Below are 57430 nucleotides of genomic sequence, written 5' to 3'. Positions count from 1 at the left end.
CCTCTCGCTTTTCGGCGATCCCCTGCGCCTGCTTGCGCCGGATCCCCAGTTTGGTTACGGCTGTTCCCACTAAAAAATAGGCAGCTACCACCGCGTAGCCCCGCCCCCCCAGCCCCCCCCACACCAGCAGGCCCAGCAGGCCCGCGTGGATGACCCCTGCTCGCGTCAAAGCCTTCTGAGGGCTCAGCAGACCCAGCACCACCAGAGCCAGGTTGAGCCAGAGTGCCACCCCCCACTGACTCAGAAGCCACGCCTGCCACATATACCCTTAAACTTTAGCCACAGCAATTTGGCCAGATAATCCTCAGCACAAGCACCAATATAGCAATCCGTGTTAAATCGCAAAAAAATCTTTTATCGACTAAATGCCTCTCCCTGTAAACGTGCCGGTCAAATCTCCCACCACCCTCCTGTTCCTCTTAGAAGGAATCACCACCCGGCCTTCCCTTGTCTATCCTCTCCCTGAATTCCTGAGAATCTTATCCCCTATCACCTTCGTATGCTCTTCTTGCCAACTCTCTGGTAATGCCTCTGCTTGGGTAATATCCTGCTTTGCCCTGCTGTGATTCTAAACACTAACGGCTTCCCCAAACCATCCACACTCACATGGATCTGAGTGCTGTATCCACCTCGACTCCTCCCCAAAGCTTGCTCCCCTTTTTTTGCGGCTGCCCAGGGGTGAGCACGAACGACAGTTGAGTCAAGGATAAGATGCTCTAAGTCAGGGTCTTTCCCAAACTCCCAAGCAACTCCAGCGATGGAATCTCTGGTGTATCATTTTCCATATCTTTTTGGGAGGTAGCGCCACGGGGATCCAGAGCGAGCTATTACAGCAGGCCTTGGATAAACTGTTTGCATCCTGCCTCTTTGCCGATGTGGATCTGGATTCTGTTTTCAGGAAAGCTATAATTTTTTGCTATTTTATTTGCTGTGATCTGCAGCAAGATAACTCATCAGACCTTACCCAAAAACTGTCCCTATCATAACTAAATGCAAAAAACCTAACGACTACACCTTTTGCCGTTCAACTGGGATCTTCAGCCAACGGCTTAGTTCCGAGGCCAACCACTCCAGCTCTGGCTCCTGCAAAGGGATCCCCGCTCCCAACTCGTATTTGCGGTTGCCCGCCCAGATGTTCAACTGTGGGCTTTGGCGTGGGATCAGCTCTAGCCGGCCAATATCCCATCGCCGACTGGGGGGAACTCTGCGAAAGCGCAGGCCAAACACCTCGTGAGCCAGGCGAATGTATTCTGTGTCGATCCGTAGGTGGACTTTGCCGAATAGACCGTAGAGGATCCTGCCCACCATCTCCAACCCCACCGTCCAGAAGGGCAGCATGAATAGGCCAAACACCAGATTGGCCGGAAAAGGCGCATGCCCAACCGATATGATCGTGAAAAAGGTGATGAAGGAGTTCCAAGCGATGGCGAAAGGCAGCAACACCAAAACACCGATTTGCCGGGCCGGGATCACCACCTGAAAGGTCTGTTCGGACTTGTGCAGTTGAATCCGGCTGCCTGCTGGCTGTCGAGTAGGGACTGCTGCCGCGTCTGAGGGAGTCAAGGCGGGACGACGATCCAAATGCTCCAGCGCCTCCAGGGCCTGCCGGGCGGAAGCAGGGCGATCCGCCACCACAGGTTCCGTCATCCACCGCAGCCAGTCGCGAAAGGGCGGGCTCAGGTGCACCGCTTGCTCGAACGCAATCCGGGCTCCCTCCTGGGGCAGATCCGCCGGGTGTTGGCCGGTGAGCAGGTGGATTAGGGTGGCACCTAAGCTGTAGAGATCGGAAGCGGGCACGGTTCTGCCGCCAAATTGCTCTAGGGGCATGTAGCCGTAGCTGATACATTTACGCTGAACACTGCTGAACATCACTGTTCAACTATGCAGCGATAGCATTCTGTTTGTTTCCAAACAGAATGGCGGTATCCCGCAAAGCTTTGAGTAGAATACCCAAAGCGCAGTTTCCGTGTCGTCTTACTACCAATTTTCTGCTTTGCTTTGGCTACCATGTTGGCAGACTCGAAAGTAAACAGAAAGATCAACTGGTAGTAATCCGTACTGAACATATTATACATTATTTTCAGTATAGTTGAGCTTATTATTGACTAGAGTCATGCTCCCCACCACGGTGTAGGATCCCTGCTCCCGTGGAGCAGCCGCCTGAACCGAGCCAAAATCCACTAGGTACACCTGCTGGTCGGATCCCAAGAGAATGTTGCTGGGCTTGAGATCCCGGTGAATGACGGGGGGATGGAGTTCGTGCAGGTAGACGAGAATGCGCAGCAACTTTTGCGCCAGATCCCGCACCTCCGGCTCGGCAAAGCGCCGCCCTTGCTCCATCCACTCTTGCAAAGAGGGGGCGTCGATGTAGGTTTGCACCAGGGCCAGGCCCCGTCCTCCCTCTAGGCTGATCTCGAAGTGGTCGCGGTATTCAGGAATGGCTGGATGGGAGAGGGTCTGCAGGATCTGGGCTTCCCGCTCGAACAGCTTCAGGTCGGCCCAATCGAAGTCTGGCCCGAAGAGCAGCAGCTTGATCACCACCTGCTCCGAGGTGAGCAAATCCTGGGCCAGATAGGTGTGTCTGCCGCTGCGCTTGCTCAATCGCCGCTCTGGTCGATAGCGCTGGTGCCAAATTGGACGCTCTGGAGTCATACCCCCTCCTCAGGTCCGACCCTGCTGGTTGCTTCAGCTTTAGCTTATCCTTGTCCCTTTTGGATCCCTGCCGCCGCGCCTCTCAAAAAGCGATTAGAGTGAGTGAAGAGATGTAAAGTAAGCTCTCAGGTTATATGGCCTCGAACCTGAAGATTCAAAAAATCCTCTATGTGCGGCTGCCCTGCAACCCCATTTTTCCCATTGGGGTGGTTTATTTGGCCGATCATGTCCACAAGCTGTTCCCCCAAGTTGAGCAGCGCATCTTCGATATGGGCACCTTCCCGCCCTTGGATTTTCGCCGCCGCATGCTGGAGCAAATCGATCAGTTTCAGCCGGATTTGCTGGTTTTCTCTTGGCGGGATATTCAAGTCTATGCGCCGGTGAACGGGCGGGCCGGCAATCTACTGCAACACTCTTTTGAGTTTTTCTACGCCCGCAACCCCCTGAAAAAATTGCGGGGATCCCTGAATAGCCTCAGGCTGGTGCTGGCCTACTATGGCGAGATTTGGCGCAACACCCGGCTGGTCTGGCAGGGGATCCGCAGAGCCAGGCGCTACAAACCTCACGCTGAAGCGGTGCTGGGAGGTGGGGCAGTCAGCGTCTTCTACGAACAATTGGGCCGCTATCTGCCCCAAGGCACCATCATCTCGGTGGGGGAAGGAGAAACGCTGCTGGAAAAAGTCATCCAAGGACAAAGCCTTGCTGCAGAGCGTTGCTATCGGGCCAAGCTGGAGCAACCTCGCCCAGGTTTGATCCACGAGCCGCCCCAACCTCTGCAAAAAACCGCCTGTGATTACACCTACATCACCGCCATTTAGCCAGAAATTGACTACTACTTAGAAGGGGGCGACTTTTACATTGGGGTACAAACCAAGCGCGGCTGCCCCCACAACTGCTGCTACTGCATCTACACCGTCATCGAAGGCAAGCAGGTGCGCCTCAACCCTGTGGATGAGGTGATCCGAGAAATGATGCAGTTGTACGAGCGAGGAGTGCGAAACTTTTAGTTTACTGACGCCCAGTTTATCCCTGCCCGCCGCTACATTGAGGATGCGGTGGAATTGCTGCAGAAAATCCTTGATGCCGGCATGACCGATATTCGTTGGGCTGCCTATATTCGGGCCGACAACCTCACCCCAAAGCTGGCCGAGCTCATGGTGAAAACTGGCATGAGCTACTTCGAGATCGGCATCACCAGCGGATCCCAGGAACTGGTGCGCAAAATGCGCATGGGCTATAACCTGCGCACGGTACTGGAGAGTTGCCGCTACCTCAAACAGGCAGGATTTAACGACCTGGTTTCGGTCAATTACTCCTTTAATGTTATCGACGAGCGACCGGAAACCATTCGGCAAACAGTACGGTACCATCGCGAGCTGGAAGCCATCTTTGGCCGCGACAAAGTTGAGCCGGCCATCTTCTTCATCGGCCTGCAACCCCACACTCATCTAGAAGATTTTGCTCGCAAAATCGGTGTTATCAACGACCGCTTTAACCCCATGCACATGACTCCTTGGACGGCGCGCAAACTGCTCTGGAACCCAGAACCCCTGGGATCCTTTTTTGGGGAAGTGTGTCTGGAAGCCTGGGATCGCAACCCCCATGATTTTGGCCGCGAGGTGATGGATATCCTGGAGCGTCGTCTTGGCCTGGCAGAGTTGGAAGAAGCCCTGAGCGCGCCTCTAACAGGGGTTTACGTGTCTTAGATCTTGGCCAGGCAGCCTCGCTGAACCGGGCAGGATATGCTGGTCCGAAAGGAGGGATCCCTGTTGGGGTAAGGTGGCTGGCCTTCGAAGGCAGCCGGTTCTCCCTCTGTTCTGCAACCAACTGCTCCCATGCCTACTCTGCCTGCTTCCCCCACCTACTACCAACAGCTGGGGCTTTCTCCCCAAGCCAGCCTGGAGGAGATCAAAGCTGCCTACCGCCAGCGGGCACGCGAACTGCACCCGGATCGGTTGCCTGCCGATATCCCCGCAGGGTTGCGGCAGTTGGCCCAGCGGGAGTTCCTCCAGCTACAACACGCCTACCGAGTTCTCAGCGATAGCCAGCAGCGTCGGGCTTACGATCTCAGCCTCATGTCCAAACCCTTGCCTCCTCATGCGCCGGTGCAGGTGGTGCTTGAGCCGACTGCGACCTCTGTCAGTTGGCTCGCCCTCTTGAGTGCTGGACTGATAGGGGCTGCTCTGTGTTTGGCGGGCTTGGCCCTTTGGAATGCCCTCAACCCGGCCCAAGACTTGGACGCAGCCGGCAGAGTGGCCCTCCAGGCTCCTGCCAACCCGGATCCCTCTCCCTCGCCCAGGCCAGACTCCGGATGGGATGGGGATCTGCCCGCAACCTCTTCAGAGACGATGACCTCGGCCCCGGCTAGTCTTTCTGAAGCCACCTCTCCACCTTCTTCTGAGCAGATTGACCGCTTTGCCCGCACCCTCCTGGCGGTGCAACCTCTTCTGGAGAGCACCCAAAATCGCCTCCAACAGGCCAACAGCAGCGAGGAACGTCGGCAAATCGAACAACAGTTTGAGGCTGCTGCTGCCGAGATCATCGTCGCCCATCAACTGACCCCAGAGGACTATCAGCGCATCTCCGCCAGTGCCCAATCAGATCCGCAGGTGGCAGCCGCCATCACCGCAGCCGTGCGCCGTTGGAGGTCTCCGTCGCGCTAGCGGGACAGGGCCCTTGCGGCCAGCCGTGGAGAAAACACCTCGTAGATGACGGTCAAAGGCTGGCCCCTGTGCAACAAAAGATAATGCCTAGCCCAGAAGGGACCGGGACACTGCAGCAGCCGGGCAACCGGGTCTGCCTCGCCGTGGTAAAGGCCGCGCAGCTCGCGAAAGGTCTCCAGTTTTTCTTGGATCAGATTTTGGCCGATGGGCCGATCGGGATGGGGCAAGTATTGAACCAGATGTTCGGAGTTCCACCAAGAGGTGGCATAGAGCAAGGGCTGTTGAGAGGTTACTCCGCACAGCCAAACCCGCCGCCGCATCAAAGGGGATCCCAGCCGCCCCAAATCTCTGGCCAGCTGTTGCATGGACTTGGGGGCAGTGCCCTGCTCTGCCTGTAAATCAACCCGGCCCGTGTCCAGCAGATGAGCCTGAATCGGCTCTTGGATCAAGGCAGCAAGATTACGGGTGGTAAAGCCATCCCCCAAAAGCAGCAAGCGCAACAGGGGATCCACCTGCACCAGCTCAGGCTGTACCGGGTCTGGCTCCCCCTGCCAATGCAGCTGTAGAGGCCACCAATCGCCTTGGCCAGAGGAGACATTGCCCAAAGAGCCATCTGCAGAACGGAGAGCAGCGCTCCAAGGGGATCCGGCAGCGGCGGCATGGCAGGTGAGGGGAGAAGGGGAAAGTTCCAAGGCGGCGGTTCAGTTGTTAAGTTCTGTATCGCCCCTAGTCTAACCCACCCACCGTCTCTGCTCCGAGGACTTTCGTGACATACTCCGGCACTCATGCTGATGCACAGAGGGCGGGGCTTCCCGGCGGTCTAGCTAACTCGTGCCCGGCTGAACCAACAGCCGCACCACCCAGGGGACGACCACGACGACACTGATCAGGCGTGCCAAGTGCATGACCACCACTGTGCTGGTTTGGGCTCCCATGTCCAGGGCTATCAGGCTCATGTCGGAAATGCCTCCTGGAGCTGTGCCCAAGATGGCAGTCAAGCGCTCGATCCCCAGCCAACGGGAGATCAGGTACCCCGACAAGACCCCCGTGCCCACCGCAATCACTGTACAGAGCAGGGCCGGTCGCCACAGATCTTTCAGGGCCAGAAGCGTATCGGCAGTGAGCTTAGTACCCAAAAGAATGCCCAACACCACCTGCATGGCAAAACGGATCCCGGCTGGGGGAGCGGGAATTGGGATCGCTCCCCAGACATTCACCAAACCCACCGCCACCATGGAGCCCACCAGTGCTCCCGCCGGAAGCCTCAGCTTGACCCCGATCAGGGCGCCGGCCAGCCCGATCAACACCGTCCAGAGATAGCTCATCATTTGGGCTTAGCTTTGAGAAAAGAGGAACGCCGTGAGTCCGGGCTTGGCCCAACCCCTCTACGGCACTGGGCACAGACGCCGTAGAAGTCAAGCACATGGTACTCGATCGCAAATTGGTATCGGCTGGAAAGCTGTGCCTCCAAATCTTCCACCGGACAATCGGGCAAAGGCACCACCCGCCGACATTCGGTGCAGATCAGGTGGTGGCGGTTGTGGCCATTGCTGGGCAGAACCTGGTAGTAGGTCTGCTGGTCTCCCAAGTTGACCGCCTGCAGCTTGCCCTCATTGCGCAGAGCATCCAAAACTCGGTAAACCGTGGCCAGACCGACGGTGTGGTTGGCATTGCGCAACTCCAGAAAGATCTCTTGCGCCGAAAGGGGTTGTGAACGATGCTCTAGCACCTCCAGAATCAATTTCTGGTTGCGGGTCTGGCGGGAAGAAGACATGATCCCTTCGTGTAGGTCGTTCTTGGGGGTCAACGCTCAGCGTCTGCCTCAGCTTTCATGCGCTCTAGGGTCTGGTGCATCTGGTCAAACATTTGGGTCAGGGAGAGCCCAAACCCCCCAAGCTGAGTTTGCAGTTGTTTGATGGTCATTTGAGCCATAAAGTCGTCGGAGAGTTCCAGCCGCTTCATGAAAATGCGCTGGCGCTCCAGCAACTCCTCCATCTGTTCGATGAAGATTTTTTTGCCTTCCCGGTCGAATTGGCCGTACCGTTGACCAAGCTGCATCAGGTTTTGGAAATCCTGAAACAGTTGCTTGGCTTCCTCTTGGACGATCTCAGAGTCGAAGAAGCTCATGGCCTTCCGTTTGCCCTGAATAAACTGCATTGGGTATACCCATCCTATCCGAATCCGATTGCCTCAGCAGGAGGCAACCCCTCCTGCGAGTACGGGATCCCGCCCTTCTGGCTCAGGATAGACTCTGGCTTGTTTGCCTCGGTGTCCGGTATGCTTCCGTTTCCTTGCGTTAAGGCTTACACTCAGCCGGCTGTGGCCCGGCGGTGGTGCGAACGGGTGCAGGGATCCCGACCTCTGTTTCTGGCCTGCTTGGGGTTTACCGAAACGGCTCTTGTTCCGGGCATTTCGGCTGCCGGCGCTACCCCCTCCTTGCGTCGCTACACAGCTCTTGCCGATGGGGAAGTGTTGCTGGCGGGCCATTCTCACCGCTTGCCCACCTCTCCGGATGGCTATCCTTCCCCAGTGGTGATCAGCTGCGCCATCCTGAGGGAGTTGGGGATCCCGTGCCGAGTGTTCGATTGTGGCTTGCCGGAACCTTTGCCGGGGGCAGAAATGGTGAGCTCTGGGGGAGTGGCCCGCTGCTTGAGCACAGGACAGGCTCTGTCTTTGGAGCAGGTGGGATCCCTGTGGCAAGAAGGGTACGACCGGGGATCCCGGCTGGAGCAAGGCTACTGTGTGATTGGGGAGTGTGTGGCAGGGGGCACCACCACGGCGCTGGCGGTGTTGTTGGGACTGGGGTGGGCAGCAGAGGGCATGGTAAACAGCAGCCACCCGGTCTGCAACCACGCCCAAAAGCTGGCCTTGGCCCGGCAGGGATTGGCCCGTCTGCCAAGGGGAGCTTCTGCTGCTGAGGTGGTAGCGGCAGTGGGGGATCCCATGCAGCCCTTTGTGGCCGGGTTGGCGATGGGCGCAGCGCAACGGGGAGCGGTGCTGCTGGCGGGGGGAACCCAAATGTTGGCGGTGCTGGCCTTGATGCAGCGCTGGGGGGAAGAGCAGGGGATCCCTTGGCCCCCGGAGAACGTGGTGGTGGGAACCACCCGCTGGGTGGCAGAGGATCCCTCGGGCAATACGGTGGCCTTGGCAGAGTTGTTGGGGGTTGCTCCCCTTTTGGCCACCCAACTAAGCTTTGCCAATAGCCGCTATCTGCCTCTACAGGCTTACGAGCGGGGCTATGTCAAGGAAGGGGTGGGGGCGGGTGGGCTGGCCATTGCCAGCAGCCTTTACGCCGGTTGGGGCCAAGCGGAGCTGTTGGCAGCAGTTGAGCGCAGCTACGAACGCCTGGTGCTTCAGGCCGGCTCCAAGGGGGCCATGGTCAACCCCTCCCGCAGCAATTGCTGATGGTAGAGCTCCGCCTGTTCTTGAGGGCCGACCCAAACAACTGCTTGCCCTTCGGCATCCACCTGCACGGTCAGTTGCCGCGCTAGGGGCAAAGTCATGCCGGGGATGTATTTCAGCAGACATTCCGTAACGTGCTGAAAGGTATTGAAATCGTCATCCAAGACGATCACCTTGAAGTGGGGGTAGGGCTGGCGAACCTGGGTTCTCGAGGGCGAGAACTGCTGAGCAGGTCGAGTTGGAGCTTCCGTAGTCATAGCAGAAGAGATCGACACAACTACCGAGTAACTTGGGTCTCTCAGGGGTGAGAAACCGGTCGCTTCTGATGATCTATCTCTATCTAGTTTCTAGTCTAATTGGCATCTTGTTGGCAGCTTGTGTCTGTATTCGGATCCCTTGTCGGTCGTTGGCGTCAGCGATAGAGCATGGTTCCTCTAAAGCTCTTCCCGCAGCGGGCGGCGGGGCTTTTGCCCGCCGAAGTGGCGCTCGAAATACAGGGCAGTGGCCCGGCGTAGAATCCCGGCTTGGGCAAGGGCCTGACACAGGGATCCCCCTGGCGGCAGGTGCTTCTGGATCTGTTCGATTTGGGTGGCACTGACCAATCCAGAAGCCTTGAGGTAGTCGGCCACGTGGCGTCCCCCTGCCAGTTGAACAGAGTAGCCCCCTTCGCTGAAAAATTTGACGGTCTCCGGCTTGAGGCCGCTGTGGTGGGCCAGCACATCTGTGAAAGTGCCCCCTGCCTTTTCCCAAGCGTGAATGACGGTTTCGATGCCGGCATTGTCGATCAGGCCAGCCGCCCGCAATTGGGTCAATACCCGCTGTACCCAGGGGGTAGCCCGCTGTAGAGCTTCCAAGTCCTCTTCCCCCAAATACTGCTGCGGGGGCAATTCGCTTTCTGGGGCACTCAGCTCGGCTGCCCAGTCGGCTATGGTCAGGGCCTTGAGATCCTCTGCCTCTGGCCGGGCTTTCTCTGGAGCTGGGGTCGGTGCAGCTGCAGGTGGGGAAGTTCGCCGGGCTTCGGCTACCGCTGCGGCTAGAGCACGGTTTTCCGCTTGGGCCGCCTGCAGTTGGGCCTGGAGCTGGCTCACTTGGGCTTGGGCTTCCTGCAAGCGATCTTGAGTTTCTCGCAGTTGGGCTTGGGTTTCTTGGAGCTGCACTTGCAGGCGGTGGGTGGCCTCGGCAGCTTCTTGGCGAACGTGGGCTAGGTCGGCAGTTAAGCGCTGTTTCGTGGACTGGGCCAGTTGGAGTTGATGTTGGTGCTCCTGCAGCGATTGGTTCAGGGCGGCCACTTGGGCTTCCATTTGCTGCAGAGTATGACGCAGGTGGGTTTGCTCTTGGAGCTGCTGTGCCTGATCCTGCTGTATCTTCTGCTGCTCCTGCAGTTGGGATCCCAGCTCTTGCAGCTTGTGTTTGGCTTGAGATTGCCATTCTGTCAGCTCGTGGCAGCGGCGACGTAGGATTTCCAGCTCTGCTTGGGCGGCTTGCAGTTGCGCGGATCCCTGAGTTTGCTGGGCTTGGAGTTGCTCCTCCAGTTCCCGAATGCGCTGTTGGGCAGCCTTTTGTTGTTCTGTCTCCTGTTGAATTTGGGCTTCCAATTGGGCAATGCGCTGCTGCTGCTCCTGCTGGCGGGCTTGATGGTCGGCAACCTGCTGCAGCGATTGTTCGACCAGGAGCTGTTGCTGCTGCCGCTGCTGCTCCAGTTGCGCTTCTAAGATGGCAATTTGCTCTTGGTAGCGCTCCAGCTGGGCTTTGTATTGCTGGGTAACTCTGTAGGTCTCTTGGGCTACCTGTAGAGGGGAGACATAAAGAGGGGGCTGATCGGGAATGGTGGACCACTGCTCCACCATCACCTCCCAACTGTTGGCAGCTCCTTTCTGGCGCCGCAGCCGCTGTTGCTTGTCCAAGGCCCATTCCAACCAGTGGGGTTGTACCCAGCCCTGCTGCACCAAGATCTCCCCCAGCTTGCGCTCCGGGTGCTGCCGCTGCTGAATCAGGGCCTGATGGATGTGCTCCAGCTCCAGATACCCATGCAGCATCAAGATCTCGCCGATACGCACCAGTTCGACCGGGATCAACGGATAGAGATCTTGGGGGGCAATCCAGCCGTGCTGCATACACAGCTCCCCCAACATCAAGGGGGTATCGGCCTTTTCCCACATGGCCTGAGCCAGTTGGGCGGGGGTGAGCAGTCCTGCTCGGTTGAGGGCTTCTCCCAAGCGGATCTCAAACTTTTCCTGCTCGATGGCGGTTGGGGTGGGGCTGGTCGGCGGATTCATTGGGCCTCTCGGACGGGAAGAGTAAGCTCTGCTACAACTATCGTAGTGGAAAATCTTTAGAGAAGTAGCATGCTGCAACCGAAACGCATTTTGTCAAGCCGAGGATCCACGGATTTTGCCGGAAGGTCGCTTTTTAAGTCCTAAGAGGGGCGCTGTTCTTGGCTTTGGGCAAACTGTTGCAGCCGCCGCAGCATCAGCAATTGTCCCAAGCCCAAGGGCAGGAGAGAGACGGCCTCTACCCGCAACTGCACCCAGCCGTTCCCCCACAGCCAGTCACAGTAGCCATCGGCTCCTCCCCACATCAGCAGGCGCAGCCGTTCCGGCAGCAGGGTTTCCACCTGGTGCATGATCGAGAGGGGGCCCCATTGGGCCGCAAAGGTGCTGCCCGGCTCCAGCCTTTCGGGAAGGGATCCCTGCAGTTGCTGGGGCCAGATCCACTGCTGCAACAATCCCACCTCTGTCAGACAGCGCTGCACGGTCGATGCACTGGCCTCGACTTCAACCCGGATGGTGGAGGATTGAAATGTCCCTAGCATATCCGTTCCGCGTGGGCGCTCTGGTGACCGGTGCCACGGTTCCCCCGGCGATGCGTAAACTACCCGACCCTGACTGCTTCGCAGTACAGGGCGGGCTTTCGGTAGCCCTGCAGTTGGCAAGCCAACCACGAACCTCTAGGCTGGTTTACAGCAGCCCCCAAAAGCGCAATCACATTCGCACCATTCAAATCCGCATCCCCTTCCCATCCACAGTGCCCACACTTGAACTGCTTCCCATTGCGGTAGGATTGCGCAGGGTCGGGATGAATGTGCAAACACCGGTGGCAGGTCTGCGACGTGTAGGCAGGCGGCACAAGAATCAGAGCAACCCCCGCACGCAGAGCCTTGTACTCCAAAAATTGACGGAGTTGATAAAACGCCCAACTGTTGGCCCTGCGCCGTTCAGTTTTACTGCGGGGTTGTTGGTTGATGCGCTCCCGGATCCCTGTCAAGTCTTCCAGAGCAAGAGCGCTGTTTGTCGCCTTTGCCCTAGAGACAATAGCTTTGGAGATGCGATGATTGACCCACGCCTGAAAGCGCCTCTCCTTGCCAGACAGCCGTTGCAACAGTTCTCTGCATCTGCGCCGCGAACTGCGGGTGCCCTTACTGGCTTTGCGTTGGAGTGCCGCCCTCAGCTTGGAGTAGTGGTCTCGGACTCGGTTCAACTGCTGTCCATTCCAGTTATCTCCTTCCGATGTATGAGCAATATCCGTCCTTCCCAAATCCACGCCCAGCACTCTATCCGTGCGTTGCGGTGGGCACGGTTCCGTTTCCACACAGATTTGAATGGAGTAGGAACCGTCTTTACGCTTGACCAGAGTGGCAGATTTGGGATTGGAGCCCGCCAGCCGTTCTCTCTGGTAACGGCCAATCGCCAGCTCAAAGCGCTCCCGACCCTCCACCGTGGTCAGCGACACCGACCAGTCTTTCTCGCGGAACGAAAAGATACGGGCATCGTAGGTCGCAAAGCCTCTCTTGAACGCTTTGACCGGACGGTTTTTCTGTTGGGCAACTTTACGGGCACCGGCCAGCCGTCTGCAGACCTGCTGAGCCAAGTTACTGGACAAGCCAAACCGAGCGCGAATCTGGTAATAGCAAAGGGACTGGAGTTTGACTGCGTTGACTACTTTTTCTGGTGTGTTTTGGTTGACCCAGTTCAACGCCTGCACAAAGGCATCGATTGTCGCATCCAACTTTGCGGCTTGCGACTGGGCTACCTTGAGCTTGCAGGAGACGGTCAGGACTTGGGTCATGATTCTATCGTAACTTCCGCATTCCTCCCGGCACTGACCCTACGGGTACAGTGCGGGGCTCCTGCGATTTCTAGCTGACTCTATTCTGGTCAATTTGTAGGGTTTGCCCACCCTTTCTCAGCAATCTTGTCTTTGAATCGTCCCCATTTGGTAGCCATCTTCGCCCAGAGCTTGGATGGAAAGATCGCAGCCCACCGAGCGCAGAGGCCCTCCTTCAGCAGCCCTGAGGACTATCGGCATTTGGAAACCCAAGCTGCTCAGCAACAGGCTTTGATCATGGGGGCAGCCACTCTGCGGGCCTACGGCACCAGTCTGCATATTCGGGATCCCGAGTTGATCCAACGCAGAACTGCTCAGGGCCTATCCCCCCAGCCTCTGACGATCATCTGCTCTGGCAGCGGAGATATTCCTGAGGATTTGCCGTTTTTTCGCCAGCCCCTCACCCGTTGGCTGTGGACAACTCCCAAGGGATCCCGGATTTGGCGGAACCGAACCGGCTTTGAGGACATCTGGGTGGCTGCCGATTGGGATCTGCCGGCACGGCTGGCCCGCCTGCGCAGCTTGGGCATTGAACGGGTGGGGTTGTTGGGCGGGGGGCGGCTTTTGGGGGCATTTCTCCAGGCAGGGGCCTTGGATGAGCTGTGGGTTACCCTCGCTCCGGTGCTGCTGAGTGGATATGCCGATGCGCCTGCCAGCATTGAGGGTTGGCAAGTGCAGGGATCCCCGCCCCAGTTGGAGCTGCTGGAATGCCGCCGTGGCTCCAAGGAGCTGTTTTTGCGCTACGGAGTTGAGTGGCCCTGAGAAATGCTCTATACAAACACAAAAATTTTTGGACAAATTCAGATTTCCCGGAAATCCACAGGTTTTCCCCAGACTTTCCACAGGCGGGTGGGCTGTTTTCCACAGGGCTTTTTCCTCGGGGGGCGGCATCGGGGGTTTCTGTGGAAAAGTGGAGGTCGGTAAGGTTCAGGCGACTACACCCTGAGAAACGTAACGGGATCGCGCCGTTTTTTCCGATCCCATCAAGGCCAATGGAGAGCTTTTGTCCTGTTGGATCCCTGGCTTGGGATTGACATCCCCCATAGGGCAGAGGGCAGAATAGCCCCACCTGAGGGCGAGTGGTGTGGAGATTTTCCCGAGCGCTCTCCTTAGAAAGAAAAGACTTCATCTGTTCTACGGCCCACGACAGGCTTAGGAACAGTTGTGCATGCCCTCCCTCCCATCCGCCGGGATAGGGGCAAGCTATGAACCTATATCGCTTGCTTTTCTGCTTGCGGGCCTGCTGAGGCCCCTAGCCTACCTAGGTTGGGTTTTGGTGTTGCGGGCTCGCTCTGTTCGGGCTGCCCAAGTTCTGGCTGTGGCCGCAGGTTTTGCGGGATGCCGTTTTCTCCCCTCTTGACCCCGAGTGAGTGGTTGGACTATGAGTTCTCACAGCGTTAGCATTTTGAGTGAAATTCCCGAGGAGCTGCATGACACCCTCCAAAACTACCTCTCCCGCCATCCCGACTGGGATCAGGATCGGGTGGTGACGGCAGCGCTCTCGTTATTCCTGCTCCAAAGCGGGGAGAGCGACCGGCGGGCGGCACGCATCTACTTGGACAGCCTGTTTCGCCGCAACTGAGCCCCAGGGATGGCCTGTGAAAAGTGGGGCAGTGGGAACCTTTTGTTAGCCTGAGTAGGGATCCTGTCCCACCGCTGTCATTTGGACACTGGGGGGAGGGCGCTAAGAAGTGAAAAGGATCTCAAAAGAGGCAAAAAAGAGCATGACTCTAGTCAATAATAAGCTCAACTATACTGAAAATAATGTATAATATGTTCAGTACGGATTACTACCAGTTGATCTTTCTGTTTACTTTCGAGTCTGCCAACATGGTAGCCAAAGCAAAGCAGAAAATTGGTAGTAAGACGACACGGAAACTGCGCTTTGGGTATTCTACTCAAAGCTTTGCGGGATACCGCCATTCTGGTTGGAAACAAACAGAATGCCATCGCTGCATAGTTGAACAGTGATGTTCAGCAGTGTTCAGCGTAAATGTATCAGGCAAAGACGTGCCACGGGGCTTTGGGCGAGGAAAAGACAACCGGCAAGCGGCTGAGTCACAGGATCCAGAGCGGGGATCCGAGATCCCATCCTCTTCGCAGGCGGCTCTGGCGTTGGTTCAACGCTACCGACAGGCGGGGGATCTGAAGACTGCTCTGCACCTCTGCCGGCAGCTTACCCGCACCCAGCCGCGTTTGTTCGCCGCTCAGGCGTTGCTGGGATCCCTTTATCTCCAGATGGGGGATCCCCGCCAAGCTTTGACCCCCTTGCAACTGGCTCTGCACCTGCGGGGGGATTGGGTGCCGGCCTGGCAGGATCTGGGCGATGCCTGGATGCAGCTTGGCAACCCAGAGGAAGCGGCGCGAGCCTACGAACAGGGCCTGGCCTTTGCCCCCGGTGATGGGCAATTGCTTTTCCGATTGGGCAGTTGTTGGCTCACCCTGGGGAAATTGGCCCAGGCAGTTGAGGTGTTGCAACAGGCAGCAGCAGCCCAGCCTCCCCAGGTTTATGCTCTGGCAGCTTTGGGGAATGCCCTGATGCTCGATGGCCAAGCTGAGGAAGCGGAAGGCTGGTTTCGCCAAGCTCTCGCCCTCGCACCCCAGGAGGGGCGAATTCTCGTTAACCTCGGCCACTGCCTGCACCTGCAAGATCGCTTGGAGGAGGCCGCCGATTGTCTGCAACGGGCCATCTTGCTGCTGCCGAGGGACGCCCAGCCCCACAACAACCTGGGCACCATCTTGCAGGAACAAAACCGGTTGGAAGCGGCCATTGAAGCCTATCGGCACAGCTTGCAGTTGGCCCCCCACTGGCCGGAGATCCACTACAACCTGGGCACGGCTTTGCTGACCCTGGGCCGCTACGAGGAGGGGTGGCGGGAATACGAATGGCGGCTGCAGCGACAAGGGGCGACCTACCCGCGCTTTCTTTCCCCTCTGTGGACGGGATCCCCTCTGGGCCGCCAGACCCTGCTGATCTGCGCCGAACAAGGGTTGGGGGACACGATTCAGTTTGTGCGCTACTTGCCGCTGCTGGCCGAGGCCCATCCCCAAGCGCAAATCTGCCTCCGCTGTCAGGGATCCCTTGTCGAGCTGTTCAGAGGGTGCTTCCCCCTTCCCCAGGTGCAGGTGATCTCGGAAACGGATCCCTTGCCCTCTTTCGATTGCCATCTGCCCTTGCTCAGCTTGCCGCAGCGGTTGGGCACCACTCTGGAGACGATCCCGGCCCGCATCCCCTATCTTGTCTATCCCGTTCATGCCGGCGGGCCGCAGATCCCTTTGAGCCTCTCCTGGCGGGAAGACTGGCCAGAGCTTTCCCAGGAGCGGATGAAGGTGGGGCTGGTGTGGGCCAGCGGCCGGCGTGCCCATCCTGAGCTCAACCGCGTACAAAGGCTGAAAAGTTGCCCTCTGGATCTGCTGCTCCAGCACTTGCATGTGCCTTCCATCCAGTGGGTTAGCCTGCAGGTGGGGGAAGATCTAAGGCCGCTGGGATCCCTATTGGAGCAGTACCAGGTGGTGGAGCTGGGATCCCGTTTCCGCAGTTTTGTCGATACAGCCGCAGCCGTTGCCCAGTTGGATCTGGTGATCAGCGTTGATACAGCCGTTGCTCATTTGGCCGGGGCGATGGGCAAGCCGGTATGGGTGCTGCTGCCCTTTGCCGCCGATTGGCGCTGGCTGCTCCATCGAGAAGATAGCCCCTGGTACCCCGGGGTAATGCGACTGTTTCGACAAAACACACCGGGAGACTGGGTTGGCGTGCTGAGGCGAGTCCAGGTTGCCCTCGAAGAGAAGTTGCGAGGGATCCCCTCTCAAGACCGTGCCTGTTCCTCCCCCTGAATGATGCGCTGAAATAGATAGCCGGTGCCTCGGGCCGTCAGGATCAGCTCTGGGTTGCTGGGGTCATCCTCCAGCTTGGCCCGCAGCCGCGAGATGTGGACATCCACCACCCGCGTATCCACATGTCGCTCCGGGGTATAGCCCCACACCTCTTGCAAAATCTCGGAGCGGGAAAAAGGCTCCCCCGACCGACTGACCAGCAGCTCCAGCAGACTAAACTCCATCCCCGTCAGGCGAATGCGTTCGTCCCGTTTGTAGACCTGCCGCTTGTTGGTATCGATGCGAATATCCCCCACTTGAATCACCCCGGAACTGGGGATCCCATCGTGGGCCGACCGCGCCACCCGGCGCAACACCGACCGAATGCGAGCTTCCAGCTCCTTGGGCGAAAAGGGCTTGACCACATAGTCGTCTGCCCCCAGCTCCAGCCCTGTGATACGGTCGGCTACATCTCCCAGCGCCGTCAGCATGATGATGGGGATGTCCGATTCTTTGCGCAGCTCCTGGCAGACCCCATAGCCATCCAGCTTCGGCATCATCACATCCAGCACCACCAGGTCGGGATCCTGCTTGTGGAAAACCTCCAGCGCCTCCTCGCCGTCCGAAGCTGTGACCACGTCGTATCCAATCATGGACAGACGGGTTTCCAAGATGCGTCGAATGCTGGCCTCATCATCGACCACCAGAATCCGTTCCTTACGCTGTGCTTCCACGGTGCTGCAACTCCTGAACTTCTAACGGTACTCGGTAAAAGAGAAATCTGAAAAAGAACTGAGGTGGGCGCTAACTTGAGTTGGGCGGATACAGGAACCTCAGGGGCTGCTCCACAGTTGGGCAGACTCACCGAGTGAAATTGAACACTCACAAGCAATCATCTGCAATTAACCAAAGCCGCACCCCAGGGATGCAGCTCCGGGAAACAAGCACCAAGCAGAAGGCCCTCTCAGCAGTCGATTCAATCTTGTTAAAAGCTCCAACTTCAATCCCACCTGATGATGCTGTCCAGTACCTGGTGCAAGGCACTCCTCCCCCCAAACCATTGCTCAAACCTGAGAGGCCTTCGTAAGAAGTTACTTTCCATAACCTAATTTATCATCCAAAATCGGCTGCCAACCCGCCTCGATGCTCTATTTTGCGGCTATTGGGCCGGACTTGATACATACCTTCACAACTTTTTCAGGCCGATGCCCATGTTTTGGGATGTCCCTCAGGAAAAGCCGGGGATCCTTGACCGTTTGCAGTGGAAACAGCATAGCAACTGGCCAATAGCTCGGCGGAACGGATCTCTCGATCCGTATGATGCTCCAAAACGCGCCGTAACAGACGTTCTGCTTCCAGCCAAGCAGCCAAAGGCAGGGAATCCTCCGGCAGAGGCAGTGTCGAGTTGGGCAGGGATCCCAAGGCACGCAAGGCAGAGGCTGAGACCCAGGCAATCGGGCTGGGCCGCTGGGCCACCCGGCAGGGATCACAGATCAAGCCACCCCATTGGGGGCTGAAAAAAACGCCGTCGACCAACTCCCCTTGACAGAAGTAACAAGCCTGCACCTGAGGGGCAAACCCTGCCAACGCCAGGAGGTGATACAACCCATGGGTGAGCAAGGGCAGAACGGCCTGTTCCGAAGCAGCCCGCTCGATGCGTTCCAAGTGTTCGACCAACACCACAAACAGCTCTTCCTGAGCTTGATCGGGCAAGGCCAACTGCAGAGCCACCTCCGCCAAATACTGCGCTGCCGTGAGATGGGCTAAGCTGAGGCTGAGGCGGGGAAAAGTCTGCAGGGTTTCCGCTTGGACGATGCGCTGTAGACGCTGGGAAGTCTCTGTTTGGGCAGACCAACGCCCCCGCACAATCAGCAAGTCGTTGATGACAAAAGGCTCCATCCGCCCGCCCAGCTTGGAAGGCTGCTTACGGGATCCCTTGGCCACCGCCCGGATCAACCCTTGCTCGCGAGTCAAGATGGTTACAATCCGATCCGACTCTCCCAGGGGGATCCCTTTCAGGTTGATGCCCGTAACCCGGTAAGTGCGGCCACTCATGGGGTTCCTCTGGCTTTCAGCTCTTGCATCAGCTCCAGCCCCCAAGAGGTGCCGATACGGCTGGCCCCCGCCTGGATCATGGCCTCTGCTTGAGCCACTGTGCGAATGCCGCCCGACGCTTTCACCCCCACTTTACCGCGGCTGAGTTGCCACAACAGTTGCACATCTGCCAGCGTCGCCCCCCCCATCCAGCCAGTGGAAGTCATCAGAAAAGCCGCCCCCGCATCGATACAAATCTCCCCGGCCAGCTTTTTCTCCTCCTCGGTCAGCAGAGCCGTTTCCAAAATGGCCTTGACGCAAACCCCCGTTTCTTCCACCAGTTGGGCAATCTCGGCATGGAGGCGATCCAGCTCTCCCGCCTTGAGCCAAGCCAAGTTGATGCGGACATCCAGCTCCCGGCACCCCTGCTCCACCGCCAGTTGGGCCTCGTAAAGCTTGGCCTCTGCAGTGGTTGTGCCCAGGGGAAACCCCACCACCGTGCTCACCTTGACCGGGGATCCATGCAGCCGCTCCACCACCCGCGGCACGTAGCAAGGAGGAACACAAAAAGTGGGGAAGCCATAGCGCAAGGCAATCTCACACCCCTGGTCAATCTGTTCTGGAGTAACCATCGGCAACAGCAGAGTATGGTCGATGTACTCCGCCAAATTGAGCGAGCTATCCGCTATGCCCTTGCGCTCCAGAGAGAGCATTGGTCGATCCCCCAGCACCCATCTTTACTCTAGCTTCAGTTTTCACCTGCAGGGATCCCCAAAGAGGGCTGAGCCTCTGGCCACAGCCAACCCACCAGGGCATCCCTTCGACCCCACAGTGTCCATTCCCTCGGCACAGCTCACACAGGCTGCTGCCCGATTGCGAGCCCTGATTGACTCGCGGGGGGGCATGGGTTAACTGTACTCAGGCACAAATGCGGGGCAAAGGGGCGGGCGCCGAGGTCACCTGCAGCAATCGGGGAATACGGCTGCTGTCGTAGATGCGAAATTCCTTTTCCAAGATGGCTTTTTCGTCGCGCACCGCCTGGTTCAACACAATGGATCCCTCTGGATCGGAGACGGAACGGTGAAAAGTGCCGGGAGGAATGCGCAAAATGCCTCGGTTCGCTTCCAGGCGCACAATATGGAAGGGATCCCTCCAGCTAAAATTCACCAGGTAAAACGTCCGTCCGCCCCATAGAGCCAGTAGGTTGTCCTCTTGGTGTGGATGCATATAAAACTGCCAATAGCCCTGAGGATTATTGGGGGGACTGATGGCCGGCCCATCGTGGTAAACCAAATCGCGGGCGTTGGATCGCGCAACCGTGATGTCGAAAAAGCGCACGCCGGGAGTATCTCGAAATTGATGGAATGGCAGCAGGGCAAACATGGATCTCGACATAGGGACACTTGACCAACGACAGGAAGATAAAGATGATTTCACACTGTTTCGCGTTATTTCGCAGTGTGAAGGGGAAGCTATGTCGTAGTTTAGTCAGGTGCGGCGGAGGGTTCAAACCTGAGATAGCATCACATCTATGCGCAGATCGAATAGATGGGATCCATGAACATCTCACAACTGCAAACCCTGGTGGCTGTGGTGGAGCGGGGGAATTTCAGCGATGCCGCTCTGCAATTGCACATTTCCCAGTCGGCGGTGAGCCGGGCCATTGCCAGCCTAGAGGAAGAATTGGGGGTGACCCTGTTGGTGCGTGGTCGCTTTGGGGCACGCCTGACGCCGGTGGGGGAGCGACTGCTGCGCCATGTTCGCAAAATGCTGCAACTGCGGGAACAAATGGATTATGAGGCCAACCTGGAAAAAGGGTTGCGGGGGGGAAATGTGCGAGTTGCCGCTTTTCGCAGTGCTGCAACCCATTTGCTGCCGCCGGTGATCGCCCGCTTCCGCCAACAATTTCCCCAGATTACCCTCACCCTCACAGAAGAAGATCCGGCCACTGTCGAACATCTGTTGCGATCGGGCCAGGTGGATATTGGCCTGTTGCCCCTGCCGCGGGCTGGTGAGGATCTACAGACGTGGGAGATTGCCCGCGATGAGTTCATTGTGTTGGTTCCGCTGAGTTTTGGGCCCCTGCCGGAAACCCTGACCTGGGAGGATCTTTCCCGTTTTTCCTACATTCTCTACAACTACGCCGAATGCACCACCGCGGTGCGGAACCACTGGGAAGCTGCTCACCAAACCCTCAAGGTGGCCTACTTGGTGAAGGAAGACTCCACCATTGTGAACATGGTGGCACAGGGTCTGGGGGCTGCCATCTTGCCCCGCTTGGCCGCCATTCCCATTCCCGAAGGGATCCAGATCCGCCGGCTGCCGATCCCACTGGAGCGGGTGATCGGGGCTGCCGTTCTGGCCTCTGCGCTGCATCCGCCTGCAGTATTTGCCTTCCTGGAAGCCTTGCGGGGAAACCCATCCCAGTTGCCAAGTTAACATTGCATCGGGAGTACAAGGCAGCTTTGTTGACACCACGCTCATCCATCCAGTGACGCAAGCATTGGTTGCGGACAAACTGGGCAGGGCCTCATCCAAGGCTTGGTATGGCGCTGGAGCGGCGTTGAGGAGTTTGGCTTCCCTGACCAGCATGGGTTTATTTCATTGCAGGTCTATATCATTAGGGCAAAAACTGTCCTGGAAGGACGGGGCTTTAGACCCAGTTTTTGGGTAACGCAGTGAAAATCGGCGGCCAATGTACGTTGGGGCAAGGCCAGCAGATCCTCCCCCGCCATTGAAAAGACTTGCCCACCCCAGTTACCTTGCCCTTCAAGTGCGATCACTACCCTATCTCCAATCGCGCCGAGGAGATAGAGTTCTCCAGCCGTTGAAAGGGGTGGCGGGAATTACAACGGTTTTTTGCCCAAACCACTTTCTATTGCCCAGCGGGCCAGTTCTGTGCGGTTGTGCAGGCCGGTTTTGCCCAGCATGTTGCTGACGTGGCTTTCAACGGTGCGCTGGCTCACCCCAAGAGTTTCGGCAATCTCGCGGTTGGACAGGCCCCTGGCCACGTACTGGATCACCTTAGTTTCTGTTGGCGTCAGCTCAATTTCCCGATCCAGTTTTATGACCGGCTGAATGCCCACATTCTGCACTTGTAACAGGCGCTCGGTATGTTTGAGAGAAGACTCCACCTGCGCCACCAATTCTTCCGGCTCAAAGGGCTTGACCATGTAAACATCTGCCCCTGTGGTCAGGCCGCGCACCCGATCCGCCGTCTGCCCACGCGCCGACAGAAAAATCACAGGTATCCAGTCCGTAGCACTGTTGGAGCGAATGGTTTCCACAAAGGTATAGCCATCCATCTCCGGCATCATCACATCGCAGATGATCAGGTCTGGAGTGAAATGGCGCATCGCTTCCAACCCCTCCAGACCGTTGCTCGCCGCCACCACTTCGTAGCCGCGAAACTCTAGGTAGTCCTTGGCCAGCAGGATTAAGTTCGGATCGTCATCGATGAGCAACAGTCGCTTTGGGTTGTCCACGGTTTACCTTTTGAGCGCTAAGCTAAAAAGTTTTAGGTGAAGAAATACGGAATCTCCTGTTTCCGTGACTTTCACTGTAGGGAAACGACTCTTGAGTACCACCCTTTTGCTTGCTCAATTGGGGAGCAGCCTATGGTAACTGTGCCCTACCCCTAGGATATCACACATGGAAGAAGTGGAAGTATCCACTTGCGAAATGCTGGCAACAGTATCTCTACGGAATTTAGGAGCCCTGGCTGGCAACAGTATCTCTACGGAATTTAGGAGCCCTAGTTGGTAACCTTATCCCACAAACCTGGCAGAGCTGGCCTCTGCTCTGAAATCGCAGTGCCCAACACATAACCGCAATCTACCCAAAAATTTGTATCTCGTGTGTCTATATATCACATACCTATATGCTTAAGTACCGATATATCTAACATCTGCTACCTGTTCATAGTGTCCGTATGTCTTCTGGCCGGGGTTTCCACGTAGGCAGGCGGGCAGAGCTGATGGAGAATGGAAGAAAGCCTGCGCTTTAACGACAGCCGACATGGGGAGAACGGGTGGAAAAGGGCACACTGGTGGAGTTTCGTTACAATAACGACCGTGTGTTGGCAGTGGTTCAGGGCACTGAGGGTAAGAAGAACCTACTGCTGGGGGTGCCTTCCGGGCAGGTTCATAGTGTTCACCCTCGCCAGATTACCTTTGCTTTGAACGGGGGATCCAGCTTCACGGCTTCCGACATTCCCGGCTTTTGGCAGGCGGTGCAGGCAAAGTTGGATCCCGAAAGTTTGGCGTTGGCCTGGGAACTGGTGCAGGAGGAGCGTCAGCCCCTGAGCTTGGCGGAGATGGCTCGGCTGTTGTTTTCTGATGATTCTCCGGTCTCTACCTATGCCGCCTACCGCCTCTTGAGCGAGGATCGCACCTACTTCAAGCAAAAGGGGGAGAGCTACGAACCCCGCACTCCGGCTCAGGTGAAGGAGATCCTCCATCAAATGGCCGTCGCCCAACAACGGCAGCAGGAACAAGCAGAGTTTGAGGCCCACCTGCGGGAGGCTCTGGCTCATCCCGGCCAAGGGTATCCCTGGACTCCTGCCGAGCGGGCCCGCCTGGAGGTGCTGGAACGCCTGGCCCTGCAGGGAGCAGCAGCAGCCATTCGCAGCCACGAGGATCTCTCTTCCAATCTCAACCCGTCGGATCGGGAACGGGCCTCGCAACTGCTGGAGCTGATGGGGTTTCCTGACACTCCGCAGGGGGCTTTTGAAGCTTTGGTGGCTCTGGGGCTGTGGAGCCGCCACGAGAACCTGGCCCTGCGCCTCACCGGGATCCCAACCCAGTTCCCGAAGGCGGTGGAGCGATACACCCAAGCCCTGCTCAGCCAGCCTCCCTCTTTCTGGGATCCCCACCTGCGGCAGGATCTCACTCACCTCCACACCTACACCATCGATGATGCCAGCACCCGCGACATTGACGATGCCCTCAGCGTCGAGTTCTGGTCGGATGACGCGGTGAAGCTCTGGATCCACATTGCCGATCCCAGTTGTTGGGTGCAGTGGGGGGATCCCCTTGATTTAGAAGCCCGCAAGCGTGGCACCAGTGTCTATTTGCCGGAGCGGGTGATCCCGATGTTCCCGCCGGAGTTGTCCACTGGCCCGATGAGCTTGGTGCAGGGAGAGGTGCGGCCTGCCCTTAGCTTTGGCATTCTACTGGGATCCGACGGCCAGATCCGGGATTCCGAAATTTGCCTCAGCCAGATCAAAGTGACCTACCGCCTCACCTACGAAGATGCCGATGAAATGTTGGAGTTGGGGGCAGAGGCTCAACTGACAGCCATTGCCCGGGCAGCCCAGTGGCGTTATGCCTGGCGGATGGCTCAAGGGGCAATCCAAATTGGCTTGCCCGAGCAAGATATCAAGGTCATCGACGAGATCCCCCACCTCCGGGTAATCGAGGATACTCCTGCGCGGCAGATGGTGGCGGAAATGATGGTGCTCACCGGCGAGGTGGCGGCTCGCTTCGCCAGCCAAAATGGGATCCCGGTGCCCTATCGTCTGCAGCCGGCTCCCGACTTACCTCCTCCCGAAGTGCTGGATAGGTATCCCCAGGGGCCAGTTCGGTCTTTTGCCATCATGCGCTGTCTATCGCGGGCGGAAGTAGCCACCCAGCCGGGGCGACATACGGGGCTGGGGCTTGAGGCCTACTGTCAGGTTACCTCCCCGATTCGGCGCTACCTGGACTTGGTGGCCCACTACCAGATCAAGGCCTTTTTGCGCGGGGATCCCTTGCCGTTGACGGAGGCGGATGTGCAGCAGCTGCTGCTGGGGATTGAGCCGGGCACCGCTGAGGCCAACCAGGTGGAGCGGAAATCCAAGCGCTATTGGAGCATCGAATACCTGCGCCTGCGACCGGGGCAAATTTGGCGGGCTCTGGTCTTGGGCTACCTGCGCGAGCAGGAAAACTTGGTGTTGGCCATGCTGGATGAGATTGCCTTTCGGGTGCCGGTGCGCCTAGAACGCCAGATTCCTCTGGGGGCTTGGATCGAGTTGGAAGTTGTGCAGGCGGATCCCCGTGCGGATGTGATCGAGCTGCGCGAGGTGGGACGAGAGGCGGCCATGTGCGGATAGATGCACCTTAACCTGCTGCTCACCCAATCTGCGCGGATAGCTGATACAACAGAGGGGGAAGTCTCAAAAGTCTGGATCGTGAATTTTCTTTAGGGGGGATCCCATGACTGCACGACCTTCCGGCCCACCTCCAATCGTTTACATTCTTTTGTTCGCGATACTGGGAGGCGGCGGCTGGTATGCCTATCGTTCCGGCCTGTTGGACTCATTCCTGAATAGAGGGAACACGCCTCCTATCCCCAGCCAGATTCCAGCTGCCCGGCCCCAAGCCCCAACAGCGCCCAACCCCCCTCAGGCCCAGGTACCCAACCCGCCTGCCAACGCCGTTAATCTGGATACTTCTCTGCCCAACCCAGCAGTGCTCCAGATGGATGGCAGCGTCACGATGATCCGGATCGTCTTGGCCCTGAAGGGAGGCTACACCCAGCGCAACCCCGGCATTCCCCTCGCCTATGGGATCCCGGATGGCAAGCCCAATGGATCCAATGCCGGCCTGAAGGCCCTGATGGAAGGTCGCATCCAGATGGCCGCTAGCTCCCGCCCCCTCAATGCCAGCGAAGTGCAGGCGGGTCTACAGGCGATCCCGGTGGCCAAAGATGCCCTGGCGGTGGCGGTGGGGGTGAACAACCCCTACAAAGGAGGACTGACGCTGCAGCAATTGGCCGATATCTTCCAGGGTCGGATCACCAATTGGAGCCAGGTGGGCGGCCCGGATCGGCGGATTCGGGTCCTCAATCGCGCCCCCCAGAGCGGCACCTACAGCGTTTTCCAAGAACTCGTGTTGTTGGGGCTGCCCTTCGCTCCCGATAACCCTCCCTACTTCACCACCGCCACAGAAGATGTCACCACCCCGCTGCTGCGGGCTTTGGGAGAAGATGGCATCACCTACAGCACTGTCGATCAGGTGCAAAACCAGCAAACGGTGCGGATTGTGCCCATCGACGGCCAGATGCCCACCCGTGAGGCCATCCAGAGGGGCAGCTACCCCTTGGCGCGGAATGTGTTTTTGGTGGCACCTCAGAGGACTAGCCCTGTGGTGGCCGATTTCATCAACTACGCGCTCTCGGATCAAGGCCAGCAAATCATTGGCCGCACTGAGTTCATCCCCCTCCGATAGCAACCCAAAAATAGCATCTGAGATAGCCGCCGACAGCAAGCGCAGCGATATCTCTGGGCTTTTCCAGAAGACGCCTTCCACCTGCTCCTATTCAAGGCACTTAGTCGTTTCAGGTTAGAGTGAGGCGCCTGAGCTATTGAGAAAAGCCTTTGGCCGCGTGCGTTCAACGTTTTAGGGGTGGGTGCAGCGTCCTAGTTTGAATCCAAATGACCCTAGATGTTAGAGAGGGGGCCCTAATTTTCACCAAAGTTCAATTTTTCAGTTCTCTCGGCGCACAGCACTCTCATGCCACTTGCCCAACACCCGGTCGGATAGAGCACTCAAGGAAATGAAGATCAGGATCCCCAAGCCGGTGACCAAAATCAAGGCCGCAAACATGCGGGGCACCTGCAGGTTGAAGCTGGAGATCAAGATCTGGTAGGCGATCCCGGCCCGCTGCCCGCCAGTACCAGCGACAAACTCCGCCACCACCGCCCCAATCAAAGAGAGGCCACCGCTGATGCGCAGGCCCCCCATGAAATAGGGCATGGCACTGGGTAGCCGCAAGTAGATCAACGTTTGCCAGCGGTTGGCCTTGTACAGTTGGAACAGGTTGAGCAGGTTGTGATCGACGCTGTTCAGCCCCAGAGTGGTGTTGGAAAGAATCGGGAAAAAAGCCACAATCCAGGCGCACACCACCATCGCGGCAAAGGTGTTGTTGCGCAGCCAAATGATGATCAGCGGGGCGATGGAGACAATGGGCATCGTCTGTAAAATCACCGCATAGGGGAAAAAGCTGCGCTCAATCCACTTGCTCTGGGTGAACACAATCGCGACCAAAAGCCCCGACACTGTGGCAGCCAAAAAGGCCACCACCGTAATTTGCACAGTGATCAACAGGGAAGGAAAAAGCGTTCCCCAGTCGCGGATGAGGGTTTGCACCACCAAAATCGGCCCCGGCAAGAGGTAGTGGGGCACTCCTGTTACCCGCACCGCCACTTCCCAGCCCACCAAGAAGAGGATCCCGACGAGGACGGGGGCAATCACTTCCAGATTGAGCCAGCGGCTCAGATTCAACCCCTTCGCGGGCACCCCTGAGCCGGCACTCGGTATGTCTGCCTCATCCGTGGGTTGGGATCCGAGTTTTTCTCCAACTGCGCCGGTCAGCCTGGGCAGAGTCCAATCCGGCCAATGCAGAGGCCAGCCCTCCCCCAAGCCAACAAGGGATCCCAGCCAACGGCGCCATGGCTCGAGAAGCTGGACAAACAGGTCGAACATATCGTGAGGTTGGGGCATCAAGGGACTTACGCAACAGAGAGAACACCGCTAAGCCAGGGATCCCATCAGCGCAAACGTCCAGCAGAGAGGGGGCGCAAATAGGGGGGATCCTGAGCTGAGCCGTGCATGGCCTCGTGCAGACGGGCCGACACTTCACGGCAGTAGTTGTTGTAAAGGGAAGAGGTGCGAAAGTCTTCCGAGCGGGGATAGGGCGCATCGATGGGAATATCGGCTATCACCCGCCCTGGGCGAGCCGCCATCACCACCACGCGGTTGGACAGGTAGACGGCCTCGTAAATGTTGTGGGTAACAAAGATCACCGTCCAGCGCTTTTCTTGCCACAGCTCCAACAGGTCGCTGTTCAACTTGCTGCGGGTGATTTCATCCAGAGCTCCGAAGGGTTCATCCATCAGCAACACCTGCGGCTTGGTTACCAGGGCGCGAGCAATGGAAACCCGCATGCGCATGCCGCCCGATAGCTCGCGGGGAAAACTGCGCTCAAACCCCCGCAGGCCCACCAGTTGCAGAGCTTCCAAGACATCTCGATTGGCTTTTGGCTTGGGCTCACCTGCCAACTTTAAGGGTAGCCCCACATTGTCCATCACCGTCGCCCAAGGCATAAGGGCCGGTTCCTGAAACACAAAGGCCAACTTGGGTTCCCCTTGGGGAGCATCCTTCTCAAGATTTTGCCCCCATTCGATAGAGCCTGTGGTCAGATGCCCCAGACCTGCCACCAACCGTAGCACTGTGCTTTTCCCACAGCCGGATGGCCCCACCAAGCTAACGAACTGCCCTTCTTGGATGGTCATATTCATGTCCTGCAAAGCCACCGTGCCATTGGAATAGACCTTGCTGACATGGTTGAGGGTAATGACAGGGGTGGGCATGGCTGGCAATTCCCGGAGCGGAGGAAGCACACACTTTCAAAATAACCCTCTCTGCCGCCTCTGCTTGGTAGGCGTAACTACAACTCTTTCCCTCAGAACCGGTTTCCAGAGAGTTTCTCACGGAAAGCTTGCGATGACCCAAATCGGAGCAGCAAGTCGGTATGATGTTGCCGACCACCCTCTGGCCAAGGAACACATGGGATCCCCATTTAAACCGGTTGCAGGTGCTGTTACAGCCCCGCAAGGGTTTCGAGCTGCTGGAGTGGCCGCTGGCCTCAAGCCCTCAGGAGCTGCGGATCTGGCTTTGATCGTTTCCGAGTGCGATGCGGTTGGGGCAGGCGTTTTTACCACCAATCAGGTCAAAGCAGCCTGTGTTACCTACAACCAAGGGATCCTCGCCCAACAGCAGCCGGTGCGGGCCATCCTCTGCAATGCTGGGCAAGCCAACGCCTGTACCGGCGAAGAAGGGGAGCGCAACAACGCCCAACTGGCCCTCTGGGTGGGAGAACGGTTGGGGATCCCGGCCCATCAGGTGCTCACGGCCTCCACAGGGGTCATCGGGCGACAACTGGAAATGCCGAAAATCCAAGCAGCCCTGCCTGGCCTTATCGACAGCCTCTCTCCAGAGGGGGGGGAGAGCGCCGCCCGCGCCATCATCACCACCGACTTGGTGACCAAAAGCGTTGCCCTGCAAGCTGAGATCGACGGGTACACCGTCAGGGTCGGGGGCATTGCCAAGGGATCCGGCATGATCCACCCCAACTTGGCCACGATGCTGGCTTTTTTAACCTGTGACGCGGCTGTGGATCCCCGCCTGTGGCAGCAGATCCTCAAGCAAGCTGCCGACCTCAGCTTTAACCAAATCACGGTGGATGGGGATACCAGCACCAACGACATGCTCTTGGCCCTGGCCAACGGCCAAAGTGGGATCCCACCCCTGCAAGCCGGCACAGAAGCTGCCCAGACTTTGGCGGAGATGGTCAACCAAGTTTGCATTCATCTGGCTAAGGCCATTGCCCGCGATGGGGAAGGAGCTACCAAGCTGCTGGAAATTCGGGTGTGTGGGGCTGTGGATGATGGGGCAGCCCGGCATATGGCCCGTGTGATCGCCAGCTCTCCCTTGGTGAAGGCGGCAGCTTTTGGCAACGATCCCAACTGGGGACGGGTGGCAGCCGCCGCTGGACGGGCCGGGATCCCTTTTGACAGCCGCCGGTTGGATATCCGTCTGGGGGATTTTCTGCTCATGCAGGCGGGAATGCCCCTGGCTTTCGATCGCAAGGCAGCCTCTGAGTACTTGAAAGGGGATCCGGTGACCTTTACCGTGGATCTCCATCAGGGATCCGGCCAGGGCGTGGCCTGGGGCTGCGATCTCAGCTACGATTACGTGCGCATCAACGCCGAATACACCACCTAATGGGGGATCCCAGCCATGACCACCGAATCGAACGCAAATAACGGCTTTTCCACCGAAGCCCAAGCGGCTTTGGCCAAAGAAGCGAGGCTTTCCCTATCCGGCTGGCAACAATGAGTCGAGGCTTAGCCTTGGTTTCATGCCACCAACATCCGCAACGCACCGGCCCACAACCTGGTGCAACTGGGCATTGGTGGCTGGCAAGTGCCACGGCAAGGGGTGAAGGTGTGCCGGGAGCGGGCCACCCACATCCTCACCGTTACCGACATCACCGAAATGGGCTTGGATGCAGCCGCCGATTTCGCCCTCGAAAAAGCCCTAGACGGCACCGATTGTGTGTACATCAGCTTCGATATCGACTGCATCGATGCCGGCTTTGTACCCGGTACAGGCTGGCCAGAGCCGGGTGGGCTGCTGCCGCGGGAAGCGCTCTACTTGCTCAAGCGCATTGTGCGGGAAGCACCGATCTGTGGCCTGGAGGTGGTGGAAGTCTCTCCCCCCTACGACATTAGCGATATCACAGCTCTAATGGCCACCCGAGTTATTTGCGATACGCTGGCCCATTTGGTGGTATCTGGGCAACTGCCGCGCCGAGAAAAGCCCGCCTACATCCACCCGGAGGCGACGCCAGAAATGGTCGGCGACTGGAGGTGAGAGATGCACGAGACCGACATGACCCGCGCCTTGATCCAAACACTACGCGACTGGTGGCAAAGTCAGCCGGGACAGCCTCAGATCGCTCGGGTGCACCTGGTGGTAGGACAGTTCACCTGTGTAGAGCCGGCCAGCCTAACCTTTGCCTATGCCGCACAAACCCAGGGTACTTTCCTACAGGGATCCCAGTTGGTCATCCGGGAAACGCCGCTCATTGCCTATTGCCATCCCTGCGGCCAAGAGTACAAGCCAGAGATAGGCCGGCGCTATGCTTGCCCCAACTGTGGATCCCCGATGGAAGAGATTCGCTCGGGCCGAGAGCTGAAAATTGACTACATCGAAATTGACTACATCGAATGTTCAACAAACTTCACCCCACCGGCGCAACCAGAAGTCGCCTAGGCCGCTCCAAAGCTAAGTCCCAGAAGGACAGCTGCTCCCAAGCTGAGGATGAACATCAAGCCGGCAGGCATTAACGTTCGGGTTTTGCGGTAGCGCAGGGCGAATACGATAGATCCCAGCACTGTCGTCCCCAGGCCCAAGCCCAGCCCCCAGCGGGGATCCACCCCCAGCAGCCCATAGCTGACTCCGCTGAGGGCGGCCCCAACCAGCCCCCCGATGAGAGACTTGGAGCTTTTGCCTTTGCTATAGCCGATTGCTCCGCCCACCAAAAGCAGTGCCCCGTAGACCAGCAAGGTGATTTGTGCGGCCAGCATGATGGGAAAACCTTGTCCTCTCTAGGTTTAATCCACGAGGATATCGCGAATCAAGGGCAAGCGAATGCTGATGTAGCGATTGAGAATTGAGGCATCGACACTGCTGAGGGCGTGTTTTTTCTGACAGGCGCTCAGAAGCAGGTTCACCAAGTCATCGTCACGCTTTGTGAGCCAATCTGGCCTGCCAATCTCGCTGACCAAAGACCAAAACTGGCGTACCATTTCAGGAGTCATGGCATCCATTTTGTGGAGATAGGGGCTGAACTGCAAAAGAATGGTCTAGGCCATCGATTCGATTCTAGAAAAAAGACCTCATCCCCGAGGACAATATTTCAGCTCCGTCACAACTTAGGATAAGATGTTATGCTTTCCCACAAAGCTCAGCAAGCAGTGCCCCTTCTGGCTTTGTGAGAATCTTAGGAAGGTAAACTGGCAACTCCTGACATATATCAACATTAGGCGTTAAAAAACGATGATTCCTGTCAAAATCTCGACATCAGCACCAGAAGGTTCACAAGCCCCCTTATCCAAGCTGTAAGACAGGGAATCTGGGCGAGCAGGGGCTAGCGCAAGGCGTACTGTAACCTATAGGCTCCTTCTTCTCGTGGCTTATGGGTGTTGGCCCGCAGGGTATAAGTGCCGGTGCGGGGCAGAAAGGCAATCATCAGAGCATCGGTTCCACCCCCTTGGTCATCATCCCAAGCCCTGACTTCTCCACTGGGATCCAGCAGCTGCAAAAAGGCATCGAAATCGGAGCTGGTCATGGAAGCGATCAGGATCTGGCCGGCGCGGGCGGCAATGGGATATTCGTCCATCCAACTGCCATCCTCGGGATGCTGAAGGGATCCCTCCTGCAGACGGCCCGATAGGCTTTCCTGCCAATCTACCTGGGTGAGGATATAGGTGAGCCGGTAGTTGCCGGTGGATTCCGGCTCAAAGCTGGTGGCCCGCAGGGTATAGGTGCCTCCCTCCGGCAGACGCACTGCCAACAGGGCATTCACATCCAGGCCAGAGTCATCGTCAAAGCCGATCACCCGCCCTTGACCGTCCACCAGCTCCAGATAAGCATCAAAATCTTCGCTCTCTAGGGCCGCAATCAAAATCTGTCCCGGCTCAGCGGTGACGGGGATCCCATCCCAAAAGCTGCCGTACTGGCGGCTGACTTGATCTCCCACCTCCAGCGCTCCCGTCACGGTTTGGCTGCCTCTCCACAGAGCAGAACGGGTCAGCGCAGATCCCACCGGCAAGCCTCTCTCTCCCACCCGATCCAGCAGCCGACAGCCGCCGGCCAACCCCAATGCCACCAGAGCCAGAGTCAAACGGGATCCCCAACGGCGAGGAGATGCGCAAGAACGATACCAGCTCAACATCGGAAGGGATCCCTTTCTAAAGAATGGCAACTGTAGACTGATCCTACCCCCTGATTGATTGAGCGAAAAGTTGGTCAGAGACGACAACTTCTGCCAACTTCGTGCTGAGTTTTGAGGTTGTTGGCTTGCCCCTTCCTTGCTGTTTCAGCCGAGAGCAAACTGTTGGCCTACAGGGTTTCCCAAGCTTGCAAGACGGCTTCTAGGGCCAGCCGCCCATGGTAGAGATGGGTTCCCCCCTGCAAGTAGACGGTGTAGGGATCCCGCATCGGCCCATCGGCAGACAGCTCGGCGCTGCTCCCGGCAATAAAGGTGCCTGCTGCCATCACCACCGGGTCTGCATAACCGGGCATCACCTCCGGAACTGGGGTGAGGTAGGAATCCACAGGAGAACTGTTTTGAATCGCTTGGCAGAAAGCCTGCAGCTTTTGCGGGGATCCCAATTGAATGGCCTGGATGATATCGGTGCGGGGAGTTTGAGGCAGAGGCGAGACCGGGTAGCCCAAATCAGAAAACACCTGCGCCGCCAGATGGGCGATCTTCACCGCTTCGGCCACCATCTGCGGGGCCAAGAACAAGCCTTGAAACAGAAGGCGGTTGAGATCTAGAGTTGCCCCCCCCTCCGAACCAATGCCCGGAGCCGTTAACCGACAAGCGGCTTGCTCCACCAGCTCTGCCCGCCCGGCCACATAGCCCCCTGCGGGAACGAGGGTGCCCCCCGGATTTTTGATCAGGGATCCGGCAATCAGATCTGCGCCCACATGGGTTGGCTCCTGGGTTTCCACAAATTCGCCGTAGCAATTGTCCACAAAAACCACAACTTCGGGGTTTTGTGCTTTGACCATTTGGATCATCTCGGCAATCTGGGCAATGGAAAAGCTGGGCCGCCAATCGTAGCCACAGGACCGCTGAATGTGAACCAAGCGGGTTTGCGGTCTGAGGGCGGTTTTCAGGGCCTGCCAATCGACAGTTCCCTCCCGCAAATCCAACTGGCGGTAACCGATGCCAAACTCCCGTAGGGATCCCCGCCCGGAACCCCGCAGACCGATGACCTCTTCAAGGGTGTCGTAAGGGGGGCCGGTAATCGCCAGCAGCTCATCCCCCGGACGCAGCACCCCAAACAAAGCACAGGCAATGGCATGGGTACCAGACACCATCTGCAGCCGCACCACTGCTGCCTCACAGCCCATAATCTGGGCAAACACCCGATCCAAAACCTGCCGCCCCTGGTCGTCGTGGCCATACCCCGACACCCCGGCAAAGTGATGGGATCCCACCCGCTGGTCGCGAAAGGCCCGCAGCACCCGCGCCAGGTTCTCTCTGAGGGTCTTCTCCACCGCCTGAAACTGCTCCTGTAGAGCCTCTTCTGCTCTGTCTAAAAGCTCTGCCGCCTTCAACGGGATCCCTCCGCCCACCCAGTCTGCCCCACCTTTTGCACACCAAGCTGGTTTCGAGGGTAGCATTTCAGCCACCCCGGAAAGAGTTGGCCTTCTCCCCACCGCTCCTCAAGGTGACTGCAGCGGCAGAACCGAGTTCCAAGTTCTTATGTACTTATGTAGCTCTCCGATAGAAACCTTACAGCATGGAACAGTGAACAACAGGCTTGTCAAAGCTAATACCGACAACAACACCATCTCTCAAGTCGAAAGCCTCATATTGATAAAAAATCGATAAAAAGCTTAATTTATATCAATATCCCTTCATTTTTGCTGTCAATGGCTATCCAATCAAGATGCTGCTAGGCTGTAGGATAATACCAACATACCCTGGAGGAAAGCTGAAGCATCTGGATTGCCGAGCTTATGGGCAATACGGCCCACGTTTAGTCTCTCAAAAACAGGTCAGAGTTAGAGACATTGTTTAACCAACTCAAAATCCAGCTCAGGAAGATTTTTAGCAGGCTAGATCTGTCTATGGGTTTGATGATAGATTTGGCTTTTGACTGAGGAACTTGCAACTTAAACTCTAAAAAACCTTTCCCAAAGACACTCAACACAGCCAATAGAAGTGCATGTCTTGCAGGGCGGGGATCCCGCTTCTCTACAGAGCTCCTGCGATTCGGGAAAATCTGGAATTCAACATCTCTGAAACATTAAGAGAGCCTAAATTTATTCTTAACCTCTGGCAGAGATCCTTGAGCGAGATGTTAACCTAGACTTAACCCAAGAGGTTAGTGCCACTCCCAAAGCCGATCTGCTCACCCTTGATGACAGGGCTCCATTTTTGCCAATTAAAGGGCTGACGTCGCCTGTGAGCTGGGATCGCTTTCCAGAGTTAGAGGGATCCCGGGTGGGGATGAGGCGCTATCTCAGGTATAAACCGACATGACTGGGAGAGTCCTCATGACTAAGCTTGTGATCCAAGGGAAAAACGTCGAGATTACCGACGCCATCCGCAGCTACGTTCAAGAAAAAATTGAGCGTGCTGTCAGTCATTTTGCCCAGATCACCAGTGAGGTTGATGTCAATCTATCGGTAGCCCGCAACCCCCGTATCAGTGCCAGCCAATCTGCCGAAGTGACCGTCTACGCCAATGGCACCGTGATCCGGGCGGAAGAAAGCAGCGAAAACCTCTATGCCAGCATCGACCGTGTGGCCGACAAGCTGGCCCGCAAGTTGCGCAAATACAAAGAACGGAACGGCATTCACCGCGTCCGCCACACCCCCAAAACCTCCGTGGCAGTGGCCCAGCAGCCCGTCACCGATCCGCTAAATACGGAACGGCAAGCGGAGTTACCCGCAGAGGTGGTGCGCACCAAATACTTCGCCATGCCACCCATGACGGTTCAGGAAGCGTTGCACCAGTTGGAGCTGGTGGATCACGACTTCTACGTTTTCCGCAATATCGAAAATGGCGAGATCAACGTTATCTACGTCCGCAACCATGGCGGCTATGGCCTGATCCGCCCCCGCTAAGGCTTGGTGAAGATGCGTGGTGAGCTCTCCTCCCAACTTACTTCTCCAGGATCCAGCGGCACTTTCTATCTGTTGCTACAGCTCACCGATTCTGCCCTGCCGATTGGGGCTTATTCCCACTCCTGGGGCTTGGAAGCTGCCGTTCAAGCGGGTCAACTTCGCGATCGGGCTGGGGTGCAGCAGTACCTGTTGGGGGTTTTGCACATGGGCTTAGCCCCCACCGAGGGCAGAGCCTGTGCCTTGGCCCATCGTCTATCCCGATTGGGATCCGAGTCGGGAGTGGAGAAGCTGCAGCAACAGCTGCAAGCAACCCGTTGGGCGGCAGAGCCGCGCCAAGCCAGCTTGGATTTGGGCAAACGCCTAGCTCAACTGGCAGAACGCACCTGGGGAATCTCCGTCCCCAAAGCAGAGGGGAATCCACTGCATCATTCCGTGGTGTTTGGCTGGATCTGCGCTCAGGCGGGCATTGGGTTGGAAGATACCCTGCGTGCCTTCTTGTTCTCCTCCCTCACTGGGCTGGTCTCGGCAGCGGTGCGTCTGGTACCTTTGGGGCATACCGAGGGGCAAAGCCTATTGGCTCAGTTGTACGAGCCCATCGAGGCAGTGGTACACCAAGAGATCCTGCCGGTTGTGAAGCGGGCCGAAAGGCCAAACCTCTCCCCCAGCTGGCCGGCTTTGGGCAGCTTCACCCTCCTACAAGAACGCGATTGTCAAGTCCACCAACAGCTCTATTCCCGCCTTTTTCAATCTTGAAAGCCGTCAACCCTCACCCCTAAACCCTTCTCCCAGAGGGAGAGGGGAGTTCAGGGAAGAGTTTTTAGGGTCATCTTGATTCAAACCAGGACACTGCACCCACACCTAAAACCTTGGTCGCGTCTTCGCGTCAGCGTTGCGGAGCAATAGCGTTGCGGAGCAATAATGCAAGGGATCCAAAAGGTTTTTCTCAGTAGCCCAGGCATCTCACCCCAAGCTGAAACGAGTATACAATTGCCTTCCTTTTTGAGGATTGGTTGGCTATTCGCTCACCCCTGATCTGCTCAGTTCTCCTCTGCTTCTCTTGGGCAAAGATGGGTTCGCGCGGCCAGAAGCGCATTGAAAAGCGAAAAGAAGGTGCCCTTACCAAAGAATTGGGTCTAAAGCCCTGCCGTACCGCTATGCAGCTCGCCTTGGCGGGCCTAGCACGGTGGCTTTTGTGCTACACCCTAACCGGCATCGATCAAATCGTTGGATCCCCAGCCAGGGGCAACCTGAGCCGCTCTGAGAATAAAGGCAGCCAGATTTCTCAGGGCTTCGTCGTCCATCCAGGAAGGGGGTACAGGTCGGCATCCATAGCTGGAATCCGAGCCATCGTAGCTGCGGGGATCCCGCTGGTACTCCATCAAGGCTTGAAGGGTATCTCGGGGTGGAGTGGCACCGCGCAAGTCCTTCAAAGAGAGGGAAATGTTGGGAGCCGGCAAAGTGGCACCGCCCACATGACAATTCAAACAGGCGGACTGAAAACGATTTTTGCCGTCCGTGAGCTGCTCTGGGGTAAAGGTGAGGGTATGCCCTGCGGCATCTAGAGGCAATTCCACAGGGCCACTCACCCGCAAATACTGGTTCACGTAAGGATCAATGCGGGCAGCCACCGGACTGGCCAGCCCCAGCCACAACAAAGCCAGGATCCCGACCCAGGCCCAGAGGCGAGACGGGGTCCGCCATCTCATAGGCAACTTCTGATCCAGATGCGGCATTAGAGATAGGCTGATAGGTCGCTGTGGCTTTCGTTCTTGGTACCACCCCAGCCGGGAACGGTCTTGGCCTGCACCAGAATGTAGCCCGCAATCAGCTTCAGATCCTCGTCGGTGAGGTTGCGCAGACGTGGATACTCACTGGTGAGCTGGGTGTTGGGGTGATACTCCAACAGAGACTCCACCCCGTCATAGGTGACTGGATTCTTGATGTAATCCACAATCGCCAGCACATTATCCCGTGGGGGAGTTGCCCCCTCCAGATCCGAAAGCTTCAAGCTCACATCCGGGTTGGGATAGGTCTGGCCGCCCACATGGCACTGGGCGCATGCGGTGTTGAATAGCTTCTTCCCTTTGGCCAACTGGGCTTCGGTAAAGGTAATAGACTCAGTTGGCGACAGAGCCACTGCAGGAATATCCCTAGCTGCAAACACTGGAGCCAGACCCCAGCCAAACCCAGCCATCAACGCAGCCAACAGCAGGACAAGCAACCGACGACGCGCTGGCGCAAACACCTTCTGAAAAGAAAAAGCTTTGCTAAACATGGTTCTCCGTAGATCAGCCTAGAAAGAGGAGAGGTGGGCTCCACTCCAGCCACAAACCCGACAACAGGATCAAGAATAGACCATTAAGAGATCATTTGCAGATGGGATCCGGGATAGTTTCCCAATGGTTCCATTTGCCTTTGGTGTTAAGTTTGATTACGGAGCTATGGCCTGTTGGGAGTCTGTTGGCCGAGAGCTGACTTGGCCACAGCCCAGTCGAGAGAACTGAGCAGGTAATGAGCAGGTAATATAGAGCTTGGCTTGCTTGCCTGGCAACCTCAGAGCAGGAGAATACGGCAGACTCCGTTCCAGGTTTTCCCCATGTCCTCTATCCGATTCCAGCCGTTGCGGGTGGCTTTCACCTGTGCGGATCCCAGTCAAGTGCAAATGCCCGTTGCCGATTTGCTGGCGGCCTTGCCGGCCTCACCGCTTCTGACCTACACAGACCCGGAAGCAGCGGACTTGCGGGTAGAGCTGTTGCCCGATGCCACTTATCACTTTTACCGGCGGGGGGAAGAGGTGGCTCTGGCGGCCTTCCGGATCCCGGTGAAGAAGCTACTGGCCCTGCCTCGCAAGCTGGTGCGGCTGTTGGAGCACGTGGCTGCTTTTGGTAATCTTTTGAACCTGCAACCTGCCAGCGATGCGCTGAGCAGCATCTTGGAAGTGGAATTTCTCCAACTGGAAACCCCGGCCAGCAGCTCTGCCCCTGCCGAAGTGAGCCCCCTGCCGCGGGATCCCCAAGGGAAAGTGCAAATCCAAGCAGGCCGCAACCTGGCCATTGCCTTGAGAAACAGAGCCCCCACTCCAGTGCATGTTTATGTCACCGTCTTTGACGAGCGGCGGTACAGCGTGGATTTGGTTTACCCCTATCAACCAGATCTGCCTGCCCGTTTACGCCCCAACGAGAGCCTGCTGATTGGCTCTGGCCCCCGCTACCTGCTGCAGATGCAGCTGCCAGAAGGAACAGACGTAGCGGTGGATCGCTTCAAAATCTGGGTCAGCGGCACCAGCATGCAGCCAGGCATTATGGTGATGCCTCCCCTGGGGCAACGGCTGGAGCCCCCCTCCGAGGATCCCTACGGGGCCGGATCCCGTCTAGATCGAGAGGTAAGGCTGGCCGTTCTGGGCAAGGCAGGCAGCACTCCCATGCCGGCTTTTGCCGAGGATCCCTGGTGGTGTATGGAGCAAGCCGTCAAGATTGTGGCCTGAGCCGATGCTCTTGGGGACTTTTTCAGACTTTCAGAGATGGCTTTTCAGGATCCCATCAAAGGTAGACTCAACCTCATCGACGCCAATCACTGACAGGTGATAGAGGGAAGATAGACTACTTTTTGTATCTTGACTAACATCAGTTAAAACTATGAAAGCTTGGCTTTCCTGAAGACCGAGTTCATCAGCGATTCTGGAGTATTTTTGTATTTTATCTTGGTACCCACCTGTCCTCGATTCCACCCAGTAGAATTTATCATTGATATGGAAGAAAAGATCCATCTCAAAATCGGCTCTATTCGATAAAGTAACTTGGGCATTCGCGACGTAAGAGAAACTGATCTTTTTGGTGTGAGCCGCAACAAGGCGGATCAGCGTGCCCCTAACATATCTTTCCAGCCAGTTCCCTGCCAGAAAATTCAGCGCCTGAGGCGACCTACTGGGTCTCGCTACCAAAAGGCATCTGGGCGCCTTAGAGTATCTGTACTCTTCCAAAAATGCGATGTCGTGTAACTCCTTAGCAACTTGGCAAGTTGAACTGACTACTTGTGGAGGTTCGTCTCTAAGGTTTAGGGAGAAAGAACTGCCGCTCTTCATGTTTGATTTAACCATTCCATAAAATCTCTTGATAAAAGAGTATCGGCTGCCCATAAAGGCGGCTATTTGATCTAGCTTTTCCTCTTTTTCTTCCGCAGCTATGCTTTTTATCTTTATGTTTTTTGAGTTTAAGAACGACTCTATCTTTGATATATCAACAGTAGCTGTCCCATCCTTGTCTCTTAGTACTTCGTCTGGTGTCTCAGGATCTGGTGCTTTACCAATGACCTGAGTAACCTGCTCATTCTGGGAGTCCTGATTTGCAGTTGGGCATATCTCGGATCCATGAGAACTTTGAATAGTAACCCGTAGTTGCCGATAAATATCTTTGGCCTCTTCCACTAGATTTTCCAGAATGGCTAGCTGATTGTTCAGTTGCTGGCCATGTTCGGCCAACTTTACAGATATAGCTTGTAGAAAGTCTCTGCCCCAGTCCTGTAGCAAGCTTTGCTGGCTGTCAGCAAGGCGAAATTTAAACTCTTCAAGGGTAGCTTGGACGGCCTGTAACTTTTCCTGTAACTTTTGAGAAATCTTGTCTACCAATCCTTCGCTCAACTTGATGAGTGCTTTGTCCGGGTTGTTGAGTTCTTGGCTGCGTTGGCTTAGCTGCGAAGATATATCTCTGATAATCTCTCGTTTCCAGATTTCCAGTTTAGGACTGGCCCCATACTGGCGAGCAACGTAAATGCCTACCGAGAAACCAACAGCTGCCCCAATCAATAAAACCAAAACTAAGTCCATGAGATACTCCTGTCCTCTGCTGCTGTTACTTTTCTTTCCAGTTAACTGGATTACCTGCTTGCCTCAACATGCTAGGAGGAGATAGGTGAATTTTCAAGCAGATGGGGACCTGCCTCTGACCGAAGCTGGGCGCCGACAAGGGATCCCAACCAGCTTTGTTGGAGCGCTTTCTGGGCGGGAGTGAGCTCAGGCAAGGCCTCCAACGTGTAGACATCGGGCCGAGGGGGATCCAACGGGATCCAGAAATGTTTCAACTGATCGGCTTGAAAAACGCTCAAACAAATGATCTGGTGGGGCTGATAGGCTGTCAAGCGTTCTGTCAGGTTGGCGGCGCTCACCCTGAACCCATCCAGGGCCACCAGCTCATCGCCGGCCCAGATGCCCGCTTTTTGCGCCGGGGATCCCATCTCTACTGCGCTGATGCGATTGCCCTCGCCGTTGAAATTGAGGCCCAGGTATGGGATGGGGTTGGGGCGGCTGAAGTGGGCTTTAAGGGTGAGGCCAAAGGGGTGTAGGTAAGTGTTGTAGTCTAGCTCTTCCGTACCTTCCACATAGGCTGCGAAAAACCGGCCAAGATCGGCACCGGCTGCCCGCTCAAACGCCTCCCGCAAGTCTTGGTCGCTGTAGCCCTTCTCTGACCGACCAAAGCGCTGCCACAGATCCTGCAAAGCCGTATCCAGGGATCCCTGACCGCCGGAAAGGTGACGGATGTGCAGATCCAGCAGCCAACAGACCAAAGCCCCTTTTAAGTAATAAGAAACCTGGCTGTTGAGGGTGTTTTCGTGGGGGCGGTAGAGTTTGATCCAGGTATCGAAGCTGGACTCCCGCAGCGATTGCACGGCCCGGCCCGGAGTACGCTGCAAGCGGCCAATCTGTTCGGAAAGAATCTTCAAGAAATCGCCGGCACTGAGGATCCCTGCCCTCAATAAGATGACGTTTTCGTAATAGCTGGTCGCCCCCTCACAAAACCACAGACATTCCAGATAATTTTCCTGGTTGTAGTCGATCTTTTCCAATGCCAGCGGACGCAGACGCTTGACATTCCAGGCATGAAACAACTCGTGGGCCAGCAAAGACAAAAAGCGCCGATAGGACTCCGGCTGATGCAGCTCTAGCCCAGAGTAAAGAAGGGTGGTGCTGTACTTGTGCTCAAGGCCACCAAATCCTCCCGGCGACAAATGCACAATGAACCAGTAGCGGTCGTAGGGTAGCCCACCGAAAAACGCGGCTGTGGTTTTGACAATCGCCTTAGCATCAGCGACAGCCCGCTCCACATCCAGAGTGCCCGCCCCCCAAACCACAAAGTAATGGGGGATCCCTTCCACCTCAAACGATTGCATCCGATGCAGGCCCACCTCCACCGGGCTATCCACCAGCTCGTCGTAGTCTTCCGCCACAAAAGACTGGCCGGAAGTGGGATCCTCAGAAGGAGAGGTCAAGGGCCGCAAACTGGTGGCGATGTGCCAATCCGGCTTGGGGGGGATCACCGTCAAGGTGTAAGGTTCCCGCTCGCGACCGGGCACGTAGAGAAACAGCGCTGCCCCGTTGAAATAGGCGTGGGTCAAATCCAGATGGTTTGTGCGCACCGTCAGCTCATAGGCATAGACCCGGTAGCACACCTTCACGGCAGAACAGCCCGGCGGATCGATCTGCCAGGTGTTCTTGTCCACCTTCCGCCAGGCCAAAGGGATCCCTTGCTCAGTTGCCGCCTGAAACTCCTGCACGTGACGGGCATATTCCCGCACCAGGTAGGATCCCGGCGTCCACACCGGCAGTCGCAGCCGCAAAGGCACCTCTGGATCCACCTCTTGGATCTGCAGTTCCACCTCCAGCAGGTGATTGGCCGGATCCGGCATCCGCACTGTGAAATGCTGGCGGCTCAGTTGAGAAGGTGCAGCAACGATAACCTCTGGGATCCCCATAGATAGATAGATAGATAGAATGTTCCAACCCACTCCACTCTCTACCGCCAAGGGCCGACGCAACCCCCAGCGACAATGGCTCTTATCCTAACCCCTGCTTTCGGTTGGGGATCCCTTTCTGGGGCAAAAACGAGACTCAAAAATGTAGCACGTGCTACAAAGATGCCTGGGCAGAACCTTCTACTTTAGGGTAAATCTTGGTATCATCATCGATTCTGAAGTCAAGGGGTTGCAACCTAGCCTAATGCTTCTAGATTGATCTTAATAGGTTGATCTTAGGTATAAACTGACCTTAAAAGGTTGATGAGTATGGCGGTGGCCGTAGCGGAAAAATCTCTGATCACAGCCTTCAAGCAATTGGGAGGCCCTCACCATCCTCCGGTTATCGAAACGTTTGAGCGCGGGAAGACCATTTTTTTTCCAGGGGATCCGGCGGAGCGGGTTTACTTTTTGGTGAAGGGAGCCGTTAAGCTCTCGCGGGTCTACGAAATGGGGGAGGAAATCACCGTCGCCCTCCTACGCGAAAACAGCATCTTCGGCGTGCTCTCCTTTATCACGGGACAGCGCTCCGACCGCTTTTATCACTCGGTGGCTTTTACACCTACCGAGTTACTCTCTCTGCCGATCGAGCAGGTGGAAAAATCCTTGCAGGAGAACGCCGAACTGGCCATGTTGCTGGTTAAAAGCCTGTCGTCTCGTATCTTGCAAACGGAGATGATGATCGAGACGCTGGCTCATCGCGACATGGGATCCCGTCTGGTCAGCTTTTTGTTGATTCTCTGTCGCGATTTCGGGGTGCCTGGCCCAGATGGGGTCACCATCGATCTCAAGCTGTCTCACCAGGCCATTGCCGAGGCCATTGGCTCAACCCGCGTCACCATCACCCGCCTGTTGGGAGAGCTGCGCAAGAAGAAGTACATCTCCATTCACAAGAAGAAGATCACCGTACACGACCCGATGCAGCTGAGCCATCGCTTTGCCTAGAAGGAAGAGGAGAACACCTCCTGAGTAGCACCTTGCCCAGGCAAACCCCGCTCGATGGTTGGTTGAAGCTCTGGCCGGCCTATGTTCAATCTACTGCTGCAGCCTTGAAGAATCTCTATACCTAAAGGACAGACTTAAAGTTTTCTGGAAGCTGACCGGATCGCGGGCAAGAATCCACTAGTCTATGGGGGGATCTGGCTTTGGCCAGAGCTATCTAGCCAATTGCTGAGGTGTAACTGTGGAAACAGCCATCGAGTGGATTACCGCCCATGAGATCCTCGACTCGCGAGGGCGTCCCACCCTAGAAGCCCTGGTGGGTCTAGCCAATGGGGCAACGGGCTTGGCGCAGGTTCCCAGCGGTGCTTCGACCGGCACCTTCGAGGCCCACGAGCTGCGGGACGGGGATCCCAAACGCTACGGCGGTAAGGGTGTGCTGAGGGCGGTGGAAAACATCCTTGGCCCCATCCAGTCGGAGCTGCAGGGAGAAGATGCCCTCAACCAAGCCCGTATTGACCAGTTGCTGATCGACCTGGACGGCACCCCCAACAAGTCCCGCCTGGGGGCCAACGCTATTTTGGCAGTTTCTCTGGCGACAGCCAAAGCGGCTGCGGAAGCAGTGGGCTTGCCTCTTTACAAATACCTGGGGGGGCCCTTTGCCAACCTGCTGCCGGTGCCGCTGATGAACGTGCTCAACGGCGGCGCCCACGCCGACAACAACGTCGATATTCAAGAATTTATGCTTGTGCCCATTGGAGCGGCCAGCTTTCGCGAGGCGCTGCGCTACGGGGCTGAGGTGTTTGCGGTACTAAAACAAGTGCTGCAGCAGAAGGGGCTGTCCACCGGTGTGGGGGATGAAGGGGGGTTTGCTCCTGATCTCGACTCCAATGCGGCGGCTTTGGATCTGCTGATGACGGCTATTGAACAGGCAGGCTACAAACCGGGAGCAGATATCGCCTTGGCCTTGGATGTGGCCGCCAACGAGCTGCTGCAGGATGGGCAATATCACTTTGAGGGCAAAGCCCACAGCGCGGCTGATATGGTGGCTTACTACCAGCAACTGCTGGCCAACTATCCCATCCTTTCCATTGAAGATGGGCTAGCGGAAGAAGACTGGGCCGGTTGGCAAGCCATGACCGCTCAACTGGGATCCCGAGTGCAACTGGTGGGAGATGACCTGTTTGTAACCAACCTGACCCGCCTGCAAAAGGGTATCGACAGCGCCGCCGCCAACGCCATTTTGATCAAGCCCAACCAAATCGGCACCCTGACGGAGACCGTCTCGGCCATCCAATTGGCAGTTCAAGCCGGCTTTCGCACCATCATCAGCCACCGCTCTGGCGAGACGGAAGACACCACCATCGCCGATCTGGCGGTGGCCACCCGTGCCGGGCAGATCAAAACCGGATCCCTCTGCCGCAGCGAGCGCATTGCCAAGTACAACCAACTGCTGCGCATCGAAGACGAGCTGGGGGAAGCGGCAGTTTATGCCGGTCGGGTGGGCCTGGGTCCTAGAGCTCGCTAACTTCCCGTTCCGTCCCAGGGGATCCCTAGCACCTGCACCAAAAAGGCCCAGCGGTCGGCAGCTTCCTCAATCAGCTTGCTGGTGGGCTTGCCGGCCCCGTGCCCTGCCTTGGTGTCGATGCGGATGAGGATGGGCTGGGATCCCCCCTGGGCTGCCTGCAGGGCAGCGGCAAACTTGAAGCTGTGGGCGGGCACCACCCGGTCGTCGTGATCTGCGGTGGTGATCAGGGTGGCGGGATAGGCAGTGCCGGGCTTGAGGTTGTGCAGAGGGGAATAGGCGTAGAGGGCCTTGAATTCCTCCGGGTTCTCCGGGGATCCGTACTCGGAGATCCAGGCCCAGCCGATGGTGAACTTATGAAAGCGCAGCATGTCGAACACCCCCACTGCCGGCAGGGCCGCTGCAAACAGCTCCGGCCTCTGAACCAGGCAGGCCCCCACTAAGAGGCCGCCGTTGCTGCCGCCGGAGATGGCCAACTTGGCGGGGTTGGTGTAGCCATGGGCTATCAGCCACTCGGCAGCGGCAATAAAGTCGTCGAACACCTTTTGCTTGTTGAGCTTGGTGCCCGCCTGGTGCCACTCTTCTCCGTACTCGCCGCCGCCGCGCAAATTGGGCTGGGCGTAAACCCCTCCCATTTCCAGCCAGGCCACCAGACCCACTGAAAAGCTGGGGGTAAGAGAGATGCCAAAGCCGCCGTAGCCATACAGCAGGGTGGGGTGATCCCCTGTCCGAGTCAGGCCACGGCGGTGGACGAGAAACATGGGGATGCGGGTGCCGTCTTTGCTGGTGTAAGACACCTGCTGCACCTCGTAGGCCTGGGGATTGAAATCCACCTGGGGCTGACGGAACAGGGTGCTGGTGCCGCTGGTGAAATCGTAGCGGTAGATGGTGGGCGGGGTAGTGAAGCTGGTAAAGGTGTAGAAGGTCTCGGTGTCGTAGCGCTTGCCGCCAAAGCCGCTGGCAGATCCCAGCCCGGGCAGCGGGATTTCTCCTAGGTAGCTGCCGTCTAAAGCAAAGGTCTTGATCTGGGTGTGGGCGTCTTTGAGGTAGAAGGCCACAAACTGATTGTTGATCAAGCTAACCCCCTGCAGGGTCTCCTCCGCCTCAGGGATCACCTCCTGCACCTGGTCGGGCTGCTGCAAGTCAATCGCCACCAGTCGCCGCCGAGGAGCTTGGCAGTCCGTCAACAGCCAAAAGCGGGATCCGTCGTTGCCCACGAAGCTGTATTCGGCCTCAAACTCGCGGATGAGCTCTACTACAGGAGACTGGGGATCCCGCAAGTCTTTGTAGAAGATGAGGTTTTTGGGATCCGTGCCCCGCCAGACGGAGATGATGAGGTAATTCCCATCTTCAGTAACCCCGCCGGCAAAGCCCCACTCTTTTTGGTCGGGGCGGTGATAGACCAAGACATCTTCTGACTGGGAGGTGCCCAGGCGGTGGTAGTAGAGCTTCTGGAAGTAGTTGGCGCTTTCGTATTCGCTGCCGGGGGCCGGTTCGTCGTAGCGGCTGTAGAAAAATCCTTGTCCATCCAGCGTCCAGCTTACTCCCGAGAACTTAATCCAGCGCAGGTGATCCGGCAAATCCTCGCCGGTCTCGATGTCCCGCACCTTCCACTCTTGCCAATCGGAGCCGGAGCAGGAGAGGCCATAGGCTAGATACCGTCCAGCGTGCTCCGCACCGCTGTCGCGAGCGCGGCTGATGGCAATGCCCGCTAGAGCCACCGTGCCGTCTTCCGAGAAGGTGTTGGGATCCAGCAAAACCCGCGCCTGGCCCTCTAGACTTTCTTGGGTGTAGAGAACGCTCTGGTTTTGCAGGCCGTCGTTTTTGAAGTAGAAGTAGCGGCCCCCTTCTTTGAAGGGCTGGCTGTATTTTTCATAGTTCCAGAGCTGGGTCAGGCGTTCTCGGATCCGCTGCCGGGCTGGGATCTGCTGCAAGTAGTTAAAGGTAAGGTGGTTTTGCGCCTCAATCCAGGCCCGCGTCTGCTCGGAATCCAGATCCTCCAGCCAGCGGTAGGGATCCGGCACCGGCTGCCCGTGGTAGATGTCCACAACAGTGGGATCGGGATAGCTGGGCGGGTAGTTGAGCATGAGACCTAAGCGCTAGAGCATGACTCTAGTCAATAATAAGCTCAACTATACTGAAAATAATGTATAATATGTTCAGTACGGATTACTACCAGTTGATCTTTCTGTTTACTTTCGAGTCTGCCAACATGGTAGCCAAAGCAAAGCAGAAAATTGGTAGTAAGACGACACGGAAACTGCGCTTTGGGTATTCTACTCAAAGCTTTGCGGGATACCGCCATTCTGTTTGGACTCCGTCCCGCTAACGCGAATGGAAACAAACAGAATGCTATCGCTGCATAGTTGAACAGTGATGTTCAGCAGTGTTCAGCGTAAATGTATCAGACCCATTCCACTATGGCAGAGGAGAAGCCAAAAACCCACTCTCCGGCTTTTGCCAGGCATGCTCGCTATAGTGGAAGCCGAGTTGCGGGATAGATTCTGTGTTGCAGGCTTCTCCTTTCTTCCAGGCCGGGCGGATGGGCGCCTATCCCCTGGGCTCAGGCTGCTATCACTTCTCGGTGTGGGCGCCCTTGGTTGAGCAGGTGGAGCTGAAGCTGCTCAGCCCTGTCCAACGTTGCTTTACTCTAGTGCGGGATGAGCAGGGCTATTGGCAGGGGGAGGTGGACGGGATCCCACCTGGGCCAGTGGACTACCTCTACCGCCTGCACACCTCAGCAGGGGTAGTGGAGCGGCCGGATCCCGCTTCCCGCTGCCAGCCCTACGGCGTCCACGGCCCTTCGCGGGTGGTGGATCCCCACTTCGACTGGCAGGATCAGGGGTGGAAGGGGATCCCGCTGCCCCAGTGGATCCTCTACGAGCTGCATGTAGGCACCTTTACCCTCGAGGGCACCTTTGCCGCCCTGATCCCTCGCCTGCCGGAATTGGTAGAGTTGGGGGTGAATGTGCTGGAGCTGATGCCGGTGGCCCAATGCCCGGGGGGACGCAACTGGGGCTACGACGGTGTTTATCCCTACGCGGTGCAGACCGCCTATGGGGGAGCTGAAGATCTGAAAGCCCTGGTGAACGCCTGCCACCAACTGGGCTTGGCCGTCATCTTGGATGTGGTCTACAACCACCTGGGGCCGGAGGGGAACTACCTGCGGGATTTTGGCCCCTACTTCACCGACAAGTACCACACCCCTTGGGGGGATGCCCTCAACTTCGACGACCGCTATTCTGACGGCGTGCGAGAGTTTTTCCTACAAAACGCCGAGTACTGGCTGGAGGAGTTTCATCTCGATGGGCTGCGGCTGGACGCGGTGCATGCCATCTACGACTTCAGCGCCTACCCCTTCTTGCAGGAATTGGCAGAGCAGGTGGATGCCCTAGAAGCTCGCACTGGCCGGCCCAGGGTTCTCATTGCCGAAAGCGACCTCAACGATGTCCGCCTCATCACCCCCCGAGAGCAAGGGGGCTACGGGCTAGATGCCCAGTGGTGCGATGACTTCCACCACTCACTTCACACCCTGCTTACCGGGGAAAAGACAGGCTACTACCAGGACTTTGGCGAATTGGAGCACCTGGCCAAGGCTTACCGGGAGAGCTACGTTTATTCTGGCCAGTACTCCTGCTACCGCGCCAGGCGTCACGGCAACTCCGCTGTTGGGCGACCGGGATCCCAATTTGTTGTCTGCATTCAAAACCACGACCAGGTGGGCAACCGCAGGCTGGGAGAGCGCCTTAGCCAGCTCACCTCTTTCGAGGGCCTCAAATTGGCTGCCGCTGCCCTGCTGCTAGCTCCCATGCTGCCGCTGCTATTTATGGGGGAAGAGTATGGGGAAGTGGCGCCATTTCTGTATTTTGTCAGCCACGGGGATCCCGACCTGGTGGAAGCGGTGCGCCAAGGACGCCGCCGCGAGTTCAGCGCCTTTGCCTGGCAGGGAGAGCCGCCGGATCCCCAAGCTGAAGAGACTTTCTTGCGCTCCAAGCTGAATTGGGAGTTGAAAAAGGCCGGTCACCACCAGGTTCTCTGGAAGTGGTACCAGGCCCTGATCCGGCTGCGCAAAACCCAACCGGCTCTCCAGCACTTGGAGCGGGATGGAGTGGAAGTGGAGCTGTTTTCGGGCGCTGGCCTTGCCCTGCACCGCCGCCACGGATCCCAGGCTTTGCTTGCCCTTTTCAACTTCAGCCCCGATCAGCCAGTCACCTATACCCAATGGCCCAGCGGCACCTGGGAAAAACTTTTGGACAGCCATGAGACCCAGTGGTTGGGCAAGGGATCCTCTCTGCCCGCCGGAAGCCAAGGAGATCTTGTGGAGGTACCGCCCTATGGGGTGGCGGTGTACGGTCAGAACCCCTAAAAGAGGTAATCCCGGCCGCAGCCGTAGCGCCAAGCCTCGCGGCGCCGTCTCCAGAAGTAGTCCTGGGGGTTGGTTTCCGGCTCCGGGCGATCTGTTAGCCTTTGCAGCAGCTCGTAGAGGCCAAGGGCGCCAAAGTGGCCCGCCCATGCCACCAGCTCCGGCAACCCCAACCGAGGCAAAAGTCTGGCTACCAAGCTGGGATCCCGACGCGTCACCCCCCACAGGGCCTGGGCCAAGCCGCCGAACTGCACTACATCCTGCAAAAAGGGCTTCACCACCTGGGGGCCGGCGGCAACCATGGCCGCAAACACCCTGCTCAACAGGCGGTTAATGCTATTGGGATCCCAACTTTTGTTCTGCAGAGGGGGAATCATGGCCTTCTGAAATAGCCAGGTCACGGCCAAGTTGGGCTGGTAGGGTTGCAGCAGGGCTAGGGCTGCCTGGTTCAACTGCCGTTGCGCCAGGGCCTCGTGGATTCCTTGTTGCAGGCGATCCAGGTGGCGCAACATGGCGCCAAAGCCGCCAAAGCTTAGAGGCGACTGGCTGCCACTGCTGTCCCCCACTGCCAACAGGCGATCCCAGGGCAGTTGCAGAGGGCTGCAGCGGTAGGCGGGGAAAACGCCACATAGCTTGCGCACCCAGCGGATCTGGGCCAGCTCCACCCCCTGGTAGGCTGGCAGCAGCCGGCAGTAATCCCGCCAGAGCTGCTCTAGACTAGGCCGCTCCGGATCTCGGTCGCAGTAGGTGAACAGATAGGTGGTGCGCCCATCGCGGGCGGGGAAGGCTTCCCAAAAGGGCTGGTAGCCGTTCTGGGCTGGGGTAAAGCTGTAGAAGAGATCTCCCGTGGGTTGGTCGGGCAGCCCCTGGGCACAGGATCCCACCACCAGACACACGCTATCCGGCGGCTGTCCTCGGCGAGCCTGGGCCACGAGGGGGGAGCGATGCCCCATAGCATCCACCAGCAACTGGGCAGTGAGGGATCCCGTGTTGGTTTGGATGCCGATCCCATCCGGGTGAACAGCAGCACCCAAAAAGCAAGTATTTTCCCGCAATTGGCCACCCCATTCCAAAAAGTGGGCTTTGCAGTGCTCCAGCAATCCAGCGGGATCCACCCCCACATTCAGCACCCCTTCCACCCACCAACTGGGGCCATCCCCAAAGCCAATACGCCCGCCAGGATAATGGGTCACCTGCACCTTCTCCCATTCCCTTGGGGTGAGCAGTTCCAGCTCCAGCAACACCTGCAATTCCTGCCGGGAGGTGTTCCACTCCTGCTCCCGACCCCGCAGGATCCCTCGCTCCAGCAGGATCACCCGCCAGCCCCGCTTGGCCAAAGCCGCCCCCAGAAGGATCCCCAAGGTGCCGCCGGCAATCACCACATCGGCATCCCAGGATTGGCTGCCCAAACGAGCGGAAGAAGGGTGAACCACTGCCGGGGGCAGTTCCGCCTGCGGCTGCCGCAGGGATCCCCACCAGGCATCCGAGGCGGGCAAGGCTTCCGGCGGGGGGACAACTTCAGCCATCGGCAGGAGCATGACTCTAGTCAATAATAAGCTCAACTATACTGAAAATAATGTATAATATGTTCAGTACGGATTACTACCAGTTGATCTTTCTGTTTACTTTCGAGTCTGCCAACATGGTAGCCAAAGCAAAGCAGAAAATTGGTAGTAGGACGACACGGAAACTGCGCTTTGGGTATTCTACTCAAAGCTTTGCGGGATACCGCCATTCTGTTTGGACTCCGTCCCGCTAACGCGAATGGAAACAAACAGAATGCTATCGCTGCATAGTTGAACAGTGATGTTCAGCAGTGTTCAGCGTAAATGTATCAGGAACCCACAAGACCATCCTCTTCACCCTAAATCAAGCCCCGACTTTTGAGGCGACGGTGGAGCAAAAGCAGCGTATCCACCTCGCCGACATTGCCCGGAAACAACACCACCGGCAGGTTGGGAAAGCGGGGATGATCGGACGGGGTGATCACCATCGAGATCCCAGGGTAGACTTGCCCCAGCAGACGCACCGCCGGCAAGTTGAGGCCAACGCTGAGGGTGTCGTTGGAGGTGATGCCGCCCTTGCTGATGAGATAGCCGATCCCTTCTGGCAGCCCCTGCACCACACCCATCAACAACCGGGAAACCTTCTGCCCAAAAGCTAGGCGCATTTCTACGGCGTCCTTTTCGAACGTCAGTTCCTCTCGGCTGGTGTAGACCACCGGCGCCAGACCCTGCTCATAGGCGCTGTGAACTTGGGCCAGGATCCCAGGCAGCAGCTCCGCGTCGGGATCCAATAGTCGCCTCACCTCCACCTCGATGCCTTGGGTTTCAGGCTCCTGCAGAAGGCGGGCCAACTGCTGGCTGGACTTTTGCACGTGGGATCCCACGATCACCACCCCCGGTTGAGAGGAGCGAACAAACTGCCCCATCTGTTCCGGGGGAACGGGTTGTGGCGGCAACTGGGCCAGAGCCGTCAGGAGGCTGGCGGCACTGCGAAACAAAAAGCGCTTCCCCTGCTCTATAGCCGCCCAAACATCCTGGGCAAACCGATCCAGATCCGCCTGGGTTTCTCCATCCACCACACAGCAGACATTCCCCTCCAGACTCAAAAGCCGCTCCAGACAGCCGGCGCGAATCTGCTCTAGGGTCAATCGCTCCACCTGCTCAGCCCGGATCCGCCCCTGGGTTTTCTCCTGCACATAGTCCGGCAAATAGCTGTGGTGGTAGCCAAACACCGCATCCCGAGCAAACTCCGTCTCATGCACCGGCACCCAGCGCTCCCCCACCCGTAGGTAGTGGACACTGTTGCGGGTGATGCGCCCCCCTTCAAAAAAGGCCGGCACCAGAAAATGGGCATCAAAAGGCCCCAGCTCTGCTGCCATCACATCCGTTTCCAGGGGGTAATGCCCCCGCAGCGTCGAGTCGGAGCGGCTGACGAAAATAGCCTGCTCACATCCCAGCTCCGCCATCACCTCCTTCAACGCCCCACATACCGACCGCGTCACCTCCGCTGCCTTCGCCGGGGGCAAAGCCCGAGTATTGGTGAGGATGAAGCGAATCGGCGAGCTATCCTGCAACCCCAGCTTCAAGGTCTCCGGATCCCAGCGGGTGAGGAGCAGGCAACTGTGAACGGTTTGGGATCCGGTGGGATCATCGTCCAACACAACGATAGGGGGGAGAGCCATGAGACCGTCTCAATGACAAAGCAACCCGAGAACTCCAGACAGACGAATCCCCCTCAGAGGGCAACCGCTATTTTCATCTTCCCCCAAGTTGGCCATCTTCCCTGCCCCTATTCCAGGCGAAGTTTGCCATGATTGAGATCAACTGGCTCTGTTGAATCCAAAACGACTGCAGACATTTCCCCCCTGCCCACATTCATGGGAGAAAGCCATGGGGCAAGCCGAGCTGCAACTTCACATCAAACGGGTACAGCAGGACGTGCTGCGCATGGGGGCGCTGGTGGAAAAGTCGGTGGTCTTGGCCCAGCAGGCCCTGTTTGAACAGAACTTGGCCGCCGCCGAACAGGTGATCGCCCAAGACAAGCAAATTGACCGTTTTTATCGTCAAATCGAGAAAGACTGTATTAATTTGATTGCCTTGCGCTCCCCGGTGGCGCGGGATCTGCGCTGGATCAGTACCCTGATGCAACTGGTGCGGGATCTGGAGCGGATTGGCGACTACGCCAAAGATTTGGCCGAAGTGGCCCTGCGCTTGGTCATGTACCCGCCGCCGCCGGAGCTGGGTCGTATTCAGGTGATGATGCAGCGTTGCCAGAAAATGCTCAGCCACAGCCTGGTGGCCCTGACGGAATTGGATGCTGACCTGGGCCGACAACTGAAGCGGGAAGACGACGCCGTTGATGAAGATTACACTAACCTTTACAATACGTTGGCGCAGCAGTCTGACATTCGCGGATCGGTCGAGCCTATTCTATTGATGTTGCTGGCGATCCGTTACCTGGAGCGTCTGGCCGACCACAGCACCAACATCGGTCAGCGGGTAGCTTTTATCGTCACCGGCCAGCGTGACTAACGCCAACGGGTTGGGTCTTGCGATGTCTTAACCCCTCTTCTTCTCTTCTCTTTTGCCAATACCCAAAATGGACTTCTCTCGAATTTTTCAGCATTTTCTCTCTCAGCCTCCCGAGCAATTGACCGACAAAGATACTCTTCTTGCCCTCTTGCAGTCCCCCGACCCAGAAGCGCCGGAAATGCTGGAGATTGCCCTAGATGGCCTGGTGCGGGCCGGGTTTCTGGAACGACTAGGGGATCCACCCCGTTATCGGCGCAAGCCGGACGAATCTTTGGTGGTGGGGCGTTTGCGCTGTTCCAGCAAAGGCTTCTGCTTCGCCATTCGGGACGAGCCGGGGGTGGAGGATGTGTACATCCACGGCAGCAACCTCAGCGGCGCCTGGAATGGGGATCAGGTGTTGGCGAGGGTCACCAAAGATGGCAACCGTCGCCGCAGCCCTGAGGGAGAGGTGGTGGCCGTTGTGGAGCGGGCCAATTCTGCCCTGGTGGGTCGCCTCAAACAGACGGAACAGGGTTTTCGGGTGGTGCCCTTGGACGACCGGCTGCTGTTCGAGCTGGCCCTGACGGAGGGATCCCCTGTCGAGCTGGCGGAAGGTCGGGTGGCCTATGTGGAGGTGAATCGCTACCCGCTGGGGGATCTGCCCCCAACCGGAACCATTCGCAAAATTTTGGGCGACGGCCCAGAGGCCTCCATCGATGCAGATTTGGTCTGTTGCAAGTACGACCTACCGCAGGAGTTTCCCGCTCCAGTGTTGGAGGCAGCAGCAGCTCTGCCCAAAAAGCTCAGCCGCTCTGACCAAAAGGGCCGCCGCGATCTGCGCGATTGGTTTTGCATCACTTTGGAGCCTTTGGATCTGCAGCATCCCCACGGCTTGGAACCCAACGTGGCTGTTTCCTTGCAGCGGCAAGAGAATGACCACTGGCTGCTGGGGATCCACATTGCCGACGTGGCCCATTGGTTGGATCCCGACCACCCCTTGGAGCAAGAGGCTCAGCAGCGGACGGCCACCGTCTACCTCGATACGATGGTGCTGCCTCTCTTTCCGCCGGAGGTGCACAACCGCCTGGCTCTGTTGCCACAGCAGGAGCGCTTGGCCTATTCACTGCTAGTGACCCTCGACCCAGAAGGGGTGGTACAAAACTTCGAGATCTACCCCAGCCTGGTGCAATCGCGGGCTCACCTGTCCTATGGTCAGGTGCAGGCTCTTTTGGCCACCACCGCCGACTTGGGCCCCGACGAAGAAGTGCCGGAGTTGATGGCCCTGCTGCAAAACCTGCTGCGCCTCAGCCAGATCCTGCGGGCCAAACGTCACCAAGCGGGGGGATTTGACCTGCCCCTGTTGGATTTGCTCACTCCCCACTCTGCCGATGAAAGCGGCTACGGCCCCCTCTTGATCAGCGATCGCCTCGGCGCCCATGCCCTGATGACGGAAATTCTCCTGCTGGCCAACCAAATCCTGGGCCACCATTTGCGCCAGTTGGGGATCCCTTCTTTGGCCCGCGTGCAGCCTGCCCCTGCCGCCGAGGCCCTGCAGAGCTTTTTGCGCCTGGCCAATGCCATGAAGCTGGATCTGAATTTGCAAGATCCCGCTGTCGTAACTCTGGCGGACTGGCAGCGGATTTGTGCCCGCATCACCGCTCCCGATGTGTTGGCCTCTGGCGCGAGCCCGGCCTTGGTGGCGCAGATGCTGGCCACCTTGCCCCCGGTCGAGTATCGTCTCCAGCCTCTGGAAGAGCAACTCGGCCATTTTGGGTTGGGCCTCAAAGAACCCTACGCCACCTTTACGGCCCCCTTGCGCCGCTATGCCGACTTGCTCAATTTGCGTGCTCTGCACCTGGCCCTGAGCAAAGGACGCGAGCGCCGCAGCTCTCGCTCCAAAACCGTGGTGGATCTGCACGGCCCCAGCGGCTACGGCCAAATCGACTGGCAGGTGTTGTCGCCCAAGGTGCAGGAGGAATGGCAGGCGTTTCTCCAGGCGCAACTGCCCAAAATTCAGGAGGGGTACCGGATCCGGCAGCAGGCGGAGCGGGAGCTGATGGGCCTGAAGCGCTCTGAGTTCATGCAAAAGCACCTGGGAGAGGTGTTCCCCGGCCTGATCATCGGCGTCCAGAACTACGGCTTTTTTGTCCAGGTGGATCCCATCTTGGCGGAAGGCTTGGTGCGGGTCAGCACCCTGAAAAACGATTGGTACGAGTACCGCGGCCGTCAGCAGGCGCTGGTGGGACGCAAGAGTCGGCGCCAGTTTCGCCTGGGGGATCGGGTGGAGGTGCAGATTAAGAACGTGGATTACTACCGCCAACAAATTGACCTGGCGGTAATCGGGGAAGGCCGTCCCTACGAAGAAGAAGAATAAGGCGGGGATCCCTCCATGGATCGCAGCTGGAGAGGACGGTTGTTGCGAACTCTGGCTCTGGCAAAATAGGCGATACCTAGATTACCTAGATCAGGAAGATCCTACCGGAGCTTCCGGCACCCAGCTCTACTGCCCCGAAAGAGTCCAGGGTGCTCCCTGTGTCTGTATTGCCTTCCTATACTGAGTAGCAAAGCTCTGCCGAACTCCTATGCAGCCCACCAATCCCAACCAATTTACCGAAAAAGCTTGGAGCGCCATTGTCCAATCCCAAGATGTGGCCCGGCGGCACCAGCAGCAACAGTTAGAAACCGAGCATTTGCTGATCTCCCTTCTGGATCAAGAGGGGGGGCTCACCCAAACCCTCCTGCAACGGGCAGGTATCGATCCGAGGCTGGTGCGGGATAAAGTGGAAAGCTTCATCAACCAGCAGCCCAAGTTGGCGCGGGTGGATCAGCTCTACTTGGGTCGCGGCCTGGAAACCACCCTGGATCGGGCCGAGGAGTTTCGCAAAGAGTACGGCGATGATTTCATCTCGGTGGAGCACTTGTTTTTGGGATCCCTGCAAGATGAGCGGGTGGGCAAGCGGGTCTTGGCACCCCTGGGCCTGACGGTAGAGCGCCTCAAACCGGTCATCAAAGAGGTGCGAGGCAAACAGCGGGTCACCGACAAAAACCCCGAATCCCGCTACGAAGCCCTGGAGCGCTATGGCCGCGATCTCACCCAGGCGGCCCGCGAAGGGAAGCTGGACCCGGTGATCGGGCGAGATGACGAGATCCGCCGCGTCATTCAGGTGCTCTCCCGCCGCACCAAAAACAACCCCGTCCTCATCGGCGAACCCGGCGTGGGGAAAACAGCCATTGTGGAGGGCCTAGCCCAGCGCATCAACCGGGGAGATGTGCCGGAGTCTCTGAAAAACCGGCGAGTCATTGCTCTGGACATGGGCGCTCTCATTGCCGGGGCCAAGTACCGCGGGGAATTTGAAGACCGCCTCAAAGCTGTGCTCAAAGAGGTCACTGAATCCGAAGGCCAGATCATCCTCTTCATCGACGAGTTGCACACCGTTGTCGGCGCCGGGGCCGGCGAAGGGGCCATGGATGCCGGCAACTTGCTCAAACCCATGCTGGCACGGGGCGAATTGCGCTGTATTGGTGCCACCACTTTGGATGAATACCGCAAGCACATCGAAAAAGATGCGGCCCTAGAACGCCGCTTTCAGCCGGTGTACGTGGATCAGCCTTCGGTGGAAGATACCATCTCCATCCTGCGCGGCCTCAAAGAGCGCTACGAGCTGCACCATGGGGTCAAAATCAGCGACTCCGCCTTGGTGGCGGCAGCGGTGCTCTCCAACCGCTACATCTCCGAGCGCTTCCTGCCCGACAAAGCCATCGACCTGGTGGACGAGGCGGCGGCCAAGCTGAAGATGGAGATTACCTCCAAGCCCGTCGAGCTAGACGAGATCGACCGGCGCATCATGCAACTGCAGATGGAGGAGCTCTCCCTGAAAAAAGAAGATGATGCTGCCTCTAGAGATCGCCTCAGCAAAATTGAGCAGGAGCTGGCCAACCTGACGGAGCGACAACGGGAGTTGAATGCTCGCTGGCAATTTGAAAAAGAGGCTATCGAACGCCTGCAAAGCCTTAAAGCCGAGCGGGACGCCGTCAAGCTTCAAATCGAACAGGCTGAACAAAAATATGACCTCAACCGCGCTGCCGAGCTCAAGTACGGCAAGCTGATGGAATTGGAGCGGCAAATCCAAGAGCAGGAGGCTCACCTGGCCAAGCTGCAGACCAACGGCGAGCCGCTGCTGCGGGAGCAAGTGACTCCTGAAGATATCGCTGAGATCGTCTCCCGCTGGACCGGGATCCCAGTCACCAGCCTGATGGAGTCGGAAAAGCAGAAGCTGCTGCGCCTGGAAGCCCATTTGCACCAGCGGGTGGTGGGCCAAGACGAGGCGGTAGCCGCCGTAGCGGCAGCCATTCGGCGCGCCCGGGCCGGCATGAAGGATCCCAATCGCCCCATCGGCTCTTTCCTGTTCATGGGGCCCACTGGCGTGGGGAAAACCGAGCTGGCCCGTGCCTTGGCGGAGTTCCTCTTCGACACTTCCGAGGCGATGGTGCGCATCGACATGTCCGAGTACATGGAGAAGCACTCGGTCTCTCGTCTAATCGGAGCTCCTCCAGGCTACGTGGGCTACGAAGAAGGCGGGCAGCTCTCCGAGGCGGTGCGGCGACGCCCCTACTCGGTGGTGCTGTTTGACGAGGTGGAAAAAGCCCACCCGGATGTCTTCAACATCCTGCTGCAGGTGCTGGACGATGGCCGCATCACCGACTCCCAAGGGCGGACAGTG

The 57430-nt window shown here is 57.6% G+C and carries 48 protein-coding genes and 4 pseudogenes (1 of these 52 cut by a window edge); 22 read left to right on the top strand and 30 right to left on the bottom strand.

All coding sequences use genetic code 11. The features are described 5' to 3' along the window. From ACVWYY_RS05285 to ACVWYY_RS05270, 4 genes and pseudogenes are all read right to left on the bottom strand, one after another. Positions 1–262, bottom strand: the start of a protein-coding gene (locus ACVWYY_RS05285) for a TIGR00297 family protein (RefSeq protein ID WP_457439801.1). It extends 497 nt beyond the left edge of the window; only the first 262 of its 759 coding nucleotides appear in the window; it begins with the start codon at positions 260–262; the stop codon falls past the left edge of the window. 94 nt (positions 263–356) lie between these two features. After that, positions 357–910, bottom strand: a pseudogene (locus tag ACVWYY_RS05280) (IS5 family transposase); the annotation flags it as partial. Between the two features lie 98 nt (positions 911–1008). After that, the gene (locus tag ACVWYY_RS05275) at positions 1009–1869 is read right to left on the bottom strand and encodes a hypothetical protein (RefSeq protein WP_457439799.1); all 861 of its coding nucleotides are present in this window, start codon (positions 1867–1869) and stop codon (positions 1009–1011) included. Positions 1870–2067: 198 nt separating this feature from the next. Beyond that, complete coding sequence (locus ACVWYY_RS05270; protein WP_457439796.1) at positions 2068–2652, bottom strand: serine/threonine protein kinase; 585 nt, start codon at positions 2650–2652, stop codon at positions 2068–2070. Positions 2653–2786: 134 nt separating this feature from the next. Between ACVWYY_RS05270 and ACVWYY_RS05265 the strand changes: the two are divergent. Further along, a pseudogene (locus ACVWYY_RS05265) lies at positions 2787–4358 on the top strand (photosystem II high light acclimation radical SAM protein). Between the two features lie 129 nt (positions 4359–4487). Continuing rightward, positions 4488–5315 (top strand): DnaJ domain-containing protein, encoded by an 828-nt coding sequence (locus ACVWYY_RS05260; RefSeq protein ID WP_414422383.1) that lies wholly within the window; start codon positions 4488–4490, stop codon positions 5313–5315. Here ACVWYY_RS05260 and ACVWYY_RS05255 read toward each other — a convergent pair. From ACVWYY_RS05255 to ACVWYY_RS05240, 4 genes are all read right to left on the bottom strand, one after another. Next, complete coding sequence (locus ACVWYY_RS05255; RefSeq protein ID WP_457403769.1) at positions 5312–6007, bottom strand: chorismate pyruvate-lyase family protein; 696 nt, start codon at positions 6005–6007, stop codon at positions 5312–5314. The genes ACVWYY_RS05260 and ACVWYY_RS05255 overlap by 4 nt on opposite strands. 132 nt (positions 6008–6139) lie before the next feature. Then, complete coding sequence (locus ACVWYY_RS05250) at positions 6140–6643, bottom strand: AbrB family transcriptional regulator (protein ID WP_414330730.1); 504 nt, start codon at positions 6641–6643, stop codon at positions 6140–6142. Further along, on the bottom strand, positions 6640–7089 hold the full coding sequence (locus ACVWYY_RS05245) for a Fur family transcriptional regulator (protein ID WP_414357549.1): 450 nt from the start codon (positions 7087–7089) through the stop codon (positions 6640–6642). The genes ACVWYY_RS05250 and ACVWYY_RS05245 overlap by 4 nt, the downstream gene beginning before the upstream one ends. Before the next feature lie 29 nt (positions 7090–7118). After that, positions 7119–7442, bottom strand: coding sequence for a DUF1825 family protein (locus ACVWYY_RS05240; protein WP_011434128.1), 324 nt, complete (start codon positions 7440–7442; stop codon positions 7119–7121). A 150-nt stretch (positions 7443–7592) separates the two neighbouring features. Between ACVWYY_RS05240 and cobT the strand changes: the two genes are divergently transcribed. Then, positions 7593–8720 carry a nicotinate mononucleotide-dependent phosphoribosyltransferase CobT gene (cobT, locus tag ACVWYY_RS05235; RefSeq protein ID WP_041436788.1) on the top strand — a complete coding sequence of 376 codons (1128 nt, stop codon included), beginning with the start codon at positions 7593–7595 and terminating at the stop codon, positions 8718–8720. On the opposite strand, the gene clpS is transcribed toward cobT, so the two are convergent. From clpS to ACVWYY_RS05215, 4 genes are all read right to left on the bottom strand, one after another. Next, positions 8669–8974 (bottom strand): ATP-dependent Clp protease adapter ClpS, encoded by a 306-nt coding sequence (gene clpS, locus ACVWYY_RS05230; RefSeq protein WP_011434126.1) that lies wholly within the window; start codon positions 8972–8974, stop codon positions 8669–8671. The genes cobT and clpS overlap by 52 nt on opposite strands. Positions 8975–9151: 177 nt before the next feature. After that, a complete protein-coding gene (locus ACVWYY_RS05225) occupies positions 9152–10993 on the bottom strand; it encodes a hypothetical protein (RefSeq protein WP_457403773.1) in 1842 nt (613 codons plus the stop codon). A gap of 140 nt (positions 10994–11133) precedes the next feature. Next, positions 11134–11529 carry a hypothetical protein gene (locus tag ACVWYY_RS05220; protein ID WP_457403774.1) on the bottom strand — a complete coding sequence of 132 codons (396 nt, stop codon included), beginning with the start codon at positions 11527–11529 and terminating at the stop codon, positions 11134–11136. Between the two features lie 59 nt (positions 11530–11588). Next, the gene (locus ACVWYY_RS05215; RefSeq protein ID WP_457403776.1) at positions 11589–12782 is read right to left on the bottom strand and encodes an RNA-guided endonuclease InsQ/TnpB family protein; all 1194 of its coding nucleotides are present in this window, start codon (positions 12780–12782) and stop codon (positions 11589–11591) included. 126 nt (positions 12783–12908) lie between these two features. Between ACVWYY_RS05215 and ACVWYY_RS05210 the strand changes: the two genes are divergently transcribed. From ACVWYY_RS05210 to ACVWYY_RS05195, 4 genes and pseudogenes are all read left to right on the top strand, one after another. Next, entirely contained in the window at positions 12909–13583 is a 675-nt protein-coding gene (locus ACVWYY_RS05210) for a RibD family protein (protein WP_457439792.1), read from the top strand. A gap of 619 nt (positions 13584–14202) precedes the next feature. Further along, a complete protein-coding gene (locus tag ACVWYY_RS05205; RefSeq protein ID WP_041436785.1) occupies positions 14203–14403 on the top strand; it encodes a DUF2811 domain-containing protein in 201 nt (66 codons plus the stop codon). Between the two features lie 194 nt (positions 14404–14597). Continuing rightward, positions 14598–14781 (top strand): annotated as a pseudogene (locus ACVWYY_RS05200) (hypothetical protein); the annotation flags it as partial. 50 nt (positions 14782–14831) lie between these two features. Beyond that, on the top strand, positions 14832–16655 hold the full coding sequence (locus tag ACVWYY_RS05195) for a tetratricopeptide repeat protein (protein WP_457439790.1): 1824 nt from the start codon (positions 14832–14834) through the stop codon (positions 16653–16655). On the opposite strand, the gene rpaB is transcribed toward ACVWYY_RS05195, so the two are convergent. The 4 genes from rpaB to ACVWYY_RS05175 form a co-directional block, all read right to left on the bottom strand. Continuing rightward, a complete protein-coding gene (rpaB, locus tag ACVWYY_RS05190; protein WP_414329445.1) occupies positions 16628–17368 on the bottom strand; it encodes a response regulator transcription factor RpaB in 741 nt (246 codons plus the stop codon). The two genes, ACVWYY_RS05195 and rpaB, sit on opposite strands and share 28 nt — an antisense overlap. 463 nt (positions 17369–17831) lie before the next feature. Further along, a complete protein-coding gene (gene recO, locus ACVWYY_RS05185; RefSeq protein ID WP_457439788.1) occupies positions 17832–18689 on the bottom strand; it encodes a DNA repair protein RecO in 858 nt (285 codons plus the stop codon). Beyond that, the gene (gene deoC, locus ACVWYY_RS05180; RefSeq protein WP_414380898.1) at positions 18686–19381 is read right to left on the bottom strand and encodes a deoxyribose-phosphate aldolase; all 696 of its coding nucleotides are present in this window, start codon (positions 19379–19381) and stop codon (positions 18686–18688) included. Before deoC ends, recO begins: the two co-directional genes overlap by 4 nt. Positions 19382–19586: 205 nt before the next feature. Next, on the bottom strand, positions 19587–20051 hold the full coding sequence (locus ACVWYY_RS05175; protein ID WP_414343843.1) for a redox protein: 465 nt from the start codon (positions 20049–20051) through the stop codon (positions 19587–19589). A 174-nt stretch (positions 20052–20225) separates the two neighbouring features. Here ACVWYY_RS05175 and ACVWYY_RS05170 point away from each other — a divergent pair, with 174 nt between their 5' ends. After that, positions 20226–21107, top strand: coding sequence for a LysR family transcriptional regulator (locus ACVWYY_RS05170; protein ID WP_011434114.1), 882 nt, complete (start codon positions 20226–20228; stop codon positions 21105–21107). A 407-nt stretch (positions 21108–21514) separates the two neighbouring features. On the opposite strand, the gene ACVWYY_RS05165 is transcribed toward ACVWYY_RS05170, so the two are convergent. Further along, on the bottom strand, positions 21515–22153 hold the full coding sequence (locus ACVWYY_RS05165; RefSeq protein ID WP_457403782.1) for a response regulator transcription factor: 639 nt from the start codon (positions 22151–22153) through the stop codon (positions 21515–21517). A gap of 545 nt (positions 22154–22698) precedes the next feature. On the opposite strand from ACVWYY_RS05165, the gene ACVWYY_RS05160 reads away from it, so the two are divergent. Continuing rightward, the gene (locus ACVWYY_RS05160; protein WP_457403784.1) at positions 22699–24759 is read left to right on the top strand and encodes a ribonuclease catalytic domain-containing protein; all 2061 of its coding nucleotides are present in this window, start codon (positions 22699–22701) and stop codon (positions 24757–24759) included. 103 nt (positions 24760–24862) lie between these two features. Then, the gene (locus tag ACVWYY_RS05155) at positions 24863–25876 is read left to right on the top strand and encodes a phosphate ABC transporter substrate-binding protein (RefSeq protein WP_457403785.1); all 1014 of its coding nucleotides are present in this window, start codon (positions 24863–24865) and stop codon (positions 25874–25876) included. Between the two features lie 258 nt (positions 25877–26134). Here the strand turns inward: ACVWYY_RS05155 and ACVWYY_RS05150 are convergent, their stop codons facing one another. Both ACVWYY_RS05150 and ACVWYY_RS05145 read right to left on the bottom strand, forming a co-directional pair. Next, complete coding sequence (locus ACVWYY_RS05150) at positions 26135–26932, bottom strand: ABC transporter permease (protein ID WP_457403795.1); 798 nt, start codon at positions 26930–26932, stop codon at positions 26135–26137. A 266-nt stretch (positions 26933–27198) separates the two neighbouring features. Further along, on the bottom strand, positions 27199–28020 hold the full coding sequence (locus tag ACVWYY_RS05145) for an ABC transporter ATP-binding protein (protein WP_414389998.1): 822 nt from the start codon (positions 28018–28020) through the stop codon (positions 27199–27201). Positions 28021–28216: 196 nt separating this feature from the next. Between ACVWYY_RS05145 and argJ the strand changes: the two genes are divergently transcribed. The 3 genes and pseudogenes from argJ to hypA all read left to right on the top strand — a co-directional run bounded on the left by argJ (position 28217) and on the right by hypA (position 30487). Continuing rightward, entirely contained in the window at positions 28217–29434 is a 1218-nt protein-coding gene (argJ, locus tag ACVWYY_RS05140; protein ID WP_457403796.1) for a bifunctional glutamate N-acetyltransferase/amino-acid acetyltransferase ArgJ, read from the top strand. A 126-nt stretch (positions 29435–29560) separates the two neighbouring features. Continuing rightward, positions 29561–30085: pseudogene (locus ACVWYY_RS05135) on the top strand (arginase family protein); the annotation flags it as partial. Between the two features lie 3 nt (positions 30086–30088). Then, on the top strand, positions 30089–30487 hold the full coding sequence (gene hypA / locus ACVWYY_RS05130; RefSeq protein ID WP_011434106.1) for a hydrogenase maturation nickel metallochaperone HypA: 399 nt from the start codon (positions 30089–30091) through the stop codon (positions 30485–30487). Here the strand turns inward: hypA and ACVWYY_RS05125 are convergent. The 4 genes from ACVWYY_RS05125 to ACVWYY_RS05110 all read right to left on the bottom strand — a co-directional run bounded on the left by ACVWYY_RS05125 (position 30484) and on the right by ACVWYY_RS05110 (position 33631). Next, positions 30484–30801: a TMEM14 family protein gene (locus tag ACVWYY_RS05125; RefSeq protein ID WP_011434105.1), complete on the bottom strand. Its 318-nt coding sequence runs from the start codon at positions 30799–30801 to the stop codon at positions 30484–30486. The two genes, hypA and ACVWYY_RS05125, sit on opposite strands and share 4 nt — an antisense overlap. Before the next feature lie 27 nt (positions 30802–30828). Continuing rightward, on the bottom strand, positions 30829–31035 hold the full coding sequence (locus tag ACVWYY_RS05120) for a hypothetical protein (RefSeq protein ID WP_238376795.1): 207 nt from the start codon (positions 31033–31035) through the stop codon (positions 30829–30831). A gap of 329 nt (positions 31036–31364) precedes the next feature. Continuing rightward, the gene (locus ACVWYY_RS05115; protein ID WP_414329052.1) at positions 31365–32171 is read right to left on the bottom strand and encodes a PPC domain-containing protein; all 807 of its coding nucleotides are present in this window, start codon (positions 32169–32171) and stop codon (positions 31365–31367) included. Between the two features lie 167 nt (positions 32172–32338). Then, positions 32339–33631: a methionine gamma-lyase family protein gene (locus ACVWYY_RS05110; RefSeq protein WP_414341573.1), complete on the bottom strand. Its 1293-nt coding sequence runs from the start codon at positions 33629–33631 to the stop codon at positions 32339–32341. Positions 33632–34510: 879 nt separating this feature from the next. On the opposite strand from ACVWYY_RS05110, the gene hpf reads away from it, so the two are divergent. Then, on the top strand, positions 34511–35083 hold the full coding sequence (gene hpf, locus ACVWYY_RS05105; protein WP_011434101.1) for a ribosome hibernation-promoting factor, HPF/YfiA family: 573 nt from the start codon (positions 34511–34513) through the stop codon (positions 35081–35083). Between the two features lie 12 nt (positions 35084–35095). Continuing rightward, on the top strand, positions 35096–35836 hold the full coding sequence (locus ACVWYY_RS05100) for an urease accessory protein UreF (RefSeq protein WP_457403786.1): 741 nt from the start codon (positions 35096–35098) through the stop codon (positions 35834–35836). Positions 35837–36285: 449 nt separating this feature from the next. Here ACVWYY_RS05100 and psbV2 read toward each other — a convergent pair whose 3' ends face one another. Together psbV2 and psbV are read right to left on the bottom strand one after the other, a co-directional pair. Beyond that, positions 36286–36789: a photosystem II cytochrome PsbV2 gene (gene psbV2 / locus ACVWYY_RS05095; RefSeq protein ID WP_457403787.1), complete on the bottom strand. Its 504-nt coding sequence runs from the start codon at positions 36787–36789 to the stop codon at positions 36286–36288. Positions 36790–36815: 26 nt separating this feature from the next. Further along, a complete protein-coding gene (gene psbV / locus ACVWYY_RS05090) occupies positions 36816–37358 on the bottom strand; it encodes a photosystem II cytochrome c-550 (protein ID WP_011434097.1) in 543 nt (180 codons plus the stop codon). Between the two features lie 321 nt (positions 37359–37679). Here psbV and ACVWYY_RS05085 point away from each other — a divergent pair, with 321 nt between their 5' ends. After that, positions 37680–38567, top strand: a complete 888-nt coding sequence (locus ACVWYY_RS05085; protein WP_457439785.1) for a hypothetical protein — start codon at positions 37680–37682, stop codon at positions 38565–38567. A gap of 30 nt (positions 38568–38597) precedes the next feature. Here ACVWYY_RS05085 and ACVWYY_RS05080 read toward each other — a convergent pair whose 3' ends face one another. Then, on the bottom strand, positions 38598–39905 hold the full coding sequence (locus ACVWYY_RS05080) for a hypothetical protein (protein ID WP_457403790.1): 1308 nt from the start codon (positions 39903–39905) through the stop codon (positions 38598–38600). A gap of 71 nt (positions 39906–39976) precedes the next feature. Beyond that, positions 39977–41827: a M61 family metallopeptidase gene (locus ACVWYY_RS05075; protein ID WP_457439783.1), complete on the bottom strand. Its 1851-nt coding sequence runs from the start codon at positions 41825–41827 to the stop codon at positions 39977–39979. A gap of 309 nt (positions 41828–42136) precedes the next feature. Between ACVWYY_RS05075 and ntcA the strand changes: the two genes are divergently transcribed. Both ntcA and eno read left to right on the top strand, forming a co-directional pair. Further along, positions 42137–42811 (top strand): global nitrogen regulator NtcA, encoded by a 675-nt coding sequence (gene ntcA, locus ACVWYY_RS05070; RefSeq protein ID WP_457439781.1) that lies wholly within the window; start codon positions 42137–42139, stop codon positions 42809–42811. 238 nt (positions 42812–43049) lie between these two features. Continuing rightward, positions 43050–44333 carry a phosphopyruvate hydratase gene (gene eno, locus ACVWYY_RS05065; protein WP_011434092.1) on the top strand — a complete coding sequence of 428 codons (1284 nt, stop codon included), beginning with the start codon at positions 43050–43052 and terminating at the stop codon, positions 44331–44333. On the opposite strand, the gene ACVWYY_RS05060 is transcribed toward eno, so the two are convergent. After that, positions 44330–46417 (bottom strand): prolyl oligopeptidase family serine peptidase, encoded by a 2088-nt coding sequence (locus tag ACVWYY_RS05060; protein WP_457439779.1) that lies wholly within the window; start codon positions 46415–46417, stop codon positions 44330–44332. The genes eno and ACVWYY_RS05060 overlap by 4 nt on opposite strands. Positions 46418–46872: 455 nt before the next feature. Here ACVWYY_RS05060 and treZ point away from each other — a divergent pair, with 455 nt between their 5' ends. Further along, positions 46873–48696: a malto-oligosyltrehalose trehalohydrolase gene (treZ, locus tag ACVWYY_RS05055; RefSeq protein WP_457403798.1), complete on the top strand. Its 1824-nt coding sequence runs from the start codon at positions 46873–46875 to the stop codon at positions 48694–48696. Here treZ and ACVWYY_RS05050 read toward each other — a convergent pair. After that, positions 48693–50219: an FAD-binding oxidoreductase gene (locus tag ACVWYY_RS05050; protein WP_457403794.1), complete on the bottom strand. Its 1527-nt coding sequence runs from the start codon at positions 50217–50219 to the stop codon at positions 48693–48695. The genes treZ and ACVWYY_RS05050 overlap by 4 nt on opposite strands. A 338-nt stretch (positions 50220–50557) precedes the next feature. Further along, on the bottom strand, positions 50558–51880 hold the full coding sequence (locus ACVWYY_RS05045) for a four-carbon acid sugar kinase family protein (protein WP_457404344.1): 1323 nt from the start codon (positions 51878–51880) through the stop codon (positions 50558–50560). Positions 51881–52088: 208 nt separating this feature from the next. Here ACVWYY_RS05045 and phoU point away from each other — a divergent pair, with 208 nt between their 5' ends. From phoU to ACVWYY_RS05030, 3 genes are all read left to right on the top strand, one after another. After that, entirely contained in the window at positions 52089–52730 is a 642-nt protein-coding gene (phoU, locus tag ACVWYY_RS05040) for a phosphate signaling complex protein PhoU (protein WP_414357802.1), read from the top strand. Between the two features lie 67 nt (positions 52731–52797). Continuing rightward, positions 52798–55083 (top strand): ribonuclease R family protein, encoded by a 2286-nt coding sequence (locus ACVWYY_RS05035; RefSeq protein WP_457439777.1) that lies wholly within the window; start codon positions 52798–52800, stop codon positions 55081–55083. Positions 55084–55291: 208 nt separating this feature from the next. Further along, a partial coding sequence (locus ACVWYY_RS05030; protein WP_457385074.1) for an AAA family ATPase occupies positions 55292–57430 on the top strand: 2139 nt, incomplete at its 3' end.

The organism is Thermostichus sp. MS-CIW-34 (assembly GCF_054060435.1).
Note: the sequence above shows the minus strand (reverse complement) of the source record. Positions and strands in the feature narration are given on the sequence as shown.

Bases quoted from the DNA above. Each gene is read 5' to 3' on its own strand.
- ACVWYY_RS05100 (WP_457403786.1), top strand. From the start codon at position 35,096: ATGCGTGGTGAGCTCTCCTCCCAACTTACTTCTCCAGGATCCAGCGGC.
- ACVWYY_RS05205 (WP_041436785.1), top strand. From the start codon at position 14,203: ATGAGTTCTCACAGCGTTAGCATTTTGAGTGAAATTCCCGAGGAGCTG.
- ACVWYY_RS05220 (WP_457403774.1), bottom strand. From the start codon at position 11,529: ATGCTAGGGACATTTCAATCCTCCACCATCCGGGTTGAAGTCGAGGCC.
- ACVWYY_RS05050 (WP_457403794.1), bottom strand. From the start codon at position 50,219: ATGGCTGAAGTTGTCCCCCCGCCGGAAGCCTTGCCCGCCTCGGATGCC.
- ntcA (WP_457439781.1), top strand. From the start codon at position 42,137: ATGGCGGTGGCCGTAGCGGAAAAATCTCTGATCACAGCCTTCAAGCAA.
- ACVWYY_RS05270 (WP_457439796.1), bottom strand. From the start codon at position 2,652: ATGACTCCAGAGCGTCCAATTTGGCACCAGCGCTATCGACCAGAGCGG.
- ACVWYY_RS05240 (WP_011434128.1), bottom strand. From the start codon at position 7,442: ATGAGCTTCTTCGACTCTGAGATCGTCCAAGAGGAAGCCAAGCAACTG.
- ACVWYY_RS05120 (WP_238376795.1), bottom strand. From the start codon at position 31,035: ATGACTCCTGAAATGGTACGCCAGTTTTGGTCTTTGGTCAGCGAGATT.
- ACVWYY_RS05085 (WP_457439785.1), top strand. From the start codon at position 37,680: ATGTCCTCTATCCGATTCCAGCCGTTGCGGGTGGCTTTCACCTGTGCG.
- argJ (WP_457403796.1), top strand. From the start codon at position 28,217: ATGGGATCCCCATTTAAACCGGTTGCAGGTGCTGTTACAGCCCCGCAA.
- ACVWYY_RS05115 (WP_414329052.1), bottom strand. From the start codon at position 32,171: ATGTTGAGCTGGTATCGTTCTTGCGCATCTCCTCGCCGTTGGGGATCC.
- psbV2 (WP_457403787.1), bottom strand. From the start codon at position 36,789: ATGAGATGGCGGACCCCGTCTCGCCTCTGGGCCTGGGTCGGGATCCTG.
- phoU (WP_414357802.1), top strand. From the start codon at position 52,089: ATGGGGCAAGCCGAGCTGCAACTTCACATCAAACGGGTACAGCAGGAC.
- deoC (WP_414380898.1), bottom strand. From the start codon at position 19,381: ATGCTCTCTCTGGAGCGCAAGGGCATAGCGGATAGCTCGCTCAATTTG.
- ACVWYY_RS05225 (WP_457403773.1), bottom strand. From the start codon at position 10,993: ATGAATCCGCCGACCAGCCCCACCCCAACCGCCATCGAGCAGGAAAAG.
- clpS (WP_011434126.1), bottom strand. From the start codon at position 8,974: ATGACTACGGAAGCTCCAACTCGACCTGCTCAGCAGTTCTCGCCCTCG.
- hypA (WP_011434106.1), top strand. From the start codon at position 30,089: ATGCACGAGACCGACATGACCCGCGCCTTGATCCAAACACTACGCGAC.
- ACVWYY_RS05250 (WP_414330730.1), bottom strand. From the start codon at position 6,643: ATGATGAGCTATCTCTGGACGGTGTTGATCGGGCTGGCCGGCGCCCTG.
- ACVWYY_RS05075 (WP_457439783.1), bottom strand. From the start codon at position 41,827: ATGGGGATCCCAGAGGTTATCGTTGCTGCACCTTCTCAACTGAGCCGC.
- ACVWYY_RS05275 (WP_457439799.1), bottom strand. From the start codon at position 1,869: ATGTTCAGCAGTGTTCAGCGTAAATGTATCAGCTACGGCTACATGCCC.
- psbV (WP_011434097.1), bottom strand. From the start codon at position 37,358: ATGTTTAGCAAAGCTTTTTCTTTTCAGAAGGTGTTTGCGCCAGCGCGT.
- ACVWYY_RS05110 (WP_414341573.1), bottom strand. From the start codon at position 33,631: ATGCTACCCTCGAAACCAGCTTGGTGTGCAAAAGGTGGGGCAGACTGG.
- treZ (WP_457403798.1), top strand. From the start codon at position 46,873: ATGGGCGCCTATCCCCTGGGCTCAGGCTGCTATCACTTCTCGGTGTGG.
- ACVWYY_RS05080 (WP_457403790.1), bottom strand. From the start codon at position 39,905: ATGGACTTAGTTTTGGTTTTATTGATTGGGGCAGCTGTTGGTTTCTCG.
- ACVWYY_RS05060 (WP_457439779.1), bottom strand. From the start codon at position 46,417: ATGCTCAACTACCCGCCCAGCTATCCCGATCCCACTGTTGTGGACATC.
- ACVWYY_RS05260 (WP_414422383.1), top strand. From the start codon at position 4,488: ATGCCTACTCTGCCTGCTTCCCCCACCTACTACCAACAGCTGGGGCTT.
- ACVWYY_RS05245 (WP_414357549.1), bottom strand. From the start codon at position 7,089: ATGTCTTCTTCCCGCCAGACCCGCAACCAGAAATTGATTCTGGAGGTG.
- ACVWYY_RS05215 (WP_457403776.1), bottom strand. From the start codon at position 12,782: ATGACCCAAGTCCTGACCGTCTCCTGCAAGCTCAAGGTAGCCCAGTCG.
- hpf (WP_011434101.1), top strand. From the start codon at position 34,511: ATGACTAAGCTTGTGATCCAAGGGAAAAACGTCGAGATTACCGACGCC.
- ACVWYY_RS05175 (WP_414343843.1), bottom strand. From the start codon at position 20,051: ATGTTTGCCCTGCTGCCATTCCATCAATTTCGAGATACTCCCGGCGTG.
- ACVWYY_RS05045 (WP_457404344.1), bottom strand. From the start codon at position 51,880: ATGGCTCTCCCCCCTATCGTTGTGTTGGACGATGATCCCACCGGATCC.
- ACVWYY_RS05035 (WP_457439777.1), top strand. From the start codon at position 52,798: ATGGACTTCTCTCGAATTTTTCAGCATTTTCTCTCTCAGCCTCCCGAG.
- ACVWYY_RS05125 (WP_011434105.1), bottom strand. From the start codon at position 30,801: ATGCTGGCCGCACAAATCACCTTGCTGGTCTACGGGGCACTGCTTTTG.
- cobT (WP_041436788.1), top strand. From the start codon at position 7,593: ATGCTTCCGTTTCCTTGCGTTAAGGCTTACACTCAGCCGGCTGTGGCC.
- ACVWYY_RS05170 (WP_011434114.1), top strand. From the start codon at position 20,226: ATGAACATCTCACAACTGCAAACCCTGGTGGCTGTGGTGGAGCGGGGG.
- ACVWYY_RS05145 (WP_414389998.1), bottom strand. From the start codon at position 28,020: ATGCCCACCCCTGTCATTACCCTCAACCATGTCAGCAAGGTCTATTCC.
- recO (WP_457439788.1), bottom strand. From the start codon at position 18,689: ATGAGTGGCCGCACTTACCGGGTTACGGGCATCAACCTGAAAGGGATC.
- ACVWYY_RS05155 (WP_457403785.1), top strand. From the start codon at position 24,863: ATGACTGCACGACCTTCCGGCCCACCTCCAATCGTTTACATTCTTTTG.